The organism is Antrihabitans auranticaus (assembly GCF_016481275.1).
Classification (GTDB): domain Bacteria; phylum Actinomycetota; class Actinomycetes; order Mycobacteriales; family Mycobacteriaceae; genus Antrihabitans.
Map to the genome: position 1 here is coordinate 1 of NZ_JAEMNW010000005.1, position 57,671 is coordinate 57,671.

Sequence of the window (57,671 nt, forward strand, 5' to 3'; positions counted from 1 at the left end):
CCGACACCTCACCCAAATCACCCCGATACTCAGGTGTCTCGTCGAGGCAGCGTTGCAACACCACCGCCGCATACGCATGCTTGCGGGCACAGACCGCAGCCTCGAACCGGTGCAACACCCCCGCAGCGGTGACCGAGTCGGCAGTCGGTGCCACACCGGGGTCGGGGAGTCCGGCACTGGTGAGTGCCTGCAACAGTTGATCGAACATGTTTTCGAGTCTACCCGAATGTTGTTGCCATAGATAGGGTTACAACTGGCTGAAAGGTGTGCGAAGTAAACGGATTTGGATGGTGATCATGCGGTCTCGTCAAAAACGGGTCCCCGCCGAAGATCGGGTCCGGGCGGTGCTGGCAATCCTCGCCGGCGAGGTCACCGGCGCGGAAATCGCGCGACGCTACGAAGTCACCGAGGTCACGGTCAGCCACTGGAAGGCCAAGTTCCTCGACGCCGGCGCACGCAGCCTGACCGACCGCAGGGACCGGCCGGCAAGGCCGGCAGCGACGAGGAACGCCGAATGCGCGCCGAGAACGAGCAGCCCAAACTCGCACTGGCCGAAGCCACTGTGCAGCTACGGATCTGGAAGCACGGCGCGAAGTACGTCGACAAATCCCTTCGCCGACCTCGAAACCCTGAGAACGGCAACCGGGATGCCGGTTTCGAGGTTCGCCCGTCTCGCTGCGATCCCCGAGCGCACTTACCGACGACGCCTCAGCCGGCTCCGGTCTGGCACACCGATCAAGGGACCCTGGCCCGCACCGCGGGTCGAGGCGATCGAAGCCACGGCCGCCAAGTACGCCCAGGCCTGGCCGGCCTGGGGACACCGCAAGATCGCGGCAATGATGCGCGCCGACGGCTACACCGTGTCCACCTCGACCGAACCCCCGAACAGGCCTACCTGAACCCGAACACCCAGCAAAACCTGCCAGAACCTTGACTCAAGACACGAAAACCGCGACCGACGCTAGAAGTGAATCGGCTGAAAGATTTGCGAAGTCAAAGGATTTCGTGCTACAGACGGACGAGTCGGTGCCAACCGAAACGAGTGCACGCTCCGTACGGACACTCCCTGACGCACGGCCCGATCCGCTCAAACGGACCCAGCGATGGCGAACACTCTGGGCGCCGGCTAGACGAGTACCGCCACAGGTTCAACGGGCGACGACACCCGCCACGCATCCACTCGCGTCGAGTAGAGAAGCATTTCCACCGCTTTCCGGGGAAATAGTTCCGCCGCACACAGAGCCAGCTACTACCCCGCGCGGACCCGCTCCAACTGCCGCACGCCCGCGTGGTAGCGGTCCACCAACAGCGCAACGACATCGGGGTGCACACCGATGGGAGCGGCTACGCCGTCGGCACCTGCCGTCGACAGACGCTCGTGAAACAGCCCGTGCGCCAACAGATACGAAGCGACAAACACCCGCTTCTCCCCCGCCGCCCGCAATCGGTGGACCACGTCGGCGACACGCGGCTCACCCGTCGCCACGTACCCGATCTCGACCCGCCGGCCGACTCTGTCCGCCAACATCGCTGCGGCCCTCCGCACATCGGCGAGTGCCCGCTGATCCGACGAACCCGCAGCAGCCAACACGACCGCGTCGCCCGGCTGCCAGCCGGCTTCGCGGAGCCTGCGATGCATGACGCGGGCAAGCGCGGGATCGGGACCCATCGCACGCGTCACCGCGACACCGTCGAATCCCGCTACCTCACGGGGCACATCGGTATGCACGTGGTAACCCGACGCCAGAAATGCCGGCACCGCAACAGCATCGCCGCCCAGCGCACGCAGTACCTCCGACGGCGACGGACCGAGCACGTCCACGAAAGCGACACGGACACTGGGCACCCGCTGCGAAACAGCTTCTGCCAGAGCCGCAATCATTTCCACACCGCGCGCGCTTCGGGTCCCGTGGGCAATCAGGACCAGCTCCGGGGCGCTCACATTCGCTCCATCGTGTTGTCGACGCATTCCGCCGGATCCAGCGCCAACCGGTAACCACGCTTGACCACCGTCTGGATCGCCTTCGGCGTGCCGAGCGCGGCGCGCAACCGCGCAATCGCGGTCTCGACGGCGTGCGTATCTTCACCGCATCCGGGCAGTGCGGCCAGTAAGTTCTCGCGCGAAACCACTCGTCCGGGCTGGCGAGCGAGTGTCCGCATGATCGCCATCGAAGCCGGCGGCAACTGCTTCACTTCACCGTCGACGACGACACAACCGCCACGAACACTGAGTTCGTGCCCGGCCGCCTGAATCCTGTTGGCACGCCGCGGAAGTTCATCCGCAATGTGCCGCGCCAGCGCGCCGAGGCGGGCGCGCGCGGGCTGGGTGGTGGGAACGCTCAGCTCGGTCAGCGGCGCCGCCGTGATCGGCCCGACACAGCCCGCCAGCACACGTCCGCGCAACGCGTACAACAGCGGCTCTATGAGACCGGTTTCCTTGGCGCGCATCAACATCGACGCCACAGCTGGCGCACTCGTGAAGGTGATGCAATCGAGGCCGGACGACACTGCGAGCTCGATCATGCGATCCATCGCGGTCTGGTCGTCGGGCGGCGTCCAGCGATACACCGGCACGGCGATCACTTCGGCACCGGCACAACGCAATACCTCGCAGAAGTCCGGAATCGGCTCCCACTCGGTGGTCGCACCGTGCAATTGCACCGCAATCCGAACACCCTCGACACCCTCGGCGAGGAGGTGATCCAGCACCTCGGCAGACGACTCCGACGCCGGCGACCACTCTTCACGCAAGTCCGCGGCGCGAATCGCGCCCTTGGCCTTGGGTCCACGGGCAAGCAGCCTGGTCGATCGCAGTCCGGCCGCAAGGTCCTCCGCCAGGCCCCAGCCTTCGGCGGCCTCCATCCAACCGCGAAAGCCGATGCCTGTTGTAGCAACGGCAATTTCGGGCGGGTCCGCAACGATCTCACGGGTCACGCGCTCCAGCTCGGCGTCGTCCGCAAGTGGGATGATCCGAATTGCCGGTGCGAGAACGACATTCGCACCACGCCGGGTCAGTAGCGTACTGAACTCCTCCGACCGCCGCGCCGCCGTCACACCGATAGTGAAACCCTTCAACGGCTCTGCTGCGTCGGAATCCCCTTCTGTCACGGGCCCGTACATGCTGCTTCACCACCCGGACTGTGCACCTGGACCATGCCGGCCCAGAGCCGGACGTCGTATACCGGCAGGCGCTTGGTTTCGTCGTCGAGACAGCGGCCGTCGACGAGCGAGAAGACCTGCTTGAGCAGTGGCGACGCGACTGTCGGCTCCCCGGCCCGGTCGCCGACCAAGCCGCGGGACATCACTGCCGCATGCCCGAACGGATCGAAGTTTCCGACGGCACGCAGGGTGCCGTCCTCGAGCAGGAACAGCGCGACCTGCTCGCCGTTGCGCAGCAGCACCGCGACACCGCGGCCGGGGATGAGCTGCCGCAGCGGGCACGCCGAGGTCCATTCGAGGCGACCATCGCTCACCGTGCTTCGCCGACCGTCACCCATCGTTGGCAGCCTGGTATCGACCGATGTCATAGCAGATCCTCCTCGTCTTCAGGTCTATTGTTCGCGTGCGGTGTTACTCGCGCGTTAAGGGCCCATGCCCCTGAGGTAAGCGCTCACGCACTCGGCATCGCGGGCATGCCCATCAGCACCGGAATCTTGCGCTTGCCGGACTCGTCGAACACGATCGTCGGATCGGATTCGTCGGGTGCGTTCACGAAAGAGACGAAACGAGAAAGCTTTTCGGGATCCTCCAAGACGCCTGCCCACTCGTCCTTGTAGCCGACGACGTGCTTGTCCATGGCTGCTTCGAGTTCTGCGCCGATACCGAGACTGTCGTCACAGATCACGGCCTTCAGGTGCTCGAGGCCGCCGTCCATCGCCTCGAGCCAAGGCGCGGTGCGCTGCAAACGATCGGCGGTCCGGATGTAGAACATCAGGTAGCGGTCGATGTAGCGGATAAGCGTCTCGTCGTCCAGGCCGCCCGCCAGCAGCTGCGCGTGCTTGGGCGACTGGCCGCCGTTGCCCGCGACATAGAGGTTCCAGCCGTTTTCGGTTGCGATGACACCGACGTCCTTACCGCGGGCCTCAGCGCATTCTCGCGCGCAGCCGGAGACGCCGAACTTCAGCTTGTGCGGGGAACGTAGACCGCGGTAACGGTTTTCGAGGTCGACAGCCATCCCGACGGAGTCCTGAACGCCGTAGCGGCACCACGTCGAACCGACGCAACTCTTCACTGTGCGCAGCGACTTGCCGTATGCCTGACCGGATTCCATGCCGGCATCCACGAGGCGCTTCCAGATCGCCGGCAGCTGTTCGACGCGGGCACCGAACAGGTCGATGCGCTGACCACCGGTGACCTTCGTGTACAGACCGAAATCCCTTGCGACCTCGCCGATCACAATGAGCTGCTCCGGCGTGCACTCACCGCCCGGCATCCGCGGGACGACCGAGTATGTGCCGTTCTTCTGGATATTGGCGAGGAAGTGGTCGTTCGTGTCCTGCAATGCTGCCTGCTGCGGGTGCAGGATGTGATCGGAGTCCGTGGACGCGAGGATCGACGCGACAACCGGCTTGCAGATGTCACAGCCGGTTCCCTTGCCGTACTTGGCAATCAGGGCCGAGAACGTGCGGGTGTTCGTTGCCTGGACGATCTGGAACAGTTCCGCGCGTGATTGCTCGAAGTGCTCGCAGAGGGCCTTCGACATCACGATGCCCGACGATGCGAGCAGCTGCTTGATCGTCGGCAGGCAGCCACCACAGGTGGTTCCGGCGTTGGTGCAGCCCTTCACGGCCGCGATGTCACACGCACCGTCGGCGATTGCGCCGCAGATGGCTCCCTTGGTGACACCGTTGCACGAGCAGACCTCGGCATCGTCGGGAAGTGAACCCGCACCGACCTTTTCGCCGGTCGGCGAGATCAGCGACGCCGGATCTCCCGGCAGCTCACGACCGACGAGCGGCCGCAAGGTTGCGTACGCCGTCGCATCGCCGACCAGGATGCCGCCGAGCAGAATCTTCGCGTCGTCGGAGACGACAAGTTTGGCGTACGTACCCTTGGCCGCATCGTTCAGCACGACCTCGAGCGCGCCGGGAGTCGTCGCGTGCGCGTCGCCGAAGCTCGCGACGTCGACACCGAGAAGTTTCAGCTTCGTCGAGAGGTCGGCGCCGGGGAACTCCGCTGCGCCACCGAGCAATCGGTCCGCGACGACCTCGGCCGTCGAGTATCCGGGAGCGACCAAGCCGTAGCAGGTGCCTTCGACCGCGGCACACTCGCCGATCGCGTAGATCGCGGAATCCGATGTCCGGCAGCCGATGTCGGTGATGATGCCGCCGCGCGCACCGACGTCGAGACCGCTCTCGCGAGCGAGCTTGTCCTGCGGGCGAACACCGGCAGAGAACACGAGCAGGGCGGCGTCGATCGTCGAGCCGTCCGACAGCTCGACCGTCAGACCTTCACCGCTCTCCTTGATCGCGGTCGTCCCGACACCCGTGTGAACTGTGAGTCCGAGGTTGGTCACGAGGCGTTCGAGAATGCCGCCGCCGCCTTCGTCGACCTGCAGTGGCATCAGCCGCGGCGCGAATTCGATCACGTGCGGCGTCATACCGAGGAGCTTCAGTGCATTAGCCGCTTCGAGTCCGAGCAGGCCGCCGCCGACCACGACGCCGACCGCGCCCGGCTCGGCACTCTCGGCCGCCGCGCGGATCCCGTCGAGGTCGGCCAGCGTGCGGTAGACGAAGCAGTTCGGGAGGTCGTGCCCCGGAATCGGCGGCACGAAGGGGTAGGAGCCTGTTGCCAGCACCAACGCGTCGTAGCCGATGACCTCGCCCGACGTCGTCGACACCTTGTTCGACTGCCGGTCGATGACCTCGGCGCGTTCGCCGAGCCGCAGTTCGACCAAGGGGTCGCCCTCGTACTCGTTGCCGGCCAGCGCAAGTTCCTTCGGATCCCAGGCACCGACGTAGGAAGACAGGCCGACCCGGTCGTAGGCAGGCAACGGCTCTTCGCACAGCACGGTGACCTTCCAGTCACCGGCTGTGTCGCGTGCTCGCAGGGCCTCGACGAATCGGTGTCCGACCATTCCGTGGCCGATGACAGCCACGTTCTTGGGCGACACTGCTTTCGGGGTCATGTGAGATCCTTCTTCCTTTTCTCGATCAGCACCACACGCTGCTCGAACTCGAACGTCACACCGACACCGAGACCATTTCGTCGTCGGCGTCGTCGGACTTCGCGGTTGCGACCCCGACCTCGTCCACCTTGATCGTCGGACGACGCAGGAAGATCGCCCAGGTGACGATCGCGCAAGCGACGTAGAACGCGAGGAAAACGATGAATGCGCTGGTGGCCGAGGCAGAGGACATGTAGGACTGGCGCAGGACCAAGTTGATCAACACGCCGCCGAAGGCACCGATCGCACCGGCAAAACCGATCAGGGCACCGGACATATTGCGCGACCAGGCGGCCTGCTCCGGCTTGCTTGCTTCGAGGCTCTTGGACTTGGCCTCGAAGATGGACGGAATCATCTTGTACGTGGAGCCGTTGCCGACACCCGAGAGAATGAACAGCAGAATGAACGCCAGGACATACGTCGTGAGGACTGCCCCGCTCGCACCCTTTTGGCCGTCGTTGTCGTCGACGATTCCGGCCGCCACGAGAATTGCCGCCGCACCCATCATCGCGAGGAACGTGAACAGTGTGACCTTGCCGCCGCCGAGCTTGTCGGAGAGCTTGCCACCGAACGGTCGGGCGATGGACCCCAGCAGCGGACCGATCCAGGCGATCTGAGCGGCGTGCAATGCTGCGGTTTTCGGGTCGGTCGCGGCGAAGTTTATGTTCAGGATCTGGCCGAAGGCGAAGCTGAACCCGATGAACGAACCGAACGTGCCGATGTAGAGGAAGCTCATCACCCACGAGTCACGGAACTTGAGCGCCTTGCCCATGTATCCGAGATTCGCCTGCTGGTTGGCCAGGTTGTCCATGAACAGCGCTGCACCGAGGGCGGCGACACCGCAGAGGACGAGGTAGATAGCGCACACGATCTCCGGGCTCGTCTTGCTGACGAAAGCGATGACGAGCAGGCCGATGATCTGCATGGCCGGCACGCCGATATTGCCGCCGCCCGCGTTCAAGCCCAGCGCCCAGCCCTTGAGCCGCTGTGGATAGAAGGCGTTGATGTTGGTCATCGACGACGCGAAGTTACCGCCACCGACACCGGCTACAGCCGCAACGATCAGGTACGTCGTGTACGACGTCTCCGGGTGCTGCACGAAGTACAGCGTCAGACCGGCCGGAACGAGCAGCGCGAGGGCGCTGAAGATCGTCCAGTTGCGGCCACCGAACTTCGCAGTCGCGACGGTGTAGGGAACGCGCAGGATGGAACCGACGAGGGTCGGCACGGCGAGCAGGAAGAACTTGCCCGCGGCGTCGATGTGATAGACGTTCTGCGGCATGAACAGGACCATGACCGACCAGATCGACCACACAGAGAAGCCGACATGCTCGGCGACGATCGACCAGATCAGGTTCCGCTTCGCGACCTTCTTGCCGCCGGCTTCCCAGGCAGCGACGTCTTCCGAATCCCAATCTTCGATCCAACGCTTTCGCGTAAGTGCGGTCACAAAGGCCTCCTGAGTTATTAGGTGGCCCAACCGTAGGAAATGGGTATTGCCGGAATGCTGCGCGAAATGTCCACGGGGTCAACTGGTTCTCACCTGCAACCAGGGTCTCCAGTGAGGGTTTCATCCATGTTTCGCGCCCATTGCCCAGGCGTATCCAACGTGTCCTGAGATTAAATCCAGCTGTCTTCGAGCATTCGCGGCTTGCAAGCAAACCAACCCGATATGACGACGATCACAACGGCGATGCTCAGGAAACCGAACGGGACAGTCCAGCCGTCGGTCGCGTCGTGGAGCAGGCCGAACAAGAGCGGCCCCAGGCAGGCGACCGAATATCCGAGGCCCTGCGTGAAGCCCGACAACGCCGCGGACCCGTGCTGGGTGCGAGTCCGGAGGTTGATCAGGGTCAGCGAGATGGGGAACGTGCTCGGTCCCAACCCGATGAGGACCACCCACAGGACAGGCGCTGCCATCGGCGCGGCGATGAGGCCGACGAACCCGATTGCGTAGAACACAGCACAGGCCACGACGACGGGGAACGGGTTGGCGACGCGGGCGACCAGCGTCGGCGCACCGAATGCCGAAACCAGGCCGACCAACGCGAAGACCCCGACCATGCTGCCGCCGAAAGCAGCGCTTGCCCCCGCAGACGTCAGGATCGCGGGCAACCAGGTGAAGATCGAATAGGTGATCAGCGAGGTCATGCCGAACATGCCGGCCATTCCCCAGCCCACGGGCGAGCGCCACGCCTTACCCGCGGCTGCCGCTTCTTTCACCGGGCTCAGACGGTTCTGCGCACGTCGGTCTCGCAAGACGAGCAGCCAGGGCAGGGCGGCAGCGGTCGCGAGCAGTCCCCAGCCACCGATCGACATGCGCCAGCCGAACTGGTCGGCGACCGGCACCGCGATCAGTGCCGGCAGCACGGTGCCGAGCTGAACCATGGTGATGTAGATCGAGCTCATCAACGCGAGCCGATCGGAAAAGTAGCGCTTGACCAGCGGCGGAATGACGACGTTGCCGATGCCCATGCCCGCGAGCGCGAGTGCGGACATAGCGAGCAAGGACCAGACATCGGCCACGACTGCCCTGATCAGCATTCCTCCCGCTGCCATGAACATCGCGAGCAAGGCGGTGCGCTCGAGGCCGAGCCTCGTGGCAATCAGGGGTGTGAGCAGGCCTGACAGCGCGAACATCGCGGGCGGAACCATGCCGAAGATGCCGACGACCGACGCCGAGAAGCCGATCTCGCCGCGGATCACGTCGGCGAGCGGTGTGAAGGCCGTGACGGCAACGCGCAGCGTGAGCGCGGAAACCGCAATCGCGAGAAACACGAGAACGCGGCCTTCGAGCAGGGCGCGGCGCTCGGTGCGAATTCGGCTGGGTGCGGGCTTCCCCGAGGTGGGGGACACGGTCTCAGCCAAGGCAGTCACGTCGTAAATCATAGGATGACCGGATGATGGACGCAAACAAGTTATCCTGGATCACATGCAGCCCGTTCGACGCACAAGCCTGATCTCCCAGGTCACCGAACAACTCCGCGAACAGATCCGGGACGGCCAGTGGCCGGTCGGGTCACGCATCCCCACGGAGCCGGAACTCGCGGAACTGACCGGAACGGGCCGCAACACCGTCCGGGAAGCGGTCCAGGCACTGGTGCACGGCGGCATGCTCGAGCGGCGACAGGGGTCGGGCACCTATGTCATCGCCGCCTCCGACCTGGGCGGCACTCTCGGCAAATACTTCGCCGACGCACACGAGCGCGATGTGCTCGAACTGCGTCAAGCACTCGACACCACCGCTGCCGCGCTAGCCGCGCAGCGCCGCGACGAGGCGGACATCGAGAACCTACTGGAGCTACTCGACGCGCGCCGCGCGTCGTGGGACGAGCAGCATCCAGGTGCGATCACGGCAGACGTGCAACTGCACAGGGCGATCGTCGTCGCCAGCCACAACAGCGTCTACCTGGAGTTCTACGACTCACTGCTGCCGGTCATCGAACAGGGCATCCGCGCGCGGACCGCGAAATCCGGCGAGGCGTACCACGAGGAGCACGCCGCCCTGGTGCACGCGGTCATCGACGGCGACGCTGCGCGCGCCGCGCAGTCGGCACGTTGCTTCTTCAACGACCTGCTCGCCGAATACCCGCAACCGTAGCGACATACTAGAACGTGTTCTAGTATCGGTCGTGTGCATCTGAAGTTCGGGATAGTCCTGTTCACAAGCGACCGCGGCATCACGCCGGCAGCCGCAGCCCGCGCCGTCGAAGCCAACGGATTCGATTCGTTCTTCGTTCCGGAACACACCCACATACCGGTGAAACGCGAAGCGGCACATCCACAGACCGGTGACGCTTCACTGCCCGACGACCGGTACATGCGCACCCTCGACCCATGGGTCTCGCTCTCCATGGCGGCGGCCGTCACCGAACGCATCGAACTGTCCACCGCCGTAGCACTTCCCGTCGAGCACGACCCGATCACGCTCGCGAAGACGATCGCAACGCTGGACCACCTGTCCGGCGGGCGCGTGTCACTCGGCGTCGGATTCGGTTGGAACACAGACGAACTCGCCGACCACGGCATCCCAGGCGCTAAGCGCCGCACCGCGCTTCGCGAATATCTCGAAGCGATGCGGTCGCTGTGGCACGACGAGGAAGCCAGCTACAGCGGTCAGTTCGTCAACTTCGGACCGAGCTGGGCATGGCCCAAACCGACACGCACTCCCCCGGTGCTGGTCGGCGCTGCAGGCACCGAGAAAACTTTCGTGTGGATCGTGAAATCCGCGGACGGCTGGATAACGACACCGCGCGAAGACGAGATCGACGCGCGCGTGGTCCTGTTGCAGAAGATGTGGCACGACGCCGGTCGCGAGGGCGAACCACGCATCGTCGTGCTGGACTTCAAGCCGGACGCGGAGAAACTCGCGCGCTGGGACGACATCGGGGTGACCGACGTCGTGTACGGCATGCCGGACAAGTCCGAAGCGGAGGTCGTGGCATACCTCGAACGGCTGGCCGGCAAGCTTGCCGCGCTGAAGTCTCGCGAACCGGACGCCTAAAGGACCAGCCGGACGAGGTCGGCGGTACGGGCCAGACCGGGAAATGCTTCCGCCGTCGACCGCGGATGCAATGCGTGCACAGCGAGCCGGAACATGACCGCGCGCAACAACATCTGCGGCCATTCGGGCAGGTCGTCCCAGCGTTCCAGGAGACCGTCGTCGGCACCGCCCCATGACAGCGCATCGACGACGGCGACTCCGGCCGCCCACGGCGCGGGCCGCCAGTAGGGCGTGATGTCGGCGAGGCCCGGCGCCGCACTGCCCGCGAACAGCACCGTGCCGAAGAGGTCGCCGTGCACCAACTGCGGCTGGGACTGAATCGGCTTGCGGAAGGATGCGAGCTGACCGATCAACTCGACGCTGCGCTGCCCGTCCGGCGAGGTCGACTGCGGCGGCCCTAGACCACGCATCCCACGCAAGGGGGTCGCCTCCCAGGCGGACCGGTCCGCGGCGGCGAACACGTCGACATCCACCCAGGGCGCGACGGGCGGCTGCAACAAGAATCGCGGGCGCTCGAGGTGCACCGTCGCGGCGTGCAGCCGCATAGCGACCGAAACGACCTCGTCGTGCCGTGGTTCCGGCGAGCCTTCGATGAAGGTGTCGGCGCGCCAGCCGGACACGACGTACCGGCCGTCCGTCGCCCGCACGGGACGCGCCAACCTGATGCCGTCCACCTCGAGTGTTTCCCGAACCTTGGCCGACCAGGCGGCCCGCGCGTGGTCGGCAACCGGCGAGAGGACCACGTCCCCGCACCGCCAGCCGCCGTCCCAGTCCGCGAGGGCAACCGGCACGATGCCCCGCAGGCCGAACGTGGAACACACATGTTCGGGTGGTTGCACAGAACTCATCGGCGCAGCCTCGTTGCAGCGGTAGTGAATCCGGTGGTTGTCACAGCCCTGACGGTACCGCCGCAAACCCACAGCTTCACGCATTGCACTGGCGCGCCGCCCGCGCGCGAGGCGTAAGCCGCACACGGACGGCGATTCCGGCGGACGCGACGACCGCAAGCCCGCCGAGGATCGTGGACCAGGTGAGCAGTTCCCGCAGGAACAGCGCCGCCCAGCAGATGGTCAACACCGGCTGCACGAGCTGAATCTGACTGACGTGGGTCATCGGGCCGATGGCGAGCCCGCGGTACCAGGCGAAGAACCCGAGGAACATGCTCACCACGGCGAGGTAGGAGAAAGCCGACCACTCGACTGCGGTACCGGTCGGCATCTGCACGCTCATCGAGACCACGACGAGGACCGTCATCAGCGGCGCTGCGAGCACGAGCGCCCACGACACCGTCTGCCAGGCGCCGAGCTCACGCGCGAGCAGCCCACCCTCCGCATACCCGACCGCGGCGGCGACGACCGCTCCGAAAAGGAGCAGGTCGGACCAGTGCAGCCCGCTGAGCCCGCCGCCGTGCACGGCGGCGAACACGACCGCGGCAACCGCACCGACGGCGGCCATGACCCAGAACGCCAGCGGCGGCCGCTCGTGGCCGCGGAGCACGGCCATTACCGCGGTTGCTGCCGGCAGCAGGGCGATCACGACTGCACCGTGGCTCGCGGGAACGGTCGTGAGCGCGTACGAGGTCAGCAACGGGAAGCCCACGACCACACCGCCCGCGACGACCGCCACGCGCACCCACTGCACACCGCGCGGGAGGCGCTGACCGGTCCACGTGAGGGCAACTGCCGCAAGCATTGCCGCGATCACCGCGCGCCCAGAGCCGATGAAGAGGGGGGACATGGCGCCGTTCTCGACTGCGACGCGAGTGAACGGGACCGTGAACGAGAAGGCCAGTACGCCGAGGAGCCCCCAGCGCAGACCGGTGCGCGGAGCGGATAGCACTGGCCCGACCGGGCGAGTAGCGCTACTCTCTATCAACATGTCTGACGATAGCAGTTCGCGGATCGCCACGGAACTGCGCGATTGGATCGCAACCGCTCCACCCGGAGCGAAACTGCCGCCGACGCGCCAGCTCGTCGCGGCACACGGCGCCAGCCCGGTCACCGTGCAGAAGGCGCTACGCACCTTGGTCGCACAGGGACTGATCGAAAGCCGTCCCGGTGTAGGCACATTCGTGCGGGCCGTGCGAACCGCCCGTCCCAACGACTACGAGTGGCAGACCGCCGCGCTCGGCTCGCCGAACAGCCGTGTCGCCAGTGTGCCGATCGCGTTGCAGTCGACAGCCAACGACGTCATAGCCCTGCACTCGGGCTATCCGGACCGCGACCTGCTACCGGAACGCCTCGTCCGGGCCGCGTTTACGCGAGTCGCGCGCAGCGACGCCGTGATCGGCAGACCCCGCGCACAGGGACTACCCGAGTTGCAGTCGTGGTTCGCGGCGGAACTGGAAGCGGCGACACCGCGGGGCAGCACAGCGCCCGCGCCGAGAGACGTCGTCATCATTCCTGGGAGCCAGGGCGGCCTGAGCACGACGTTTCGTGCCCTGGTCGGCGCAGGCCAACCGCTGCTCATGGAGTCGCCCACGTACTGGGGTGCAATCCTCGCCGCCGCCCAGGCGGGCGTCGTGGTCGTCCCGGTGCCCAGCGGATTCGATGGGCCCGACCCCGACGAGCTGTCGCGCGCGTTCGAGCAGACCGGTGCACGTGCCTTCTACGCGCAACCGAACTTCGCGAGTCCAACGGGTGCCCAGTGGTCGCCCGACCTCGTCGACAGGGTCCTCGCCATCGTGCGGCGCCAGCGCGCGTTCCTTATCGAAGACGACTGGGCGCACGATTTCGGAATCACCGCGCAGTCCCACCCGGTCGCAGCCCGGGACAGCAGCGGACACGTCGTCTACATCCGCTCGCTGTCCAAGAGCGTATCGCCGGCTGTGCGGGTGGCAGGGCTGATCGCCCGGGGCCCGGCGCACGAGCGGATCCTCGCGGACACCCAGGCCCAATCCATGTACGTCAGCGGCGTGCTGCAGGCAGTCGCGCTCGATGTCGTCACCCAACCGGCGTTCGCGTCACACCTACGCCGCATCCGGCAGCAACTCGCCGACCGGCGGGACCTGCTCATCACGAGCCTGCGTGAGCACGCGCCGGACACCCACCTGACGGCGGTCCCCCGTGGCGGTCTGAACCTCTGGGTCCGCCTTCCCGACGCCACCGACCTGGATCGTGTTGTCCAGGAATGCAAGTCGGCCGGCGTACTCGTCGGTGCGGGAGACGACTGGTTCCCGGCGGAACCGACCGGGAAGTTCCTCCGCTTGAACTACGCCGGGTCGAACCCCGGCAGCTTTCCGGACGCGGCCCGCATTCTGGCCCGGGTCCTCACAGCTGCTCAGTAGACGGGCAGGCTCGTATCCACCTGTCGAGCCCAGGCGATGACGCCGCCCTGCAAGTGGGTTGCGTCCGAGAAGCCCGCCTTCTTCAGTGCTGCCAAGGCTTCGGCGGAACGAACGCCGGTCTTGCAATGCAGCACGATGGGCTTGTTCTGCGGAAGTTCCGACAGCGCCTCGCCGGACAGAATGCGATCCTTCGGGATGAGCGTCGCACCCGGGATCCGGACGATGTCCCATTCCACGGGTTCGCGAACGTCGATGATGGCGAGGTCCTTGCCTGCCTGGATCATGTCGTTCAGCTCGGTCGCCGTGATCGTCGATCCGGCCGCAGCGGCTTGACCTTCGTCGGACACGACCCCGCAGAACGCGTCGTAGTCGATGAGTTCCGTGATCGGCTCGCGCGCCGGGTCACGGCGCAGCTTGATCGTGCGATACGTCATGTCGAGTGCGTCGTACACCATCAATCGACCGAGCAGCGGGTCACCGATTCCGGTGATCAGCTTGATCGCCTCGGTGACCATGATCGAACCGATCGACGCGCACAGCACGCCGAGCACGCCGCCCTCGGCGCACGACGGCACCATTCCCGGCGGCGGAGCCTCCGGGTAGAGGTCGCGGTAGTTCAGGCCGCGACCGTCGGGCGCATCCTCCCAGAACACCGACGCCTGACCTTCGAAGCGGTAGATCGAGCCCCACACGTAAGGCTTGCCTGCGAGCACCGCGGCGTCGTTGACCAGGTATCGCGTCGCGAAATTGTCCGTGCCGTCGAGAATCAGGTCGTACTCACGGAACAGCTCGACAGCGTTCTCGGGCTCGAGCCGCAACTGGTGCAACCGCACGTCGACGTAGGAGTTTGCTTCTTTGATCGAATCGCGGGCGCTTTCGCCCTTGGGGCGGCCGATGTCCGACTCGCCGTGAATGATCTGGCGTTGCAGGTTGGACGAATCGACCTCGTCGAACTCGACGATGCCGATCGTTCCGACGCCCGCAGCAGCCAGATACAGCAACGCGGGCGAACCGAGACCGCCGGCACCGATCACCAGAACCTTCGCGTTCTTGAGGCGCTTCTGCCCGTCGACGCCGAGATCCGGAATGATCAAATGCCTGCTGTAACGCGCTACTTCATCCCTTGTCAGTTCCGCGGCCGGTTCGACCAGCGGGGGCAAAGACGACACATCCACTCCTCAGTCTCGACACTCGTTCGGCTACAACGCCGGAGAGCCTTTCAATCATCCCAGGCGATGCGGCGGACCCGTCAGCCTCTGGGGAACGGCCAGGGATTGAAACGACAGATCTTGCCGTCCGATGGCACGACGCCCTCCGGATCGAGCCTCGCGATGTCGTTGTTGGCGGTGCCGAACGACTGCTGCATCATCACCGGCGCCAAACCGCCCTCGACAGCGCACGGCTGGTGCTCGACGAAACCGATCGCGTGGCCGACCTCGTGGTTGATTTGGTATTGGCGGTAGGACCCGATGTCACCCTGGTAGGCGATCGCGCCCCGCACCCAGCGCGCCTCGTTGACGACCACGCGGCCCATCCCCTGGTTGTAGCAGGAGGTGTCGAGCGGAATGTCGTAGCCGCAGGCATCACGCGTCGTCATCTGCGACGTGAGCGACACTCGAAAGTCGGGCTCGCCCTGATCGATTCGGCGGAATGCGAACTTCGGATCGGCCGTCCAACTGCGGGGGTCGGAGAGGGTCGTCTGGACGACGCGGGCGAACGATTCGTCGCCGCCGAACGCCGACATGTCGATGCCGTCCTCGATCTCGATCGTGTACGTCGAGGAGACCTCGGTCCCCTGCCCGATCTGCTCGCTCGCGCCAGGAACCACGTGCCACGTGCCCGCACCGACAGGACTGAACGGGCCGCCCGCGGGTAGGGCGCCGGTCGGGATGTCTACGGCAAAGCTTCCGTCGCCGGCCGGCGGTCCGCCGATCACGAGCTCACCGTGCGAATCATGGCCCACCGCAGCCGAACTCAGGTCCTGCTCCGGCGTCGTGGACGGCGACGAACCGCTCCGAAGCGCGTCGCCAACCACGAGAACCGTGACGACGAGCAGCAGCGGAATCGAGTACGCACGCCAACCGTAGGCCGTCACGAACCTGCCGACGCGGCTCTTCTTCTTCGTCCGGCGCTCCGGCCGGGGCTGGCGAATCTTGCTTTCGTCGCGAACCGTCGGGTCCCATACCGCGCGAAGCGGCTGGTGCGATCTGTCGGCGCCTGCGCGGGTCCGCCGGTCGGCCTCAGCCGAGTGCGCCAGATCCAGGTCGTAGCCTGGGTCGCTGCCCGGCGCGTAGCTGCGGCTACCGCCCGGCGCCGACCCACGCAGACGCGGTCCTCCGTGCTCGGTCACGGAACCAGAATCGCACAACCGCTCGGGACGGGGTTCGTCCGCGCCCCTTGGAAACGGCCCCGGACCGCGACCGACGTGGCCGGGTGCGCGCCCCGCGCACGGTATCGTGGCAAGACAACGGCGTACGAAAGTACGCACCCTGCGATTGGAAGCGACATGACCGACGTGGCCGACCGGATGTTTCCGGACAGCCGGGTGCCCGCAAAGCGCGGCACTCGCCTTCCGAAGGACGAGCGCCGGGCGCAACTGCTCGCGGCGGCCAGTGAAGTTTTCGTCATTCGTGGCTACCACGCTTCGGGCATGGACGAGATTTCCGAGTGCGCGGGCGTGAGCAAGCCGGTGCTATATCAGCACTTCCCCAGCAAGCTGGACCTGTACCTTGCCGTTCTCGGCGGTTACGTGGACACGCTCATCGCGAGCGTGCGGCAGGCGCTGCGGTCGACGACCGACAACCGGCAACGGGTGCGCGCGGCGGTGCAGTCGTACTTCGACTTCGTCGACCACGAAGCACAGGGCTTCCGGCTCGTGTTCGAATCGGACCTGATGGGCGAGCCCCAGGTGCAGCGCAGTGTCGAGCGAGCTACAGAAGCGTGCGTCGACGCGGTGTTCGATCTGGTGAGCCAGGACTCGGGCCTCGACCCGTACCGGGCGCGAATTCTTGCGGTCGGACTGGTCGGCGCAAGCCAGTTCACTGCTCGTTACTGGCTCGACGCCGATCGTCCGATCTCCAAGGAGGACGCAGTCGATACGACCGTCGCCCTCGCCTGGGGTGGCCTCTCACACGTGCCGCTACAGCAAGTCTGAGGCCTTCCTCCTACGGGGGTCGCCTCTTACTTGGGATTGGCGAATCCGACGCGGCCACCGATCGAGGGGCCGATCTCGACGTACGCGACCTTCGCCGACTGGACCAGGAACTTGCGGCCCTTCTCGTCGGTCAGTGAGATGACGCCGCCGTCGCCGCTGAGCCCTTCGGTGATCAGAGCCTCTACCTCGGCGGGCGTCTGCGCACTGTTCACCACGAGCTCGCGCGGGCTGTCCGAGATACCGATCTTGACCTCCACGGCCAACCTCCGAATTTCTTTGCGGTCATGCAGTGCGAATGTGCACTCTTCCCATTTGCGCTAGCCCCGCCAAGGCTAGTGCAGGCAACCTGTCCCACGCCGCTCGGCAGGATGTGCTGTCAGCGAACAACGCGACCGGGTCAGGCCAGACCCAGCACTTCCATCCGCTGCGTGTGGCTGTCCTGCATCCGGTCGAACAGGGCGACGATTCCGTTCATCGTTCCGGTCGCCGCGAGTAGCAGGTCGGTCAGCTCGTCACGCTGGGCGATGACGTACTGAGCCTGAGTTATGGCCTCCCCCAACAACCTTCGGCCCCAAAGCACGAGCCGGTCGCGCTCCTGCCTGCTCTGCGTCACAGCCGTCCTGACCTCGTCGACGACGAATTCCGACGACCCGGTCTCGGCGAGCACGTCGCGAATGATGTCTGCGATCGCCGGATCCAGTGCACCCGCAATTTCGCAGTAGAAGTCGGCGGCAATGCCGTCACCGACGTAGAACTTGACCATCGATTCGAGCCACGTCGATGGATTCGTCGACGCGTGATACGCGTCCAGAGCCCGGACGAAAGGTGCCATTGCATCGAATACATCGATGCCGCGCTCGGAAAGCGCGGCCTCCAAAGTTTTGAAATGGTTCATTTCCGACGCCGCCATTTTTGCGACGGCGACCTTGCCGCGCAGGGTCGGCGAAAGTTGCGCTTCCTCCGCCAGTCGATAGAACGCGGAGATCTCGCCGTACGCGAGAACCGCGAACAGATCCGGGACCCCGGGGTGGTCTGCAGCAATGGACGGGGTCAGCGACGCGGACGGATTGGCTCCCATGCGCACTAGCGTAATCGCACTCCCAGACCGACCGAATGGCATCGGCGGGGCCCACCGCGAATCGCGGATTCTCCGAATTCGGATTCGGCGCGTTACCATTGACCTGGGCAACCTAGCGGTAACTGCGAATTTCCTGCGCAAAGCGAACTGGCTGCCCGACGATAATGTGCGCGTACTTGATCCGAGACGCCGCCGCGCTTCGCAAATATCTGCGCGCAGGCTGGCAACGAAACTCACCGGATTCAGGGCACCGACTGCGGCCGGAACACCGGCCTGGCCCCACCTCGTACGCGCGAGACGACGAGGAAGGCTAGACCCCTGAGCAAGATCACAATCGACGACGAACCCGGCGTGGCCGCGACGTTCGTCGACGCACACATAGACGAGACCCATACCCCGCCGTCCTTCGCTGAGCTGGGAGTTCGCGAAGAAATCGTGCGAGCGCTCGGCGATATCGGCATCACCAACACCTTCGCAATTCAAGAATTGACACTCCCGCTGGCGATCGCCGGCGAGGACCTGATCGGCCAGGCTCGCACGGGCATGGGAAAGACGTTCGGCTTCGGCGTGCCACTGCTGCATCGCATCGTCTCTGCCGACACTGGCACGGCCACCCTCGACGGCACGCCGCGTGCCTTGATCATCGTTCCGACCCGTGAGCTGTGCATTCAGGTCACCTCGGACCTCGAGAACGCCGCGAAATACCTGAAGACCGCGCAGGGCAAGCTCGAAGTGCTCTCGATCTACGGCGGCCGCCCGTACGAGTCGCAGATCGAGCAGCTGCGCAAGGGCGTCGACGTCGTCGTCGGCACCCCGGGCCGCCTGCTCGACCTCGCGAACCAGGGTCACCTGATTCTCGGCAAGGTCGGCGTTCTGGTGCTCGACGAGGCCGACGAGATGCTGGACCTCGGCTTCCTGCCCGACATCGAGCGAATTCTCAGCATGGTCCCCGACAAGCGGCAGACGATGCTGTTCTCTGCGACGATGCCCGGCCCGATCATCACCCTGGCCCGGACTTTCCTTTCGCAGCCGACGCACATCCGCGCCGAAGAGGCTCACTCGTCCGCGATTCACGACCGCACGGCGCAGTTCATCTACCGCGCGCACGCGCTCGACAAGAGCGAACTGGTCGCCCGCGTGCTGCAGGCCGAGGGTCGTGGCGCCACCATGATCTTCACGCGCACCAAGCGGACCGCACAGAAGGTCGCCGACGATCTTGCGGACCGCGGCTTCGCCGTCGGAGCCGTGCACGGCGACCTCGGCCAGGTAGCGCGCGAGAAGGCGCTGGGCAAGTTCCGCAACGGCAAGGTCGACGTGCTGGTCGCGACCGACGTCGCCGCCCGCGGCATCGATATCGACGACGTCACGCACGTCATCAACTACCAGTGCCCCGAGGACGAGAAGACTTACGTCCACCGCATCGGCCGGACCGGTCGTGCGGGGCGCACGGGCATCGCCATCACGTTGGTCGACTGGGACGACATCGCGCGCTGGCAGCTGATCGACAAGGCGCTCGGCCTCGACATTCCGGATCCGACGGAAACGTACTCGAGCTCTCCGCACCTGTTCGAGGAGCTCTCGATTCCGGCCGACGCCACCGGTTCGATCCGCAAGCCCGCGCGCGCGGCAGATCCGGAGCCGACCGAAGCCGAGGGTGACGTGGCGGTTGCCGACAAGCCTGCACGCGAGCGACGCCAGCGCAGCCGGCGCCGGACTCGGGCCGGTCAGCCGATGACGGCCGACGTCGAGAACCCGCCCGCTGCGGCGGAAGCCGCAGAGTCCGAGGCAGCGGCCGCACCGGCGGAAGGTCAGCGCAAGCGCCGGCGCCGGCGACGTCCGAGCTCCGGTGCCGACAAAGCGACGACCAGCGACAACACATCGACGACGGCGGCTGTCGCAGCCTCGGAGTAACCTCCCAACGTGCTTGCGCCAGAACGACGAACCCGCGGTGACCTCGCCATAGCGGCATTGATCGTCGTGCTCGTTGCCGTGACCGCCACTGTGATCTGGTGGCACAGCGATGCCCGCGGGACGACGTCGATCGCGGCCGATGCTCCCGTCGCCGAGCCGCCCGCAGCGGCCTCGGTGCCTACGGCCCTACACGAACTGTGGCGGGCGCCGAACACGGCCGCCACAGTGCCGTTGACGGCTGCGGGCGCGGTAGTGACCGGCGACGGCGGCACCGTCATCGGTCACGACCGCCTGACGGGCGCCGAACTCTGGCGATATCAGCGCAACATGCCGCTGTGTGCGGTCAGTACCGAATGGGGCAAGACTGTCGCTGTGTACCGCGACCGACGCGGCTGCAGCCAAGTGACCACGCTGCGCGGGTCGGACGGGGCACGCGACGCCCATCGCAGCAGCGACGCCGACGACACGCTGACGCTTTCTTCCGACGGGACGCACATGCTTGCGCTGGGGACGACCCGGTTGGAAGTCTGGCGCTGGGACCTCGTGCGCACGGTCGAATACGGCCGCGTGGATGCGCCGGTCTCCTCCGGCACCCAGCCCCGCTCCGGCTGCACGTTCGAATCCGCGGTGGCGGGAAAGAACAAGCTCGCGGTCCTCGAACGCTGTCCCGGCGATACGTCCGATCGATTGACGATCCAGAATCCGTCGCCCAAGGACGCCCAGGAGCCCGAGGAGAGCGGCTCCACTGTGCTGCTCGAACTGACCTCCGACCTGCCCGGAACGCGAGTGCTCGCAGTATCCGGTGACAAGACGGCCGTATACCTTCCGGGCGACGGCAATACCTTGCAACCCCGGATCGGCGTGTTCGACGGCAGCGCGAATCCTGTTGCGCAATACCCGATTTCGTCACCACTGCTGCCGGACGCTGCCGTCGGCGAGGTCCAGAACGACATCACCGTCTGGACCGGGACCCAACTGATCCTGCTCGACTCCCGCAACCTCGACCCGAAATGGACCTTCGACGGCGCACTCGGGCCGGGAGCCGAAATGGGTCGCTCGCTGCTCGTGCCCGTCGCCGACGGCATCGCGGTGCTCGACCCACGGACCGGTACCGAGCAATCCCGAATTCCACTGCAGCGCAACGCGAGTACCGACGGGCGCGCGATCACCACGGCGGTACTGGGTGACACCGTGCTCGAGCAGCGCGGCAACGAGGTCGTCGCGCTGGGTCCGTAGGGCCTGAGAAGCTAGACCTCGGCGACAGCCGCCATCGTGACGAGTTCTTTTCCGCCCCACCAGTATCCGACCAAGCCCTCGGCAAGCTCGCGGTAAGCGTCCGCGCCCTTGTTCTTACGGCCGCTGAGGACGGTCGCGCCCGATGCGCTCGCTTCCGCGAATTTGACGGTCCGCGGGATCGCCGGCGCGAGCACGGGCAGGCCGTAGCGGTCCGACACATCGGCAAGGACATCGCGAGCGTGAGTCGTGCGGGAGTCGTACAGGGTCGGCAGCGCGCCGAGCAGTTCGAGGTTCGGGTTGGTGATCTGCTGGACCTCCGACACGGTCCGCAGCAGCTGCCCCACGCCGCGGTGCGCAAGCGTTTCGCACTGCAGCGGCACAAGGACGGCGTCCGCGGCGGTAAGGCCGTTCAGGGTCATGATGCCGAGCGAGGGCGGGCAATCCAGCAGAATGACGTCGTAGTCGTCACGCAGCGGAGCCAACGCGCGCTTGAGCGCGAACTCACGCCCGGGACGCATCAGGAGCACCGCGTCCGCACCCGCCAGATCGATCGTCGCGGGAAGCAGCGAAACGCCGTCAGTGGTCTCCAGAAGCACCTCTTTGGCATGCACGTCGCTGGTGAGGACGTCGTAGATCGAGACGTCCAACCGATCGGGATTGTGCCCGAGAGAGAACGTCAGACACCCCTGCGGATCCAGGTCGACCACGAGGACTCGCTGTTCGCAGGCGACGAGCGCCGCACCCAGCGAGGCAACCGTTGTCGTCTTGGCCACCCCGCCCTTCTGATTCGCTACAGCAAGAACCTTGGTCACGGCACCGATCCTGCACTAGATTTCGGAATAGGGCGAGTATTTGTTCTGAGTACCCACTGCACGAACAGTTTTCACACAAATTGCCACGTCGATCCGTAATGATGAGTGCCATGAGCATGCACGACGGCCGGCTGATCATCATGCGACACGGCGAGACGGAATGGTCGCGATCGGGCAAGCACACCGGCTTCACGGACGTTCCGCTCACCGATGCGGGCGTGGCACAGGTCGTGGCCACCAGACCGACGATCGAAAAGCTCGCGCTGCACAACCCACTCGTGCTCTCGAGTCCGCGGCAGCGCGCGCTGCGCACCGCCGAGCTCGTCGGGCTCGAGCCCGACCGAATCTGGGACGAACTCGTCGAGTGGAACTACGGCGACTACGAGGGACTCACGACCCCCGAGATCCAGGAATCCGTCCCAGGGTGGACGGTCTGGACCCATCCATGCCCAGGCGGCGAGACTGCCGAGCAGGTCACCGCGCGCGCAGACCTCGTGCTCGCCGACGTCGCGCCCGCGTTGGCCGAACGCGACGTCGTCCTCTTCGGTCACGGCCACTTCTCACGCGCACTCATTGCGCGGTGGGCCGAACTGCCCGTGGCCGAGGGCCGCCGCTTCGGGATGCACGCGGCAGCGCACAGCGTGGTCGGCTTCGACCGCGGTGTCGCTCAGATCCTCGCCCACAATGTCATTGCATGATCGGTCGTTGCATGATCACTAGTTGCGTGAATCCGTGATCCGCCGCGCCACCCAAGCCGACGTCGCGGCCATCGTCGACCTGGTCTACGAACTCGCCGAATACGAGAAGGCCCGCGCCGAATGCCACCTCACGGTCGAGCAAATGGACCGCGCACTGTTCGGCCCGCAGCCTGCGCTATTTGCACACGTTGCGGAGTCGGGCGGCCGGGTTGTCGGAATCGCCGTGTGGTTCCTGAACTTCTCGACCTGGGACGGCGTACACGGCATCTACCTCGAGGATCTCTACGTCACCCCCGACCAGCGCGGAGCCGGCCACGGGAAGGCCCTGCTGACCACCCTGGCACAGGAGTGCGTCGCATCCGGTTACAGCAGGCTGAGCTGGGCGGTACTCGACTGGAATGCACCGTCGATCGCGTTCTACGAGTCGCTCGGCGCAGTCGCTCAGGACGAATGGACGACCTACCGGCTCAGCGGTTCGGCGCTGGCAGAGCTGGGTGCGGGTCAGGTGTCGTAGCCCTGCGCCCACCGCACCGAAGCCGCAGTGAACAACGCTGCGAGCGAACCGAGCGCGACGACCCCGAGCAGCACGCCGAAGAAGGGCTGATGGGAATCCGTCAGCAACGCCCAGGCGACCGGTAGCAGCAAGAACTGCGCAACAACGGCGATCCCACGACCCCACCGGCGACCGCTCAGCAGCGCAATCCCTGCCGCGAGCACCGCACCACCCAGGAGGACGAACCAGATCGCGGTACCGAATCCGCTCGCCTGACTCTGGTCGTGACCGGTCAACCCGCGCACGACCAGCACGATCGCAACGATCAGCGCGACGGAGCCCTCGGTCGTGACAAGCGCCCCGGCCCAGCGCACGGGCCTGGGCGGTGCAACGGCAGTGGATTTGGGCACGAAGACAGCCTATTGCAACGCAGCCGATAGGCTCATGCCCCGTGCGCGCACTGCTGATAGTCAATCCCAATGCCACGTCGACAACGCCGGCGGCGCGGGATCTACTCGCGCACGCCCTCGAAAGCCGGGTCGAACTGGTGGTCGCGCACACTATGCACCGTGGGCACGCGGCCGAACTATCGCAGTGGGCGGCAGCGGAGCGGTTCGATCTGATCGTCGTCCACGGCGGCGACGGCACCGTGAACGAGGCCATCAACGGCTTTCTCCCACAGCCCAACCTGTCCGGTGGACCACAGCCCGAAGCAAGCTTCACACCGCGCATCGCGATGTTGCCCGGCGGTAGCGCGAACGTCTTCGCGCGGTCGCTCGGCATCGCGCCCGATCCTGTCGACGCGACCAACCAGCTGATCGATCTGCTGACGGCGGACAGCCATCGCCGCATCGGCCTGGGCCATGCCGACGGCCGCTGGTTCACGTTCAACGCCGGTATGGGCCTGGACGCGCGCGTGTGCGAATCAATAGACCACAGTCGTAACAATGGTCACATTGCGACGCCGTCGCGATACGTTCGCACGTCGATTCGGGAGTTCTTTCGCACGCAGTTCGACGATCCCACGCTCACCGTCGAGGTCCCCGATTCGAAACCTGTCGAGGGCGTTCATTACGCGTTTGTGTCGAACTCGAGTCCGTGGACCTACTTGAACAAGCGTCCCGTGCACACCAATCCAGGTACCACGTTCGACGGCGGCCTCGGGGTGTTCGCGATGCAGTCGACGGGCTTGATTTCGAGTTTGAACGTCACTCGCCAACTACTGTCCACCAAGGCAGAACCCAAGTCGCGGAAGCTGTTTCGGGTCGATGACGTCAATCACGTACGGATCACGGCGACAGCGCCGATCGGGCTGCAAATCGATGGCGATTTCATCGGAATGCGCGAGCAAGTCGACTTCGCGTCGCTACCGGACACCCTCGAGGTGGTTGCTCCGGCCGCGTTCCAGCGCCACTGATTTGCCCCGAATTCTGCCTTTGTAGTGCAAAAACGTCGTTAACGGGGTAAAAAGGAACGCGGACTACCGATAGGGAAGCCTAACAGAGTGACTTTTCCCACGTGGTCCGGCATACCTATTGACATATCCCTAGTTCGTGAAAGCATTCACAAGCAACCGTGCGGAAACATTCACGTCGCACACGTAAACACGAACGAACGAGATGGTGCTTTCATGCACCCGGCAAAGGAGCAGAGGATGGACTGGCGCCACAAGGCAATCTGTCGCGATGAAGACCCCGAGCTGTTCTTTCCGGTAGGAAACAGCGGGCCGGCTCTTGCGCAGATCGCCGATGCCAAGCTGGTCTGCAACCGCTGCGCAGTGACTGCAGAGTGCCTTTCGTGGGCGCTGAAGTCGGGGCAGGACGCAGGGGTTTGGGGCGGCATGAGCGAAGACGAACGTCGCGCACTCAAGCGACGCAATGCGCGGACCAGGGCACGTACTACGGTCTAGCGACTGGGGAGTTAGCAGCCCGGCGCGAAAGTGCCGGGCTTTTTTGTGGGACAAAAGCTCGAAAGACAAAACCTGTGCGCGGTTGGGGAGTCTATGGACTCCCCGACCGCGCACAGGCTTTTCAGCCCCTTCCGCCGCGGCGGCCCAGCGGCACCCGAAGAATCGCGTCGGTGCCCCCACCGGCGCCCGGATGCAACCCGATCGAACCGCCCAGTTCTGCGGTCACGAGAGTTCGCACGATCTGCAGACCCAGCCGATCGGACCGCTCCAAGCTGAATCCCGGCGGCAGACCACGGCCGTCGTCGTGCACGACCACGTCGAGCCACCGCGCCGATCGCTCGGCCTTCATCGACACCGTGCCCACCGCGCCCGAGTCGAACGCGTGCTCGATCGCGTTCTGTACCAGCTCTGTCAGGACCATGACCAGCGGCGTTGCGCGCTCGGCCGAGAAAACGCCGAGCTTGCCCTCACGCCTGATCTTGACCGGCGTGCTCACCGCGGCGACGTCGGCCATCATCGGCACCAGCCTGTCGACCACGTCGTCGAGGTCCACCTCTTCGTCTACCGACATCGACAGCATCTCGTGCACCGCCGCGATCGACGTGACACGTCGAACCGATTCCGTCAGCGCAACTCGAGCTTCCTCGTTCTCCGTCCGGCGCGCTTGCAACCGCAGGAGCGCCGCCACGGTTTGCAGGTTGTTCTTCACCCGATGGTGAATCTCGCGGATCGTCGCGTCCTTGCTCAGCAGCGCACGATCGCGGCGCTTGACCTCAGTGACGTCACGAACGAGGACGGCTGCGCCGGCGAGTTCACCGTGCGGTCGCAAGACAAGCGTCCGGAGCAGGACCGTCGCACCGTGTGCATCGACCTCCATCCGCCGACCGGTCCGGCCGGCGAGCGCAGCCCGAATGTCGCTGACGACCTCCTGGGCGTCGAACGGGTCGGTGATCAGCGACCGCGTCGTGGCCGCGAGATCGTGACCGAGCAGCTCACTGGTCAATCCCATTCGGTGATAAGCAGATTGGGCATTGGGGCTGGCGTAGACGACCTTGCCCTCGGTGTCGAGGCGGATGAAACCGTCGCCTGCGCGCGGACTCGAGTGCGTCGCCGCCCGATCCTCCGGAGTCGGGTACGTGCCGTCGCTGATCATCTCGCAGAGGTCGTCGGCGCACGCTGTGTACGCGAGCTCGAGCGTGCTGCGGATCCGGGACCGCACGAAGTCCGTGTCGCGCGAAAGGACGGCGATCACGTCGTCGCCGCAGCGGACCGGTATCGCTTCACGGAGCACCGACGGCGGATGATCGTTCTCGTTGGCGCATTCGCTGTCGCGGACGATGTGGCCGTCGATCAGCGCCCGCAGCACCTGCGGATGTTCGGACTCGGATGCGGGCTTGCCGACCAGGTCCGAAACGATGACGGTCGGCGCTGTCGTCGGGCGGCACTGTGCAACACAGACGACCGGACTGCCCTCGCTGACCGGTCCACTGCCGACCCAGAGCAGGAGGTCGGCGAACGACAGATCGGAGAGCAGTTGCCAGTCCCCCACAACGCGCTGGAGGTGGTCGACGGCGGCACCTGGCAGGTCGGTGTGCTCGGCAAGGAGTTCACTCAGTGTGGACACGGCGGCTCGATCAGGAGATCACGGCGATGAGGTCACCCTGCTGGATCACGTCACCGACCTTGACGTCGAGTGCTGTGACTGTGCCTGCCACCTCGGCGAACACCGGAATTTCCATCTTCATCGACTCCAGCACAACGAGTGTGTCGCCCACCGCGACCTCGTCACCGGTGCTGGCGACGACCTCGAACACGGTCGAGACCATCTCCGCGCGGACATCTTCTGCCATTCGAACACCTCTTTCGAACAAGCCTGTGGAGCTACAGCCAACCACACGTGAAAGAATCACGTTCAAACAGAAGGGAGAAGTCCATGGGCAAGCGTGGCCGTAAGAAGCGTGACCGCAAGAAGAACAAAGCCAACCACGGCAAGCGTCCGAACAGCTGACGCAAAAATGAGGGCCGGAAAGCGCTGCTTTCCGGCCCTTCGTTGATTTCGCGTCAGCTCTCGACGTCCGTTTGCTGGATCACGACGGTCCGCCGGATCTCGATCGACAGCCGCTGCCGCAAGCTCTCCGGTGCTCGTTCGCCGCCGCATTTACGGCTGAGCAGGCTCTTGATCTGCTCTTCGATCCCGTACGCCTCCAGGCAGGAACCGCACGTGTCGAGGTGATACTGCAACCGCTCCCGGCTGGCCTGATCGCATTCGTTGTCGAGCATCAGCCAGACGTCGGCGATGACGGCCGAGCAGTCGAGTCGGTAGTCGTCGAATTCCTCGTCGCTCACGACGAAACCTCCTGCTCCGCGGCGATCGCCTCGTCGACCGCGCCGTTGCGATTGAATCCACGTTCCTTCGCGACCTCAGCGAGCAGGCCGCGCAACTGCTTGCGTCCGCGGTGCAGACGCGACATGACGGTGCCGATGGGCGTACCCATGATCTCCGCGATCTCCTTGTACGGGAATCCTTCGACATCCGCGTAGTAAACGGCCATGCGGAACTCCTCTGGCAGCTCCTGCAAGGCCTTCTTGATGTCGTCGTCCGGAAGAGCGTCGAGCGCCTCGACCTCTGCCGAACGCAGACCGGTCGACGTGTGCTCCGCGGTCGCGGCGAGCTGCCAGTCGGTGATCTCGTCCGTCGGATACTGCGCTGGTTGGCGCTGTTTCTTCCGGTAGGAGTTGATATAGGTATTGGTCAGGATCCGGTACATCCAGGCACGCAGATTCGTCCCCTGCCGGAAGGACCGGAACGCCGAGTACGCCTTGACGTAGGTCTCCTGAACGAGGTCCTCCGCATCGGCCGGATTGCGGGTCATCCGCAGGGCCGCGCCGTAGAGCTGATCGAGCAGCGGCAACGCCTCGCGCTCGAACGCCTCCGTCAATTCCGCGTCGGAAAGTCCAGCGGCCGGAGCTGGTTCGCTGGGTGTCTCTGTGTTTGCCGGGCTTTCGTCGCCGCGCACGCGTGTCCCTTCGATTGCCGTGAGCAACAAATCTACCTCTCGCTCGATCGGCCGCTCAGCGCAGAGCACAGGCACGAGCAACTCCCTTCGGTCCGGCGTGACTACTGTGCCCGTTCCAACACCTGCTGGTGATCAAGTGTTCCCGTACCCGTCTCTACTGTTTCCACATGGCAGCGACCGCAACGCCGGCGACGAAGCTGCTCGTCGCGCAGCAGGTGCAGCACCGGGTCCACGAGTACGCGCACGATCCGCGACAGTCGTCGTTCGGCACCGAAGCTGTCGATGCGCTGGGAGTGCCCGCCGAGCAGGTCTTCAAGACGCTGGTCGTCGAGCTGTCGGGTGGGAAGCTCGCAGTCGCAATACTTCCGGTGCCCGCGAAACTGTCGCTCAAGTCGGTCGCCGGCGCGTTCGCAGTCGCCAAGGCCGTCATGGCCGATCCGACGAAAGCGCAGCGGACCACGGGTTACGTACTCGGTGGCATCTCGCCGCTCGGGCAACGCAGGCTGCTACCGACGGTGCTCGATTCCTCGGCGCTGACCTGGGAGCGGATGTTCTGCAGCGCTGGCAGGCGCCGTCTCGAAATCGAACTGACGCCGCAAGATTTGGCTGCTCTGACCAAGGCCGTGATCGCCGACGTGTGCGCGGGTCAACACTCCTAAGCTGGAGATGTGGCCGACGATGCTTTCTCCGCCCTCGTGCTGACCTACGGGTTCGATGCCTCGTATCTGTCGGTCGCATACGTGGTGTCGCGGCTCGTCTACCTCGTCGTCATCGTCGGCCTGCTGATCGCGATGTACCGCTTCCTGCACCGCTGACGCAGCGATACGACCGTCGGGCGCAGCCCCGACTCAGGCCCGTTCGAACCAGTCGAGAAGTTCGCGCGCAACATGCGCGAGCTTTGCCGGATCCGACGGGACCGCAACGTCGAGTTCCTCCTCGTACGACGCGAGCATGGCCACGATGTCGGCCACAGTCGCGCCGTCGACGAGTGCGCCGTACAGCGGACTCGCGAACCGGTCGTACTCGTCGGTCGACACGGCCGGAAACCATGTCGGGTCTCGGTCGAGCGGATCCCAGCGCATGAGCAGGATGCCGACGATTTGAAACTCTGCGCTCGCGGACGCGGCGCTCACAGCAGGCTGATCTGCTCGGCGACCTCGTACTGCTCCACCAGCTCGGGACTGTTGTTCTTGACGCTGTTGACCTTCGGCGACACGGGCCGAATCTCGAGTGCGGCGGTGAGGTCGGCATTCGGCGATTCGAGCAAGCCGGCGACATCTGCGGTGTCCGGATCCAGCCAGCGATCCCAATGCTCGCGGGGCATGATCAGCGGCATCCGGTCGTGGATGCGCTGCAGGTCGCCGACCGAGTCGGTCGTCAGAATTGTGCAGCTCAACAGCGGTGGCGCATTCCCGTCGCGCCAGACGGACCACAGACCCGCCATGTAGATCCGCGAACCGTCCTGCGGCGTCATGAAATACGGCACCTTGACGGCCTTTCCGCCCGCGCCCGGTTCGGTCAGCCACTCGTACCAACCGTCCATCGGCACAAGGCAGCGCTTGGTCTTCAACGCATCCCGGAACGCCGGCGTCGTCGCCGCACCGTCCGCACGCGCGTTGAACAGCGGCTTGCCTTTCGCGGGCACACCCGGCTCTGCGGGCTTGGTCCAGCGCGGGATCAAGCCCCAGCGCATCCGCCGAATTCGGCGCTTCGCCTCCTCGTCGGGATGCTCGCGATCGTGGCGCTGCACGACGGTGAGCACCTTCGTGGTCGGCGCAACGTTGAAGTTCGGGCCTGCCTCTTCGGGCAAGAGCTCCTCGTTCGGGTCCGTCTCGTCGATGGCATCGAGTTCCACCGCGAGCAATCCCGGATCGACCGTCGTCGCATATCTCCCGCACATATCTCCATGCTGCCAGCCCCCACCGACACCGCACGGGCCGGCTTTGCGCGAAGATGTAGCCGTGAGTTATTGGAGCGCGCCCCGTGCGGCTGGCCCTGTCCGTGCTTCGGTGACGCTGCCCGGCTCCAAGTCGATAACCAATCGCGCCTTCGTGCTTGCCGCACTCGCCGCCGGCCCGTCGACCATCACCGGCGCACTGCGCAGTCGCGACACCAACCTGATGATCGAGGCGCTGCGCACCCTCGGCGCGGGAATCGAAGGCGACGGCCCCACCCTCCGGGTCACGCCGGCGCCGTTGGTCGGCGGTGCCGTCGATTGCGGACTTGCCGGAACTGTCATGCGCTTCTTGCCGCCGGTAGCCGCACTGGCGACCGGTGCGGTCGAGTTCGACGGTGACGCGCAGGCCCGGGTGCGTCCGCTCGGCACGATCCTCGACGGCCTACGCGCACTCGGCGCCGACATCGACGGCAACGGCTTGCCCTTCACGGTGCGCGGCAGCGGCTCGTTGCGCGGCGGAGACGTCACGATCGATGCCTCCGGCTCCTCGCAGTTCGTTTCGGGTCTGTTGCTGTCGGCCGCGCGGTTCGACGAGGGCGTGACCGTCCACCACAGCGGGAAGTCGGTGCCGTCCATGCCGCACATCGAGATGACGCTCGAGATGTTGCGCACCGCGGGCGTCGGTGTCGAAGCGCCTTCCGACAACGGCCTCGCCGACACCTGGCGTGTGCTGCCCGGTCCGATCGCCGCCGTCGACTGGGACATCGAACCCGACCTCTCGAACGCGACCGCATTTCTTGCCGCCGCGGCGGTGACGGAAGGCGAAGTCTCCGTGCCGCATTGGCCCGCGTCGACCACGCAACCCGGCGATGCGATCCGCGAGATCCTGCGGGACATGGGCGTGGAAGTCGCACTCGCCGAATCGGTCCTGACAGTTCGCGGACCGAAACGCTTGCAGGGCATAGACATCGACCTGCACGACGTCGGCGAACTCACCCCGACCGTGGCTGCGCTGGCCGCCCTCGCCGAGTCACCGTCGTGGCTGCGCGGCATCGCACACCTGCGTGGTCATGAAACAGACCGTCTCGCAGCACTTTCCAACGAGATCAACGCGCTCGGTGGCCGGGTCGTCGAAACCGACGACGGCCTGGAGATCACGCCGGCGGCGCTGCGCGGTGGTCGCTGGCATTCCTATGCCGACCACCGAATGGCAACGGCCGGTGCGATTCTCGGACTGCGTATCGACGGTATCGACATCGAAGACATCGGCACGACGGCCAAGACACTACCCAATTTCGTCGACATGTGGGAGCGCATGCTTACCGGTGACTCCTAGACGCCGCGAGTACGACGAATCCGATGTCCGGGTCCGACCGGGCAGGGCTTCGCGACCCCGAACCAAAACCCGTCCGACCCATGACGATGCCGAATCCGCGATGGTCGTCGCCGTCGACCGCGGGCGTTGGGGCTGCGTGCTCGGCGGGGACCCCGAGCGTCCTGTCGTCACGATGCGCGCCAGGGAACTCGGCCGCACACCGATCGTGGTCGGCGACAACGTCGGAATCGTCGGTGACACGTCGGGTAAGCCGGACACGCTGGCACGCATCGTGCGTGTGGAAGAGCGGACGACCGTCCTGCGCAGAACCGCCGACGACACGGACCCGTTCGAACGAATCGTCGTCGCCAACGCCTCGCAATTACTCATCGTGGTTGCCCTCGCCGATCCCCCGCCGCGCTCCGGATTCGTCGAACGCGCGCTGATCGCCGCGTACGCCGGTGGGCTGGAACCGATTCTGTGTCTGACGAAAAGCGATCTGAACACCGAAACGGCATTCGCGAGTTCGTTCGCCGACCTCGATCTGCGAGTCGTGCTCGGCGGCAGTTCCGAACCCGTCGAGGAGATCGAGGAACTCCTCGCCACCGAGGTCACTGCGCTCATAGGGCATTCGGGCGTCGGCAAATCGACATTGGTAAACCGGTTGGTGCCGGACGCGTTTCGTGCGGTCGGTGTTGTTTCGGGGGTCGGCAAAGGCCGGCACACCTCGACCCAGTCAGTTGCGCTGCCGCTACCCAGCGGCGGGTGGGTCGTGGACACTCCCGGTATCAGATCCTTTGGCCTGGCCCATATTTCGCCACCCGACGTTATCGCGGCATTCGCCGACCTCGCGGCCGCCGCCGAAGACTGCCCGCGCGGTTGTACCCATCTCGGACCACCGGCCGACCCGGAATGCGTGCTAGACGACCTTGAAGGAAAGTCCGCGCGGCGGGTGGGTGCGGTCAGGCTGTTGCTCGAAGCCGTGCGCTCCAACGAAACCTGGTGATCAGGCCGTCGGGTGTCAGCTCCCGGGTTTGGACCAGACGAGCGAGTCCCGCAGTTGTAGCACCTCGGCGGTGAGAAATTCCGGAACGGCTCCACCCGCCTGCGGCGCGGACTTCGTGACCGCGGCACGGGCAAGATCGGCCAGCACCGCGTCGAGTTCGTCCGCTTGCGCGGAATCCAGCGGCGGCGGCGCGCCCGAGCTCTCGACCGACCAGCAGGCGACGAGCATGCGGTACGCCAGCCGTTCGGTCGCGACGACGACCGGCCACAACTGTTCTGCTGTTCGGCGCTGATTCGATGCCCCGGCGATGCTCGCGTCGACGATCGGAAGCAAGGACACGGCGCGCGAGTGCAGGTCGCGCCGCGCGGTCCGCGCGTCAGGGGCTGTCACGTCGCCGCGCGCGAGACGGTGCCCAACCGCTCCGACCGACTCGAGTGTCAGGGCGAGCGCATCGGGAAGGCGGCGCGTGTCCATCAACCTGGCGGTGACAGCGAACACGGCCAAGGCTGTGGCGCATCCGATCGCAGTGTCGAGTGCGCGCGCGAGCAGCACGTCCGAGACATCGAATCCACGCTGGCCCGCGTACGCCATGGTCAGCGCGATAGCCGTCACAAAGACAACGGAGAGGGTGTAATTGCGGATCGTCAGCAGGCGCAGCAGGAACTTGAGGACAGCAACGATCAGCGCAAGCCACAGACCCTGCGGATAGCTGAGCAGTATCGCACCGGCAACCAGCAGGCCTGCCAACGTGCCGACGACTCGCTGGAGACTTTTCTGGATGGTCTGCAGCCAATTCAGATCGCCGTGCAGTATCAGCGTCGCGGCTGCAATCGCCCAGTATACGTGGTCCACACCCAGCGTTGCGGCGATCGTTCCAGCAATCAGCGACGCGACACCGACGCGCGCGCTGTGCGCAAGCACCCGGGAGCCGGGCTTGCACGCCGCGCGCAGCGCCGCCCAGGTGCGCGGCCTGCCGACCGGCGTGGACTCCCACTCGGAAACAGGTGCCGGATAGGCGGATGGGGTGTGCGCGAAACCAGCCAGTTCACGAGCCCGATCTGCGACTCCGGCCGACGGTGTTGCACCGCCCGCCGCGAGGCCCATGGTGTCGGCGAATATCAGATGAAGCTCTCGATTGATCGCCCGGAGGCGACTTACCGTCGCATCCGGCTTCGCTCTCGCCGGCTGCTGGGTCCGCAGTACCGACCACGCGCCGTAGAGCGCTTGCGCGGCCCGATGCTGCGCGGTCTCCTCGCTCGCACTGCCGACCGATGCCACGAACGCGGCGACCGCTTCACCAGCGTCGGCCACCGCGTTCTTCTCCGGGCCGCGCGGTGCGAAGAGTGCTCCCGACATCTGCAGCGACCACGCGGCGGCGCCGCCGGCAAGCGCGAGCAAGCCCACCCGAATCGGGCTCACATGCGCATCCGCGAGACCCGTGCCCGATGCGCAGACCAGCACGATCAGGTAGACGCCGGGCGCTTCCACAGTCAGTGCGGTACAGAGAAACGTGCCGATGGCTGCAATTGCCGATACCACCACAACAGTCGTCCACAGTGTGGGCGACGCCCATATGCCGAGGGCCACGACTGCGGCGATGGCAAAGGCTATACACGCAAGGTGGACCGCGCGGTTGCGGTATGGGCGGCCCTCGCCGTACGACGCCGTGAAAACGCCCAGGGTCGCGAACAGGCCTGCCTGCATATCGCCGACGAGCCAACCGACGACGATGATGGTGCCCGTAAGCAGAGCGACACGCAACGCGTTCGGCCAGCGCCGCTTCGCCTTGCGCGACGAGAACGCAGCCCGAATCGGATTCGGGGTGCGGGCGGGAACCGGTGGAATCGGCCGTCTCGCCAGCACGGAGTCGGAGGGCGATCCCTCTGCCAGGGGTCCATCTGCCAGGGGTCCATCTGCCAGGGGTCCATCTGCCACGTATCCGTCTCCCACGCCGGCCACCGAAGACACTTGCGTTGCGCAACTCGAACGCTAGCGGTCAGCACGCCGGAAATCTGGCGGAACCAGGAATGTCGGAACAGCAAAAGCCGCGCACCCCAGCGGGAGTGCGCGGCCTCGAGCTATGCCGGTAGCGGCTAGAACGGCAGGGCGCGCTTACCGGCGCGCAGCGCGCTCAGCAGACCCTGTCGCTTACCGGTCACCGGATCGATCTTCGGTGTCGGGTCGGCGAACTTCCGTTCGGAAGCAGTTTCGGGCGCATCGTCGGCCGTGCTGCGCAGGTACTTGTTGGGCAGTGCCAGCTTCAGGATCGTGCGCCACGACTTGAAGTACTGCACCGGCAGCGAACCCGTCGTGTACGGCAGGTCGTACTTCTCGGCAAGTTGCTTCACGCGCACCGAAATCTCACGCAGACGGTTGCTCGGCAGGTCCGGGAAGAGGTGATGCTCGATCTGGTAGCAGAGGTTTCCACTCATGAACTCGGTGATCGGACCGGCTTCGAAGTTCGCGCTACCGAGCATCTGGCGCAGGTACCACTCACCCTGCGTCTCGCCGTCGATGTCTTCCTTCGTGAACTTCTCCGCACCGTCGGGGAAGTGTCCGCAGAAGATCACAGCGTTGGTCCACACGTTGCGGATGACGTTCGCCGTGAAGTTCGCGGTCAGTGTCGTGACGAACGCGGGTCCGGTGAGCAGCGGGAAGATCAGGTAATCCTTCGCGACCTGCTTGCCGACCTTCTCGAGGACTTCCGCGCGCTTGCGCTCGAACTCGTCGCGGTCGACGCGACCCATCGCAACTTTGCCCAATTCGAGGTGCTGAATCGCGACGCCGTACTCGAAGAAGACCTGCAGCAGGAGGTTGTACACGGGGTTGCCGAGATAGAACGGCTTCCAGCGCTGGTCGCGCGTGACCCGGAGCAGGCCGTAGCCGATGTCGTCGTCCATCCCGAGCACGTTCGTGTACTTGTGATGGAGGTAGTTGTGCGTCTGCTTCCAGTGCTTGGACGGGTCCGGGTTGTCCCACTCCCACGTGGTCGAGTGGATCTCCGGATCGTTCATCCAATCCCACTGGCCATGCATGACGTTGTGGCCGAGTTCCATGTTCTCGATGATCTTGGCCGCGCCGAGCATCCCGGTACCGAGCAGCCATGCGGGCGGGAACAGACTGGCGAACAGCACCGCTCGACCGCCGATTTCCAGGGTCCGGTGCAACCGGATCGCGTTGCGGATGTAGCGCGCATCGCGCTCGCCCCGGGACTCCTCGATGTCACGCCGAATAGCATCGAGCTCGATTCCTAGAGCTTCGACATCCGCCTCGGTGAGGTGGGCATATTCCTTGATGTGCGAGATCGCCATGCACCTACTTTAGCGTAGGTTACGGTCCCGTAGGTTACGCCAGCGTAGGTGTGAGTGAACTAACGGCGCTTACGCTCATGCTTCGCGCGTTGCTCCTGCAGCGCCGCCTGGCCCTGGGCCTTCTTCTCCAACAACGCTGCCTGACCTTGCACCTTCTTCTCGTGCAATGCCGCGCTGCCTTGCGCCTTCTTCTCCTTCAGCGCCGCCTTGGCCTCGGCCTTCTTCACCTTCAGAGCTAGCTTGGCCTCCGCCTTCTTCTCCTTCAGAGCCGCCTTCGCGTCGTTCATCGCCGAACGCAGACCACGCCGCTGCCCGGTGATCGGGTCGATCCGCAGCGCACTGACCGTCTCGGACAAGTGCGCGAACCGGTGCTCCGACGACGTCTCGGGAGCATCGTGCGCGGTCCGCTTGAGGAACCGGTCCGGCAGGGCGAGCTTGTGAATCGTGCGGAAAGCGAGCAGGTACTGCTTGCCCAGCGAACCGGTCGTGTACGGGAGGTCGTACTTGTCGCACAACGCCCGGACCCGCACCGAGATCTCGGCGTACCGGTTGCTCGGCAGGTCGGGGAACAGGTGGTGCTCGATCTGAAAACTGAGGTTGCCGCTCATGAACGCCATGACCGGACCGGAATTGAAGTTTGCGCTGCCGAGCATCTGCCGCAGGTACCACTCCGCGTGCGTCTCGTTCTCGAAGTGCTCGACGGTGAACTTCTCGGCGCCGTCAGGGAAGTGCCCGCAGAAGATCACCGCGTATGCCCAGAGGTTGCGAGCGAGGTTGGCCGTCAGGTTGGCGGTCATCGTGCTCTTCCACGCGGGACCGGTCAGCGCGGGGTAGATGACGAAGTCCTTGGACATCTGCCGAGCCACCTTCCCGAGGAAGGCTTTGTTCGGCGCGGAGAAGCGCTCCTTGGGATCTACGCCCATAAGCTCTCGCTGCTTGTCCAGATCGTGCAGGGCGATGCCCCACTCGAAGGTGGCCGCCAGAATGAGGTTGGCGATCGGTTGCGCCAAGTTGATCGGCTTCCACTCCTCGTCGCGCGTCATGCGCAGGATCCCGAAGCCGATGTCGTCGTCCATACCGACGATGTTCGTGTACATGTGATGGCTGTAGTTGTGGGCGCGGCGCCACTGCTCGGACGGACCGACCTGGTCCCACTCCCACGACGTGGAGTGGATCTCGGGATCGTTCATCCAGTCCCATTGACCGTGCTTGACGTTGTGCCCGAGCTCCATGTTCTCGATCATCTTCGAGATCGCGAGCAACGCGGTGCCGGCAAGCCAGGCCGGGCGGTACTTGCTGGCGAACAACGTCAGCCGACCGGCGATCTCGAGCGAACGCTGCAGCCGGATGGTGCGCCTGATGTACTGCGCATCCCGAACCCCCCGCGACTCCTCGACGTCGCGGCGAATGTTGTCCAGCTCGCGACCGAGGGCTTCGACGTCAGCCTCGGTCAGATGCGCGAACTGTTTGATGTCGGTGATTGCCACCGCGTCCTCCGATTGCCTTTTGCGTTTGGAACACGGTAGCCCGTGCGAGTGAATAACTGGGGTGTGGCGTCGCTGCCCGCCCGCGTCAGAGATCGAGCGTGCAGTCCCCAGCGGCTACTGAAATACAGGTCTGAATACGATCGCCCTCGCGCCGTTCCTCGCCCGACCGCAGGTCACGTACGTGGCCCTTGGTGAGCGGGACAACACAGGTTTGGCAAATTCCCATGCGGCAGCCGAACGGCATTTGCACACCGGCCGATTCACCCGCTTGCAGAAGAGTCGTTGCACCGTCGACGTCGACGGCCCGGTCAGAGCGTGCGAAACGAACCGTTCCGCCTTGTGCATCGGTGTCCGCCCGAGCGATCTCGAAGCGCTCCTGGTGCAGCCGAGCCGAGATGCCGGCGTCACGCCACACTCTTTCGATCTCGTCGAGCATCGCCAATGGGCCACACGCCCAAGTTTCCCGCTCACGCCAATCCGGGAAAAGCTCGTCGAGCGAAGTGAGCGAAAACTTCCCTTGTTTTCTCGTCAACTGCACGTGCGACACGAAGTTCTCGTGCTCGGAGCCGATCTGCTCGAGTTCCGCACCGAACATGACGTCCTCTTCGGTGGGCGCCGAATGCACATGAACGACGTCGGGTAGCTGCCCTCTGCTGGTCATCGTGCGGAGCATCGCGATCACCGGGGTGATACCGCTGCCTGCGGTGAGGAACAGGATCTTGCGCGGTGGCGGGTCGGGCAGCGCGAAATCACCCTTGGGCGCAGCGAGCCGGACGATCGTCCCCGACGGCACGCCGCCGACGATATGGCTCGACAGGAAACCTTCCGGCATGGCTTTGACGGCGATCGAGATAAGTTTGCGGTCGCGGCCGCGCAGCGCGCGGCTCGTTCCCTCGGTCGACGTGGGTGGCGAGGTCAGTGAGTAGGACCGCCAGTGCCACCGGCCACCGACCAGCAAGCCGATACCGATGTACTGCCCGGGCTTGTAGTTGAAATCGAAGCCCCAACCCGGCTTGATGACGATCGTCGCCGAATCCGTGGTTTCCTTGCGGACCTCGACAATTTGCCCGCGCAACTCGCGCGCAGACCACAGTGGGTTGGCCAGATGCAGGTAGTCGTCGGGCAGTAGCGGAGTCGTGATCCGCGCTACGGCACCGCGCAAAAGGTTGAGGCGGGGCATTCGCGGCGCCGCCACGTCGGCCGCCGGCGCCTCGAGCCAGTCCTTCAAACCCATAAAAACAGTCCTATCCGTTGCCTCAGCCTACGCCAAGCTCCGGCACAAGGTTACGGCATCGTAAGTTACTTCGCAGTAACCTAGAGTAGCTCCACCAGAAAGGACAGCTCCTGCGTCGCGTACCACGCAAGTTCGTGGTCTTCCGCGTCGCCGACCACGAACTCGGCATCGACGTCGCCGAGGTCTGCCTGATCGACGACTCCGATCGCCTTCTCGATGACGGATTCCGCCTCGGCGAGATCGACATGAGCCGACGCCACCTGCGCGAACGTGATCGGACCCTGGACTCGCACGACCGAATCGTCGAGGTCGGGGCGCAATTTCACGTCATCGACGTCGGCCGCAACGACCGCCCGCCGGTGCACGACCCCAGCAGGATCGTCCTCGAGTTCGGCGGCCAGCAGTCGTAGCGATGCCCGTGCGGCCTCGGCCATCGCGACCTCGGCGAGTTCGTCGTCGTCGCCCGACGAATATGCCTCCCGCAGAGCCGGTGTGACCGCGAACGCAGTGCCGTTGATCGGCACGAATTCACGATCGGTGACCAGCGTGCGCAGCATCGCGATCGTTGCCGGTACGTAGATCCTCACGCGCCGCCCTCACGCACAGGCATTGAGCAAGCCCTCCATTGATTCGTAGAGCAGCGTCGTCATGAGATCGACGTCCGACATCGTCTCGCGGTCGGCATTGAGACCGTAGTAGACCTTGCCGTCGTACGACGTCAGGCCGATGCTCAGCGCCTGGTTCTTCAGCAGCGGCGACACCGGATACATCTCGAGCATCCGCGCACCGGCGATGTACATCGGAATCTGTGGACCGGGGGCGTTCGTGATCAGGAGATTGAACATCCGCTGCCCGTAACGACTCGCCGCGCGCACGCTCATGGCGTGCAGACTCGCCGGCGCGAAGCCCGACAACCGCACGAGCGTGCGGGCAGTGACGCTGCGGGTGTTCCGTTTGTGCGCCTCGGTGGCATGGGAGATGTGCGAAAGCCGGATCACCTGATTCGGCTCGCCCACCGGCAGGTCGATGAGGAACGACGACAGTTCGCTGCCCGCGATGTTCGCCGTCGTAGCGCCCGCGTCGCCGACGTACACCGACATCGGCACATAGGCGCGGATCGAACTGTATGCGGCGATCGGCTCACCGCGGGTTTGCAACCACGTCCGCAACGCACCGGTCACGACGGCCAGTATCGCGTCGTTGATCGAGCAGCCGAACTGCTGACGAATGCGGCGGTAGTCCTCGAGGTCGGTCTTCGCGACGTCGAACAGCCGGTTACGCGAGATTGCGGCGTTGAGCGGGCTCGGCGGCGCCACACCGGGCGGCGAGTGCAGACCCGCTGCGAACTTGCCGATCGCCGCTACCGTGCCACCGACGCGCGCCCCGATATCCGACGCCGTCTGCCGGACCATCTCGATGCCGTCACCCGGCCGGGACACGATGTCGGCGACGGCCTGCAACGCGAGCGTCGCATCGTTGGGCTGATGCCCAGGCGTCCACAGGTCGTCGGCAATTTCACGCGGCGTCTCGTTCGAATCGAGAATGACGTGGCCGATCTCGAGCGACTCGTCGCCGTCCACCAGAGCTGAGTGCGACTTGGTGAAGATCGCGCACCGACCGCCCTCGAGACCCTCCACCAGATACATCTCCCACAGCGGCAGCGTCCGGTCCAGCTGACGCGAGGACAGGCGCGCGACGAGCTCGTAGAGCTGTTCGTCGGATCCTGGCGTAGGCAGGGCAGACCGACGAATGTGGTAGGTGATGTCGAAGTCTTTGTCGTCGACCCACACCGGACGGCCCAACCCGAGCGGCACCTCGCGGACCTTCTGCCGGTAGCGCGGAACCAGACACAGACGGCTGTTCACGATGTCGACAAGTTTGTCGTAAGTCAATGCGCCATGCGCATTTTCGACGATCGCAAGCGACCCGATATGCATTGGAGCGCTGCTCGTCTCGGATGCGTAGAACGCCGCGTCCAGTGGCGTCAGCCTAGTCGTCATTCGTGTGTGAACGCTCCCCTCGGTGCAGTGCGTGCCACCACCCTATGCTGCGGGCCTGCGAACCCGCGGGCGACCGCCCTGGTTACGCTGTGCGGTGTCGGCGGATACGTGCAATGCTGACGCCGGTCCACGCTCCGGGGGGAGCGCGGAACTCGCCTTACGGCGAAGAATCTTTCGTGGGGGAAGAAATGAATCGAGCAAGAGCGTTCCTGTCCCGGCCGCCACATTGCGAGCCACCGTTGCGCGGGCAACACACGCCGGCCGCGTCGCCCTGTCGGACCGTGATCCGGACGGTGCGGCGGTCGCCGCACGACGGGCGATCGGCGGCCACGATCGGACGCGCAACCGAACCGGATGCGGGCGCACATCGATTTGCCGAACGCGCATTGCGGCTCGTGCTGGAAGTCCTCGACCACCGCCGCACGCCGAACCAACTACGGGCGGTTCTCGATCAAGCGGTGATCGACACACTGCGGTCGGTATCGGCGACGCCGGTACCTTCGCGGAGCCTCGGCGCCGCATTGCTCGGGCCCGTCCGCATCCAGCGGATCAACGACTCGAATATCGAAGTGTTCGGTACCTACACCCGGGGTCCGCGGGTATTCGCGCTAGCGGGCCGGTTGTCGCCGGACGGACGCGGCGGCGGCTGGCGAGTCTCGTCGTTGCAAGTGGGGTGAAACCCTGTGCGCGGTTGACGAGTCCTGGACTCGTCCACCGCGCACGGAGGCTAGCGCCTTCTCTTCGATTTCGGCGGGCGACCGGTCGGCTTCGCCTGCTGCCGAGCCGCCTCTCGGCGCTCGCGGCGTGACAAACCTTCGTTGTCCTCGGTCTCGGCCGGTGCGGCACGCTTCACCGAACGCGAACCGTCTTCGGCCGGGCCCGAGTAGGTCAGGCCCTTCGGCTCCTCCTCGGACAGCCCCTTCGCCTTCAATGCGCTCGGCGCCGCCTTGGCACGCTCGGCAGCGGCCTCCTGCGTCGGCAGCGGCTTCGGCGCGGTCTTCGTCGCACCGACCGGCGAGCGCAAGCCCTGCCCGACTGCGACGGTTGGCGGGGGCGCGGGCTGTGCAACCTCGACCTGCAGGTTGAACAGGAAGCCGACCGACTCTTCCTTCAAACCGTCGAGCATCGCCGTGAACATGTCGAAGCCTTCGCGCTGATACTCGACCAGCGGATCGCGCTGCGCCATAGCGCGCAGACCGATGCCCTCTTTGAGGTAATCCATCTCGTAGAGATGCTCGCGCCATTTGCGGTCGAGCACCGACATCAACACCTGGCGTTCCAGGTTGCGCATACCGCCTTCGCCCGCGATCGCGTCGATTTCCTTCTCGCGCTTGCCATAAGCAGCGTGCGCGTCAGCCAGAATCGCCTCACGCAGTTCGTCACGTGTGAGGTCGCCGGCTTCGCCGACCTCCTGCTCGCCGGTCAGCTCCTTGTGGTCGAGGCTGATCGGGTACAGCGTCTTCAGCGCGGTCCACAGCTGTGCGAGATCCCAGTCCTCGACGTAGCCCTCTGCGGTCGCGCCGTCGACGTAGGCGGTCACCACGTCGGTGATCATGCCCTCGACCTGGCCTTCCATGTCCTGGCCCTCGAGGATCTGGCGCCGCTCTTCGTAGATGACCTTGCGCTGCTGGTTCATCACTTCGTCGTACTTCAGAACATTCTTGCGGATCTCGAAGTTCTGTTGCTCGACCTGCGTCTGCGCGCTCTTGATGGCCTTGGAGACCATCTTCGCCTCGATCGGAACATCGTCGGGCAGGTTGAGCCTCGTCATGATCGATTCGAGCGCGGCGCCGTTGAAGCGGCGCATGAGCTCGTCACCGAGCGACAGGTAGAAACGCGATTCGCCCGGGTCTCCCTGGCGGCCGGAACGACCGCGCAGCTGGTTGTCGATCCGGCGCGATTCGTGGCGCTCGGTGCCGAGCACATAGAGGCCACCGGCATCGCGGACCTTTTTCGCATCCTCGGCGACCTGCGATTTCACCTTCTCGAGCGTGTGATCCCAGGCTTCCTGGTACTCGTCGGCAGTCTCGACGGGGTCGAGGCCCTCCTTGCGCAGTGCGAGGTCGGCGAGGATGTCCGGGTTTCCGCCGAGCACGACGTCGGTACCACGACCCGCCATGTTCGTCGCGACCGTAACCGCACCGGCACGACCGGCCTCCGCGATGATCGTCGCTTCCTGCTCGTGGAACTTGGCGTTGAGCACGCTGTGCGCGATCCCGCGCTTGGTCAGCTGCTTCGACAGGTACTCCGACCGCTCGACGCTGGTCGTACCGATCAGGACCGGCTGACCCTTCTCGTTCTTCTCCTGAATATCGTCGACGACGGCCGCGAACTTCGCTTCCTCCGTCTTGTAGATCAAGTCGGACTGGTCCGCGCGGATCATCGGCTTGTTCGTCGGAATCGGGACCACGCCGAGCCCGTAGATCTGGTGCAGTTCGGCGGCTTCGGTCTGCGCCGTACCGGTCATGCCGGAGAGCTTCTCGTAGAGGCGGAAGTAGTTCTGCAGCGTGATCGTTGCCAGCGTCTGGTTCTCAGGCTTGATCTCGACCTTTTCCTTGGCCTCGATCGCCTGGTGCAGACCCTCGTTGTACCGGCGACCGACCAGGATGCGGCCGGTGAACTCGTCGACGATGATGACCTCGCCGTTGCGGACGATGTAGTCCTTGTCGCGCTGGTAGAGCTCTTTCACCTTGATCGAGTTGTTCAGGTAGCTGACCAGGGGCGAGTTCGCCGCCTCGTAGAGGTTGTCGATCCCGAGCTGATCCTCGACGAACTCGACGCCCTGCTCGTGCACACCGATGGTGCGCTTCTTGATGTCGACCTCGTAGTGCACGTCACGCTTGAGAAGCGGTGCGATACGGGCGAATTCGGCGTACCACTTGCTCGCCGAGTCGGCCGGCCCCGAAATGATCAGCGGCGTCCGCGCCTCGTCGATGAGGATCGAGTCGACCTCGTCGACGATGGCGAAGTTGTGGCCGCGCTGCACGAGATCTTCGAGCGAGTGCGTCATGTTGTCACGCAGGTAGTCGAAGCCGAACTCGTTGTTCGTGCCGTACGTGATGTCGGCAGCGTAGGCGGCGCGACGCTCGGCCGGCGTGAGTCCCGACAGGATCACGCCGACGTTCAGGCCGAGATAGCGGTGCACGCGGCCCATCCACTCGGAGTCGCGTTTGGCCAGGTAGTCGTTGACCGTCACGACGTGGACGCCGTCGCCGCCGATCGCGTTGAGGTAGGCGGGCAGCACGCAGGTGAGCGTCTTGCCCTCACCGGTCTTCATCTCCGCGATGTTTCCGATGTGCAGTGCGGCACCGCCCATCACCTGCACGTCGAAGTGCTTCTGCGACAGCACGCGCCAGGACGCTTCCCGCGCCACCGCGAACGCTTCGAGCAACAGCTCGTCGAGCGTCTCACCCTTCTCGTGGCGCTGGCGGAACTCCGCGGTCTTGCCGCGCAGTTGTTCGTCGGTGAGCTTCTCCATCTCGGGCCCGAGTGCCGTCACCTCGTTGGCAAGATGTGCAAGCCGCTTGACCGTGCGACCCTCACCAATACGTAGCAGCCTCGAAAGTGTCAGCGTCGGCACGGTTAGTTTCGTCCTCAATCGTCGTCCGGCAAGTTAGGGCTCCCGAGCGAACGGGAACATGGGGCATTCGCCCCGAGCGCATCCCATGGTATGCGCTCTGCGTGAGTACCGAGTAAGTGCTTCCGTCGTCGCGGGTCGTCACCGGTCGCCGAACGCAGTGAAAAGGACCAGCCCAAAGTCCGGGACTGGTCCTTTTCTAGTCAGCGTGACGTTGGCTACGCGAGGCGGATGAGCCCGTAGTCGAAGGCATGTCGCCGGTAGACGACAGATGGCCGATCACTGGCCGCGTCGTGGAAAAGGAAGAAGTCGTGTCCGACGAGTTCCATCTGGTAGAGCGCGTCGTCGACACTCATCGGTGCCGCCGAGTGGTTCTTCGTGCGGACGATACGACCGGGCCCTTCGTCGGGCGTCTCCGGTTCTTGGTTCTGCGATATTTCGGCGTTCTTTGCTACCTCGTTGATCTGCGCAAGTGATGCAGTTGCCTGCGCGACCGAGACCGGCGTCTTCTCTCCGTAGTGGACCTTCCTACGGTCCTTTGTCCGGCGAAGGCGGTTCTCGAGCTTGGCCGTCACTGATTCCAATGCGGCATAGAAACTGTCTGCGCACGCTTCAGCGCGTACGACGGGGCCTTTGCCCCGAGCTGTGATTTCGACCCTCTGGCAATTCTTGCGTTGTCGGCGATTGCGTTCGTGAAAGAGTTCGACGTCGAACAGGTAGATCGACGGATCGAATCGCTCGAGCCGAGACAGCTTCTCGGACACATAGATTCGGAAATGGTCGGGTACTTCGACGTTGCGGCCCTTGACCACGACGTCGGCATGCGAACTGCCTTCCGAGGTTGCCGAGTCGGTGATGTTTTCGTCGAAGATCGAGGATTGTGAAGCGGTCGTCACGCGTACCTCCCGAATACGGCTGCGCCGGTGAGCACAGCGAACTTGGATCGCGCCGAGTGGGGAACCGCTCGGCACCAGAGTCCGGGGCACCACCTCCCACCTGTGTCTTTCGGTGTGTTCGCGACGGTAGTCCGTCCTGGAGCGCTGTGCCAGTGTTCACGCAAATTTCGCTTTTTCGGCGCGCCGCCGACGTTATGCCGACGCCACAACGAGCGCGGCCGTCACTTTTACACCCGCCGTAGCCAGAACACCGACCGACTCGCGGGCGGTGGATCCCGTCGTCAACACATCGTCGACGAGAACGACGTCGGCGCCGAGCGGGATGGTGTGCGGGACCACGACATGAACTCGACCGACCAGATTCTGCTGTCGCTGCTGCACCGAGAGACCGACCGAATCCTTGACTCCACGGCCAGCGACGAGCACTCCGGCGACCCGGCATCGCGGCACGAACCGCGCCGCCTCGGTCACCGCCCGAAACACCGGATCACCACCGCGGACGCGTGCCGCGCGCGCTCGTGTGGGAGCCGGTACGAGAATCAGCGGTGCCAGCTCGGGCGGGTCCAACTCCCCCGCCGCCCGCAACCACCCCAGGGCTGCCGCGAGCGCCATTCCGAGCGGCTCCGCGAGATCGCGGCGGCCCCGTTCCTTGGCGGAGATCACCGCGCGGCGATGTGGCCCGGAATAGTTGCCGAGGGCCCAGCACGCCACGCCGACCGGACTACGCGGCGCGAGCCGCATCGGCTCCGCGGCCAGAGCCTCGCGACACTTGGCGCACCAGTTGGAACCGGCCGCGCCGCACCCACCGCACTCCAGCGGCAGGATCAGATCGAGGAGGCTCTGCATGCCGATCAGTGTCGGGGAAGGTACCGACAAAAACGCGTGGCCGAGTGGTTGCCGCTCAGCCAGGGAGGACCGGAATCGCCCTGATCCCCGAGAGGCCAGGCACTTCGCGCCAGTACCGGTCCGAGGGCGGGTCGTTGTTGTCGAGTTGGAAGACCGCCCGCGCGTCGGTCACGTATTCGGTCGTCGGCGAGGCTTCGACCGAGGTCACCGGGGTGCTGAGATTGCGAATCGGCAGCACGTCGAGCCGGGATCCATCGGTGTTCACGCGAATGACGGGCACATCCGCTGCCGACCGCGCCACGACCACCTCCGACCCACTTGCCCAATCGAGCGAGATTGCGTCGGGTTCGCCGAGGCCGAGCGCGACCTGACGCGGATTGGTCAGTACGTACGCGCCGTCCGGCTGCCGTACGACGACTGCGATGAAGACCTTGCCGTCCACGATCAACGCCGCGCGCACGCCATCGCGCGACAACCGCAACTCGGTGATCTTTCCCAGCGCGGTGATCGCAGAAGCATCGACTTCCTCGCGCGACACCTCGCCGGTCCTGGCTACGGCTCTGATCACGCGCGACTCGTCGATCACTGCCCACGCCGAACCGTCGTCGGGCGCCCAGGACGGGCGCGAGATCGTCGTCCCCACGTCGACCGCGAATGGTGAGGAACCGTCGTTGTAGGTGCCGACGATGAGATTCAGGGGCGGTTCGGGAGCAGGCCGGCCGGAATCGACCACCGCAGCGATGAAGTTTCCGTCCGTGGACAGACCGATGGAGCGCAGATTGCGCGCGACACCGAAGTAGCCCGGCGCCGGAGTGACCCCGTTGTCCTCGACTGCGACCAGGGAACCGTCGCGAAGAGCATGCAAGCCGATGTCGGCACCCGGGTCCGAAAGCGGGTTGAACTCGGCGACGTCCCCGGTGGTCCAGCCCTGCGGATACTTTTCGTCCAACGGTTTGTCATCGGCGAGCAGCACGTACGGCCCCGGGACTTCGGCACTCGCCAGTGTCCAGATAACCTGCGCCGCAAGCTGTTTGCGCTCCTGGTCGCTGAGTCCGGCCGAGATGCCCTGAAAATCCGCGCGCACGCCGCCCAACCCGACGCCCACCGACGTGCTTCGACCGTCGGCCTTCGTCAGCGGACTGCGTAGCGAGACTTCGGCACCGAGCCGATTCGTCACCGCGCCACGCAGCGCCGGTTTCGGACCACCCACGAGCAGATTGACCAGCTGCCCGGCGATCTGATCGGGTGCCGCGGAAATCCAGCGCAGGTCGGGAACGACCTTGTTACCGGTCGGATCGAGGAAATACAGCGCAACGTTCTTGTAGGCCTTCACGAACTGCGGCCGATCGAGCATGACGCCGTCGGGTATCTCGGCGATCCGCCATTCGCCGTTGACCTTCTCGAAGCGGACCTTCGCCTCGTACGCACCCTCCTGCGGCTCGTACATGCTGCCCGACGCCAGTTGCCCGACCCGCGTAGCGCGAACCGTGTAACTGGCTGTGTCTTCGGTACGCGAATCGATCAGGAGGTCGACCTTCTCGACGATCACCGTCGACGCCGCGTCGTCCCACGACCTTGCGCGGTCCTCGGTCAGATACTGGCGCGCGGTGGCGTGCCGGTTCGTGGGCACAGTGCTCGCCTCGAAGAAATTGCGCAGCAGGAGGTCGGGCTCCTGACCCGGCTGTGGCGGTGCCGCGGTGGACTCGACGGGTGCCTGTCCGATCGTGCCGATCGCCTCGGGTGTCGACGAATCCGGCAGGCTTGCGCACGCCGTCAGCAGAACTGCCAGCGCGGCTAGCGATGCGACGAGAATTCCCGCACGTGCGCGACCGCCGTCCCGGAAACCCCTGTGATGCCGCAGCCCTGTCTGCATTGAACGTGTAACTCCTCGCGATCGAATTCCGGCGGCGGCCATGCTCAACTGGAACCGCGTGGCGGCTCGCCCTTGGCCGGCCTGCCGGCTTGTTTACCGGACCCACCCGCCGAGTCCGCCGTCGACAGATCGGGAACAGCGATGAGGTGGGTCGGGTCCTGAGTGCTTGCCTCGTCGATCGGTCTGCCCTGGATCTGCTTGCGGGCCGTCGGCCGCAACGGCAGCGGACTGCCGGTGACTTTCGTTCCCCGCACGAGTGGCACGGTCAGCCGGAAACAGGAGCCCTGCCCGACCTCTCCCCAGGCCTCCAACTTGCCGTCGTGCAGGTGCGCGTCCTCGACGCTGATCGCAAGGCCGAGCCCGGTGCCGCCCGACCGTCGCACTCGCGAAGGGTCCGAACGCCAGAAGCGGTTGAAGACCAGTTTCTCTTCGCCCGGTCGCAGACCGATGCCCTGATCGCGAACGATGATCGCGGCCGCGTCCTCGTTCCCGCGCAGGCGGATGAGGACCGGCCTGCCCTCGCCGTGGTCGATCGCGTTGGCAAGCAGGTTCCGCAGAATTCGCTCGACACGACGCGGGTCGACCTCCGCGATGACAGGCGTCTCCGGCACGTCGATGACGAGCTCGGTGCCCGAATCGCGCGCGAGGTGACGCACGGTCGCGACCGCGGCGCGCACGCACATGCGCAGGTCGAGTTGTTCGCCTGCAAGGTCGGCAACGCCGGCGTCGTGCCGACTGATCTCGAGCAGGTCGTTGAGGAGCGCTTCGAAGCGGTCGAGCTCTGTGACGAGCAGTTCGGACGATCTGCGTAGCGCTGGATCGAGTTCGTCGCTGCCGTCGTGAATAAGGTCGGCGGCCATGCGGACCGTGGTCAGCGGCGTGCGTAGTTCGTGGCTGACGTCGGAGGTGAAGCGGCGCTGCAGATTGCCGAACTCTTCGAGCTGGGTGATCTGTTTCGACAGGCTTTCGGCCATCTCGTTGAACGACATCGCGAGCCGGGCCATGTCGTCCTCGCCGCGGACCGGCATGCGCTCTTTGAGCCTGCCGTCGGCGAAGCGCGCGGCGATCCGCGACGCGGACCGGATCGGCAGCACGACCTGGCGTGCAACCAGCATCGAGATCGCGGCCAGCAACACCAGCAAAACAGCGCCGCCGATCAGCATCGTGCCGCGCACGAGCGCGAGGCTGCGCTCCTCGCTTGCCAGCGGGAACACGAGGTAGATCTCGAGGGTGGAGATGTCGGACGCCGTCGGGCTGCCCACGATGAGTGCGGGACCGTGATAGCTGTCCGGATCCGAGACCGTCGCGAACTGATAGCTGATCTGGCCCTGCTGCACGAACCTGCGCAGCGCGTCAGGAATCTGGCTCGCCGGACCGCTGAACGTCGGCTCGCGAGAACCGTCACCGGGGACGATCAGAACCGAATCGAACGTGCCTGCTGCGCCTGCCGCCTGACTGGCGTCACCGTCGCGGTTCGTCAATGCGGCGCGCGCAGACTCCAGCCGCGACCGCAAGGTGCTGCCTTCGTCGGCACCCGCGAGCTGAGCCTGAACCGTATTGCGCGCGCGGTCCATCTCTTCGACGGCAGCACTGATCTTGGCTTCCAGCAGTCGGTCTGTGATCTGACTGGTGAGGACCACCCCGAGGATGGTGATAACGATCAAGGACAGCGTGAGAGTCGATACGACGACGCGCAATTGCAACGAGCGCCGCCATGCGTGGCCCAGTGAATTCGAAAGAGACTGGAACCACCGAAGCAGCGGAGCGAGTGTTCTGTCGATCCGCCGCCGAGTGCGGGGGAAATTGATCACGGTGGTCCGGCTTTGTAGCCGACCCCCCGCACAGTCAGTACGACCTCGGGAACTTCAGGATCCTTTTCGACCTTGGCGCGCAGCCGCTGGACGTGGACGTTCACAAGACGCGTGTCCGCAGCGTGGCGGTAGCCCCAGACCTGTTCGAGCAGCACCTCGCGAGTGAACACCTGGCGAGGCTTGCGCGCGAGCGCAACGAGCAGGTCGAATTCGAGCGGCGTCAGCGAAAGCAGCTGATCGCCACGGCTGACCTTGTGCGCCGGCACGTCGATCACGACGTCGGCAATGCTCAGCAGCTCGGCAGGCTCTTCCTCCGTGCGGCGCAGGCGAGCGCGCACACGAGCGACGAGCTCCTTCGGCTTGAAGGGCTTCATGATGTAGTCGTCGGCACCGGACTCCAGGCCGAGGACGACGTCGACGGTGTCCGTCTTGGCCGTCAACATGACGATCGGAACGCCGGAATCTGCACGCAGCACGCGGCATACGTCGATGCCGTTCATGCCCGGCAGCATCAGGTCCAGCAGCACGAGGTCCGGTCGAGTCTCGCGCACAGCAGTGAGGGCCTGGGTGCCGTCACCGACCACGAACGGCTCGAAGCCCTCACCGCGAAGGACGATGGTGAGCATCTCCGCGAGAGCCGTGTCGTCATCGACAACAAGAATCCTTGGTTTCATGTCTCTATGGTGTCACTTCCTGCTGGTCACTCCGCTGATTGACGAGTAGTGCGGCGAGTTGAACCGGATCGACCGCACTGTCGACGACCCGCCACGGTGAAACCCAGGACATTGCCGCGAGGCCCTCGTACACCTGCGCGGTCCGTCTTTGCAGGTTCTCGTCGCGCTCGTAGGAGTCCCGCTCCCGGCTCGAGTCCTCCTGTTCACGGGTCTTCGCGCGCTGCGCCGCGAGGTCGACAGGCACAGCCAGCAAGACCTGGACCTGCGGTTGCGGGATCGCGAACCGGTCGATTTCGAGCGCCCGCACCCACTCGACGACCTCGCCGTCGGCAGGCTGCGCCAGTCGCGCCGCACTATAGGCCGCGTTCGACGCAACGTATCGATCGAGGAGAACGACATCGTGCCGATTGATCAATCGCTGCAAGTCCCGCGCGGCGTCGTGGCGATCGAGCGCGAACATCGCCGCCATGGCGTACACACTCTGCGCGAGATCCCCGTGCGCACCGTGCAGCGCCTCGGCGGCCAGGTCGGCGTGGATGGATTCACCGTAACGCGGAAAACCCATGCGTACGACGTCGGCACCCTGGGCTTCCCACGCCCGAACCAGCGCCCGCGACAGCGTGTTCTTACCTGCGCCGTCGACGCCTTCGATCGTGATGAGCATCGCCACGTTCCGCATCGTATAGAGGTCCGTATGCGGCGGGTGCGGGAAGAGCCGATCGCGTACTCTCAGCCCAACAATTCGATGGAGTGGGAGTTTGCATGTCGTACCCGCCGAGTGGCCCGCCCGCAGGTCCCCCGAACGGCCCGCCCTACGGTCCGCCGCCGCAGTTCGGGGGTCCGCCACAGTACGGCGGTCCGCCGCAGGGTCCGGGACATCCGCAGCCTCCGCGCCGCAACAAGACACCGCTGATACTCGCGGCAGTGATCGGTGTCGTGTTGCTCGTGGGTGCGATCGTCGCCGGCGTCCTGATCAGTCGTAACGGCAGCGATGACGACAGTGCCAGTGGCGCCAAGTCGACGACCTCTGCGCAAGCGGGAACCCCGAGCAGCGAGGGCGACGAGAGCACCGGCCCGACCCGTTTGGAACGAACGCGAACCAGCACCGGCAGTCGGACGACCACGTCGGACCGATCGAGCACGAGCACCAGTCCGGGCACGCGAACGAGTTCGAGCGGCGACACCAGTGCCGACGAAGCCGAGATCACCGCGATCACCCGTGAAGTCGTCGAGTCGACGATCGCCGATGCAATCGACCTGTACTGCTCGTCCTACACCCCTGGGCCCGATGACGAAGACATCCTTTACCGATTCGTCGGAATCGACAACATCGTTATTTCGGGCGATGCAGCAGAAGCCGATGTGACCGTCGAAGACAACGGCGAGACGGTCGAAGGCACGCTCTCCTATGTAAAAGAAGGCGGCAGCTGGAAATACTGCCCGTAATTCCGATACGTGGGGCGCGTCACGGAATTGCCGGGCCGGTATTCGGCCGGCTTTTCTTGCGCGCCGGCGCTGAAAAGAATGCGCCGACCGATTCTTTTGGGGGTTGATTTATGACGTACCCGCCGAGTGGGCCGTACGGTCAGCAGCCCTATGGGCCGTCCTATGGGCAAGGCTTTCACCCCGCACCGCGTCGACGCCCAACGGCGCTGATCGTCGGCGCGGTCATCGGAGTCGTCCTGATTGTCGGCGCAATCATCACCGTCGTGCTCTCGACCGCCGGCGGCGACAGCGCGGGTGACGACAGCGCAGGTGACGACGAGGCACAGGTCGAGCAGGCCCTGCGCGGGCTCTTCGACGCCGATTCCGCGGACGAGGCCCTCAGCTATCTGTGCACCGAACTGCGCGAAGACATCGAGTCCGATTCGAGCAACGAAGAGTTCGACGCACCGGACCTCAAAAGCATCGACAACGTCGAAATCGACGGCGACACCGCGAGCGCTGACGTCATCGCCGAGAAAGACGGCGAGGAGCGAACCACCGCTCACGACCTGAAGAAGGAAGACGGGGAATGGCTCGTGTGCGGTTGATTCGCGCGTCTCGCGTTGACGCTAGGGTGCACTGAGTAATTCGAGCAGTCGTTTCCAGATACGAGCACGGGGGGTTTGTATGTCGTATCCACCTAACGGACCCGGCCCTGAGGGACAGTTCCCCGGCCAAGATCCATACCGGCCGACCGAGGGGCAACCGTACGGTCCGCAGTACGGCCCCCCGCCCGGCCAATACGGTCCGCCACCAGGACAATTCGGCCCTCCGCCGGGCCAGTACGGTCCGCCGCCGGGCCAGTACGGTCCGCCGCCGGGCCAGTACGGTCCGCCGCCGGGGCAGTACGGTCCGCAGTTCGGACCACTCCACCAGCAAAATCCCAACCCCTACCAGCAGGGCTTCTACCAACCACCGCAACGGTCCAATCGCACGCCGCTGATCATCGGCGCGGTTATCGCGGTCGTTGTCGTCGTCGGCGCGATCATCGCCGCAATTCTGCTGGTCGGCAACAGCAGTGGCGGCGACAGCGACGAGGCACAGATCGAGAACGTGCTCAACAAAGTCCTCACCGAACCGATCGGCGACAACCTCGACCTCCTGTGCGACGACCTACGCCCCGACATCGAGGATCGAGAGCAGACGCGCACGCGGGAACCCGACCCGGACGTCGAAATCATCAAGATCGAAAATATCAAGGTCACCGGCGACAGGGCGACGGCGAAGGTCACGGCCAAGGTCGCGGGCGAGGAGGACAGCGAAAACTTTTCCCTGCGAAGGGAAGACGGCGACTGGAAGTTCTGCGGCTAGCCATACCTGCTCGGCTGAGTACTGCAGGTAAAGTCGCGAGCAACATGTCAGGCAGGGGCGAGCGATGACGTACCCACCCAGCGGTTCGGGCCCGTACGGCGCACAGACGCCGGTTGCGCCGCCTCGTAAGAGTCGGACCGGAATTGTCGTCGCCACCGTCGTCGTTGTGCTGGTCGTGGCTGCGATCGGTGTAGCGCTCGTCTTCCTGCGCGGTGGTGACGACACGACCGGCAACGCGGTCGCCGCCTCGCAGTCCGCTACCGCTCGAGCCGCAGCCGGCGCGGCCGACTCGACGCCGACAAAACAAGCCGCCACCAGCGCTGCCAAACCCGGCGCAGAAAGCGCACCGAGCGACTCGGCCGTCGTCGAATCCGCGGTGCGAAACTTTGCCCAGACGCTGACGAACGACGGCTGGCCGAAAGCACTCGAATTGATGTGCGCGAGCAGTCGCGCGGACCGCGAAAAAGAACTCCGCGGACAGAATGCGGCGGATACGAAAGTAATTCTGCGAATTGTGCGGATCGACAAAGTCGATATCTCCGGGGATTCGGCTACGGTGCTGCTGCGAACCTCGAACGGAAGCACCGAAAGTGACGACATGGCCGAATTGCGCAAGGAAGGCGGCAGCTGGAAGGTCTGCAGCTGAGCCCTGTGCGGTTCCTGCCCGGTATGCTGCGATTCAGGAACTGTTCCAGGGCGGCTCGGGGCGCCTCGGCAGCACGCTCGACCCGGAGGTGAATGGGTGGCCCTCGAGCCAGGATCGACTTTTGCCGGATATGTGATCGAGCGCAGGCTCGGCGTCGGCGGTATGGGTGCGGTGTATCTGGCGAAGCATCCACGGCTTCCGCGCCGCGACGCACTGAAGGTCCTGGATGCGGGCCTCGGGGTGGACCGCGCCTTCCGGGCCCGATTCGAACGCGAAGCGGAACTGACGTCGCGGCTCGATCATCCGAACATCGTCACCATCCACGACCGCGGCCTCGAAGGCGACCGGTTGTGGATCTCGATGCGGTTCGTCGACGGTTTCGATGCGTCACAACTGATCAGCCAGAATCCGAACGGCATTCCGCTCCCCCGCGCATTGAACATCGTCGCCGAAGCCGCGAAGGGTCTCGACTACGCGCACCGCCACGGTTTGCTCCACCGCGACGTCAAACCGGCGAACCTCTTGATATCGACCGATGACGACGGCGATCACGTCTACGTCACCGACTTCGGTATCGCGCGCACTCTCGACGACAGCACCGCGCTCACGTCCACGGGTTCGTTCCTGGCGACGATCGCCTACGCCGCGCCGGAGCTCATCGAGGGCCGCACGATCGATCACCGCATCGACATCTACGCGCTCGGCTGCGCGTTTTTCGAAATGCTCACCGGCAGAGTGCCTTTCGAACGGCAGAGCACTGTCGCGGTGATGCACGCCCACCTCACGGCGGCGCCACCGATGGCCTCGCAGCGCAACCCCACGGTCCCTGCAGCCCTCGACGCGGTCATTGCGCACGCCATGGCGAAGGACCCTGCGGAACGGTTCTCTACCTGCCGCGAATTCGTCGCCACAGCGAAGAGCGTCCTCGAACAACGACGCAGCATGCCGGCGCCCACGGTAGTGCGGACCCAACACAACACGCCACCGCAACAGCACACGCCACCGCAACAGCACACCCCGCCGCCACGGCCCACCCCGCCGCCGCGATCCACACTGCAGAAACCCCGAGCGTCCACTGCGCCGCCGACGCAGCATATGCCGCCGCCCCAGCAGCAACACGGTGCACCCCAACATATTTCGGCACCACACGGCGCGTCCCAGCCGAATCCCGCCCGCTCGCCCTACGGCGACACCTACCGGCCACAGCAGTTCGTCGGCAGCGGTGCGAACGCGGGTCCACCGCCGAAGAAATCCGGGTTGGGCACGGGCGCGATCGTGGGAATCGTCATCGCGTTGGTGGTCGTCGTCGGAATCATCGCGACCGTCGTCGCACTGTCGGGCGGTAAGGGCGACTCGAAGTCGGGCGTCGTCACCACCACAGAGGAGACCGCGACCGACGCGGACCTGATCGAGGCGGCGATCTACACCACCTACTCGGCTATCGAAAACGAAGGTATGGAGGCCGCGATCCCGTTGTTCTGCTCGGAATCGCAGCCCTACCTTCAGGATTCGGTGGCAGCAGGAAACTTCGACGCATTCGTGGTGGGCCAGTACTCGCTCACCGTCGACGCCATCGAGGACATTCAGGTCGACGGCGACACGGCAACCGCGAACTCGACGACCACGCTGTCCGGACTCGGCAACGAACTCGACGGCACCGACACGAGTCAGGAAGACCTGACAAAAGAAGACGGCGAGTGGAAGCTCTGCTGGAAATTGGGCTGACGCCCTGTGCGCGGTCGAGGAGTCCCTGGACTCGCCAACCGCGCACGGGGGTCAGTACCTGTAGTGCTCGGGCTTGAACGGTCCGTCGACGTCTACGCCGATGTACTCCGCCTGCTCCTTGGTGAGCTTGGTGAGCGTGCCACCGAGCGCTTCGACGTGGATCTTCGCGACCTTTTCGTCGAGGTGCTTGGGGAGGCGGTAGACCTCGTTGTCGTACTCGTCGGGCTTGGTCCACAGCTCGATCTGCGCGATCACCTGGTTCGAGAAGCTGTTGCTCATCACGAACGACGGGTGACCGGTCGCGTTGCCGAGGTTGAGGAGTCGGCCTTCGGACAGCACGATGATCGTCTTGCCGTCGGCGAAGGTCCACTGGTCCACCTGCGGCTTGATGTTGAGGCGCGTCGTCTCCGGCGACCTCTCCAGATTGGCCATCTGGATCTCGTCGTCGAAGTGGCCGATGTTGCCGAGGATGGCCTGGTGCTTCATCGACTTCATGTGCTCGAAGGTGATGATGTCCTTGTTGCCGGTCGACGTGATCACGATGTCCGCGTTGCCGATTGCCTGCTCGACCGTCACGACGTCGTAGCCGTCCATCAGCGCCTGCAGTGCGTTGATCGGATCGACCTCGGTGACCTGGACGCGCGCACCCTGGCCTGCCAGCGACTCAGCACAGCCCTTACCGACGTCGCCGTAGCCGCAGATCAGCACCTTTTTGCCACCGATCAGGACGTCGGTGCCACGGTTGATGCCGTCGATCAGCGAGTGCCGGGTGCCGTACTTGTTGTCGAACTTGCTCTTGGTGACCGAATCGTTCACGTTGATCGCCGGGAAGCTCAGCTCACCGGACGCGGCGAACTGGTACAGGCGCAGCACACCGGTCGTGGTCTCTTCGGTGACGCCCTTGACGCTATCCGCGATCGTCGACCACTTGGTCTTGTCGGTTTCGAACCGTTCGCGCAGCAAGTTGAGGAAGACCTTGTACTCGGCGGAGTGGTCGTCGTCCTCGGGCGGCACGACACCGGCCTTTTCGAACTGCGCGCCGCGGAGCACGAGCATGGTGGCGTCGCCACCGTCGTCCAAGATCATGTTGGCGGGTTCACCGGGCCAGGTCAGCATCTGCTCGGCGGCCCACCAGTACTCCTCGAGCGTCTCGCCCTTCCAGGCGAAGACCGGGGTACCCGAAGGCGCATCCTCGGTGCCGTTCGGGCCGACGACGACCGCCGCGGCCGCATGGTCCTGGGTCGAGAAGATGTTGCACGACGCCCAGCGCACCTCGGCACCCAGCGAGACGAGCGTCTCGATCAGCACAGCAGTCTGAATGGTCATGTGCAGCGATCCGGATACGCGAGCGCCCTTGAGCGGCAACACATCTGCGTATTCGCGACGCAAAGCCATCAAACCGGGCATCTCGTGCTCGGCGAGCCGAATCTCCTTGCGGCCGAACTCGGCAAGCGAGAGATCGGCAACTTTGTAGTCGATCCCGTTGCGATTGTCGGCTTCCAGCGTTCGTGCGTCCACTGAGGTCGTCATCTGCCTCTCCTGATCGGTAAGTTCCACGAACAGGCTAGCCGCAACCACCGTCATGTGGTGACGGCAGCCTCCGCCCGACCAGGCCTTCGGCCGAGATCTACTGCTGCCGTGCGACGATCGCGTTCACGAACGGCGACAGCAACGTCGACAGATCGGTTGCGACATCCCGATCGCTTTCGGGCGGACTGGAGATGTAGCTCAGTGCAATTCGCACGAGCGCGCGCGCGAACAGCGTGGCCTCATACGGATCTGCCCTGATCCAGCTGTGCCCGAACGTCTCGGCGAGTCGCGTCGAGGCATGGGAGATGAGCGGCTTGCTGTCGAGTGTGATCAGCCGCAGCAGATCGAGTTTCACCTCGCCGGTCAGCAGCGATTGGATCAGCGGATCGGACGCTGCGTCGACGAGGAAATTGGTGAGGCCGGCACGCAGCGCGTTTTCCGCGTTGCCTTCGTTCGCCCAGATCGCGGAGTCGACATGGTCGACGAAGACATCGGCAAGGCGCAGTGCGTAGCCCTGTGCAAGCCCTGTGCGCGAACCGAATTCGTTGTACAGCGTCTGCCGGCTGACACCCGCGCGCGCTGCGACGTCGGACAGCGTGATCTTCGACCAGTCGCGTTCGATGAGTAGATCGCGCATCGCGTCGAGGACCGTCGTCCGCAGCAGACCACGCGACGCTTCCGCGTACGGCAGCCTGGGGGCACCCTGGGTCATGCTGGCGACGTTTTCACGCGCGGGACGCGCAAGTCAACTTGCGGGGCCCGACACAGACCTGTGCGCGGTCA

Annotated in this window: 58 protein-coding genes; 22 read left to right on the plus strand and 36 right to left on the minus strand. The window is 65.2% G+C overall.

The annotated features are described in order from the left end of the window. Nucleotides 1-208: hypothetical protein (locus tag JGU72_RS21475; RefSeq protein WP_199686136.1), on the minus strand; the 208-nt coding region annotated here is incomplete at its 3' end. A gap of 88 nt (nt 209-296) precedes the next feature. On the opposite strand from JGU72_RS21475, the gene JGU72_RS21480 reads away from it, so the two are divergent. Further along, the gene (locus JGU72_RS21480; RefSeq protein WP_199686137.1) at nt 297-899 is read left to right on the plus strand and encodes a helix-turn-helix domain-containing protein; all 603 of its coding nucleotides are present in this window, start codon (nt 297-299) and stop codon (nt 897-899) included. Between the two features lie 350 nt (nt 900-1,249). Here the strand turns inward: JGU72_RS21480 and JGU72_RS21485 are convergent, their stop codons facing one another. The 6 genes from JGU72_RS21485 to JGU72_RS21510 all read right to left on the minus strand — a co-directional run bounded on the left by JGU72_RS21485 (nt 1,250) and on the right by JGU72_RS21510 (nt 9,034). Further along, entirely contained in the window at nt 1,250-1,942 is a 693-nt protein-coding gene (locus tag JGU72_RS21485) for a sirohydrochlorin chelatase (protein ID WP_307828545.1), read from the minus strand. Beyond that, nucleotides 1,939-3,108: a uroporphyrinogen-III synthase gene (locus JGU72_RS21490; protein WP_307828546.1), complete on the minus strand. Its 1,170-nt coding sequence runs from the start codon at nt 3,106-3,108 to the stop codon at nt 1,939-1,941. Before JGU72_RS21490 ends, JGU72_RS21485 begins: the two co-directional genes overlap by 4 nt. Further along, on the minus strand, nt 3,105-3,497 hold the full coding sequence (gene nirD / locus JGU72_RS21495) for a nitrite reductase small subunit NirD (protein WP_233532845.1): 393 nt from the start codon (nt 3,495-3,497) through the stop codon (nt 3,105-3,107). The genes JGU72_RS21490 and nirD overlap by 4 nt, the downstream gene beginning before the upstream one ends. Nucleotides 3,498-3,610: 113 nt before the next feature. Further along, nucleotides 3,611-6,127 (minus strand): nitrite reductase large subunit NirB, encoded by a 2,517-nt coding sequence (gene nirB / locus JGU72_RS21500; protein ID WP_233532824.1) that lies wholly within the window; start codon nt 6,125-6,127, stop codon nt 3,611-3,613. Between the two features lie 55 nt (nt 6,128-6,182). Then, nucleotides 6,183-7,616, minus strand: a complete 1,434-nt coding sequence (locus JGU72_RS21505; protein ID WP_199686141.1) for a nitrate/nitrite transporter — start codon at nt 7,614-7,616, stop codon at nt 6,183-6,185. Nucleotides 7,617-7,786: 170 nt separating this feature from the next. After that, the gene (locus JGU72_RS21510; RefSeq protein ID WP_233532846.1) at nt 7,787-9,034 is read right to left on the minus strand and encodes a CynX/NimT family MFS transporter; all 1,248 of its coding nucleotides are present in this window, start codon (nt 9,032-9,034) and stop codon (nt 7,787-7,789) included. Nucleotides 9,035-9,098: 64 nt separating this feature from the next. Here JGU72_RS21510 and JGU72_RS21515 point away from each other — a divergent pair, with 64 nt between their 5' ends. Both JGU72_RS21515 and JGU72_RS21520 read left to right on the plus strand, forming a co-directional pair. Continuing rightward, entirely contained in the window at nt 9,099-9,767 is a 669-nt protein-coding gene (locus JGU72_RS21515) for a FadR/GntR family transcriptional regulator (protein ID WP_199686143.1), read from the plus strand. Nucleotides 9,768-9,806: 39 nt separating this feature from the next. After that, nucleotides 9,807-10,670, plus strand: coding sequence for an LLM class F420-dependent oxidoreductase (locus tag JGU72_RS21520; protein ID WP_199686386.1), 864 nt, complete (start codon nt 9,807-9,809; stop codon nt 10,668-10,670). Here the strand turns inward: JGU72_RS21520 and JGU72_RS21525 are convergent. Further along, nucleotides 10,667-11,518, minus strand: a complete 852-nt coding sequence (locus JGU72_RS21525; RefSeq protein ID WP_199686144.1) for a TIGR02569 family protein — start codon at nt 11,516-11,518, stop codon at nt 10,667-10,669. The genes JGU72_RS21520 and JGU72_RS21525 overlap by 4 nt on opposite strands. Before the next feature lie 76 nt (nt 11,519-11,594). Beyond that, entirely contained in the window at nt 11,595-12,509 is a 915-nt protein-coding gene (locus JGU72_RS21530) for a DMT family transporter (RefSeq protein ID WP_374101143.1), read from the minus strand. A gap of 37 nt (nt 12,510-12,546) precedes the next feature. Here JGU72_RS21530 and JGU72_RS21535 point away from each other — a divergent pair, with 37 nt between their 5' ends. Further along, nucleotides 12,547-13,956 (plus strand): aminotransferase-like domain-containing protein, encoded by a 1,410-nt coding sequence (locus JGU72_RS21535; protein WP_199686146.1) that lies wholly within the window; start codon nt 12,547-12,549, stop codon nt 13,954-13,956. Here JGU72_RS21535 and moeZ read toward each other — a convergent pair. Both moeZ and JGU72_RS21545 read right to left on the minus strand, forming a co-directional pair. Then, nucleotides 13,950-15,125 carry an adenylyltransferase/sulfurtransferase MoeZ gene (gene moeZ, locus JGU72_RS21540; RefSeq protein ID WP_199686147.1) on the minus strand — a complete coding sequence of 392 codons (1,176 nt, stop codon included), beginning with the start codon at nt 15,123-15,125 and terminating at the stop codon, nt 13,950-13,952. The two genes, JGU72_RS21535 and moeZ, sit on opposite strands and share 7 nt — an antisense overlap. Before the next feature lie 80 nt (nt 15,126-15,205). Next, nucleotides 15,206-16,306 carry a DUF3152 domain-containing protein gene (locus JGU72_RS21545; protein ID WP_199686148.1) on the minus strand — a complete coding sequence of 367 codons (1,101 nt, stop codon included), beginning with the start codon at nt 16,304-16,306 and terminating at the stop codon, nt 15,206-15,208. A 156-nt stretch (nt 16,307-16,462) separates the two neighbouring features. Between JGU72_RS21545 and JGU72_RS21550 the strand changes: the two genes are divergently transcribed. Further along, the gene (locus JGU72_RS21550; protein WP_199686149.1) at nt 16,463-17,110 is read left to right on the plus strand and encodes a TetR/AcrR family transcriptional regulator; all 648 of its coding nucleotides are present in this window, start codon (nt 16,463-16,465) and stop codon (nt 17,108-17,110) included. A gap of 26 nt (nt 17,111-17,136) precedes the next feature. Here the strand turns inward: JGU72_RS21550 and JGU72_RS21555 are convergent, their stop codons facing one another. After that, complete coding sequence (locus tag JGU72_RS21555; protein ID WP_199686150.1) at nt 17,137-17,367, minus strand: DUF3107 domain-containing protein; 231 nt, start codon at nt 17,365-17,367, stop codon at nt 17,137-17,139. 140 nt (nt 17,368-17,507) lie between these two features. Then, on the minus strand, nt 17,508-18,188 hold the full coding sequence (locus JGU72_RS21560; RefSeq protein WP_199686151.1) for a ferritin-like fold-containing protein: 681 nt from the start codon (nt 18,186-18,188) through the stop codon (nt 17,508-17,510). Between the two features lie 273 nt (nt 18,189-18,461). Here JGU72_RS21560 and JGU72_RS21565 point away from each other — a divergent pair, with 273 nt between their 5' ends. Continuing rightward, nucleotides 18,462-20,099, plus strand: a complete 1,638-nt coding sequence (locus JGU72_RS21565) for a DEAD/DEAH box helicase (protein WP_199686387.1) — start codon at nt 18,462-18,464, stop codon at nt 20,097-20,099. A 9-nt stretch (nt 20,100-20,108) separates the two neighbouring features. Next, nucleotides 20,109-21,335, plus strand: coding sequence for an Rv3212 family protein (locus JGU72_RS21570; RefSeq protein ID WP_199686152.1), 1,227 nt, complete (start codon nt 20,109-20,111; stop codon nt 21,333-21,335). An 11-nt stretch (nt 21,336-21,346) separates the two neighbouring features. On the opposite strand, the gene JGU72_RS21575 is transcribed toward JGU72_RS21570, so the two are convergent. Continuing rightward, nucleotides 21,347-22,147, minus strand: a complete 801-nt coding sequence (locus tag JGU72_RS21575; protein WP_199686153.1) for a ParA family protein — start codon at nt 22,145-22,147, stop codon at nt 21,347-21,349. 110 nt (nt 22,148-22,257) lie between these two features. Between JGU72_RS21575 and JGU72_RS21580 the strand changes: the two genes are divergently transcribed. Together JGU72_RS21580 and JGU72_RS21585 are read left to right on the plus strand one after the other, a co-directional pair. After that, on the plus strand, nt 22,258-22,845 hold the full coding sequence (locus JGU72_RS21580; protein WP_199686154.1) for an acid phosphatase: 588 nt from the start codon (nt 22,258-22,260) through the stop codon (nt 22,843-22,845). 34 nt (nt 22,846-22,879) lie between these two features. After that, the gene (locus tag JGU72_RS21585) at nt 22,880-23,359 is read left to right on the plus strand and encodes a GNAT family N-acetyltransferase (RefSeq protein WP_374101146.1); all 480 of its coding nucleotides are present in this window, start codon (nt 22,880-22,882) and stop codon (nt 23,357-23,359) included. On the opposite strand, the gene JGU72_RS21590 is transcribed toward JGU72_RS21585, so the two are convergent. Beyond that, the gene (locus tag JGU72_RS21590) at nt 23,347-23,748 is read right to left on the minus strand and encodes a hypothetical protein (protein ID WP_199686156.1); all 402 of its coding nucleotides are present in this window, start codon (nt 23,746-23,748) and stop codon (nt 23,347-23,349) included. The two genes, JGU72_RS21585 and JGU72_RS21590, sit on opposite strands and share 13 nt — an antisense overlap. A gap of 41 nt (nt 23,749-23,789) precedes the next feature. Here JGU72_RS21590 and JGU72_RS21595 point away from each other — a divergent pair, with 41 nt between their 5' ends. Continuing rightward, nucleotides 23,790-24,755: a diacylglycerol/lipid kinase family protein gene (locus JGU72_RS21595; protein WP_199686157.1), complete on the plus strand. Its 966-nt coding sequence runs from the start codon at nt 23,790-23,792 to the stop codon at nt 24,753-24,755. A gap of 237 nt (nt 24,756-24,992) precedes the next feature. Then, a complete protein-coding gene (locus JGU72_RS21600) occupies nt 24,993-25,247 on the plus strand; it encodes a WhiB family transcriptional regulator (RefSeq protein WP_199686158.1) in 255 nt (84 codons plus the stop codon). Between the two features lie 121 nt (nt 25,248-25,368). Here JGU72_RS21600 and JGU72_RS21605 read toward each other — a convergent pair whose 3' ends face one another. Together JGU72_RS21605 and JGU72_RS21610 are read right to left on the minus strand one after the other, a co-directional pair. Then, the gene (locus JGU72_RS21605; protein ID WP_199686159.1) at nt 25,369-26,871 is read right to left on the minus strand and encodes a sensor histidine kinase; all 1,503 of its coding nucleotides are present in this window, start codon (nt 26,869-26,871) and stop codon (nt 25,369-25,371) included. Between the two features lie 10 nt (nt 26,872-26,881). After that, nucleotides 26,882-27,097: a biotin/lipoyl-binding carrier protein gene (locus JGU72_RS21610; protein ID WP_199686160.1), complete on the minus strand. Its 216-nt coding sequence runs from the start codon at nt 27,095-27,097 to the stop codon at nt 26,882-26,884. 83 nt (nt 27,098-27,180) lie between these two features. Here JGU72_RS21610 and JGU72_RS31455 point away from each other — a divergent pair, with 83 nt between their 5' ends. Next, nucleotides 27,181-27,255: a 50S ribosomal protein bL37 gene (locus JGU72_RS31455; RefSeq protein WP_149429506.1), complete on the plus strand. Its 75-nt coding sequence runs from the start codon at nt 27,181-27,183 to the stop codon at nt 27,253-27,255. Nucleotides 27,256-27,308: 53 nt separating this feature from the next. Here the strand turns inward: JGU72_RS31455 and rsrA are convergent, their stop codons facing one another. Together rsrA and JGU72_RS21620 are read right to left on the minus strand one after the other, a co-directional pair. Beyond that, entirely contained in the window at nt 27,309-27,593 is a 285-nt protein-coding gene (gene rsrA / locus JGU72_RS21615) for a mycothiol system anti-sigma-R factor (RefSeq protein WP_199686161.1), read from the minus strand. Continuing rightward, nucleotides 27,590-28,339, minus strand: a complete 750-nt coding sequence (locus JGU72_RS21620) for a sigma-70 family RNA polymerase sigma factor (RefSeq protein WP_307828549.1) — start codon at nt 28,337-28,339, stop codon at nt 27,590-27,592. The genes rsrA and JGU72_RS21620 overlap by 4 nt, the downstream gene beginning before the upstream one ends. 92 nt (nt 28,340-28,431) lie before the next feature. Here JGU72_RS21620 and ybaK point away from each other — a divergent pair, with 92 nt between their 5' ends. Together ybaK and JGU72_RS21630 are read left to right on the plus strand one after the other, a co-directional pair. After that, a complete protein-coding gene (gene ybaK / locus JGU72_RS21625) occupies nt 28,432-28,923 on the plus strand; it encodes a Cys-tRNA(Pro) deacylase (RefSeq protein WP_199686162.1) in 492 nt (163 codons plus the stop codon). A 9-nt stretch (nt 28,924-28,932) separates the two neighbouring features. Continuing rightward, nucleotides 28,933-29,079, plus strand: a complete 147-nt coding sequence (locus tag JGU72_RS21630) for a hypothetical protein (protein ID WP_199686163.1) — start codon at nt 28,933-28,935, stop codon at nt 29,077-29,079. A gap of 33 nt (nt 29,080-29,112) precedes the next feature. On the opposite strand, the gene JGU72_RS21635 is transcribed toward JGU72_RS21630, so the two are convergent. Together JGU72_RS21635 and JGU72_RS21640 are read right to left on the minus strand one after the other, a co-directional pair. Next, nucleotides 29,113-29,397 carry a hypothetical protein gene (locus tag JGU72_RS21635; protein WP_199686164.1) on the minus strand — a complete coding sequence of 95 codons (285 nt, stop codon included), beginning with the start codon at nt 29,395-29,397 and terminating at the stop codon, nt 29,113-29,115. Next, complete coding sequence (locus JGU72_RS21640) at nt 29,394-30,164, minus strand: SOS response-associated peptidase (RefSeq protein WP_199686165.1); 771 nt, start codon at nt 30,162-30,164, stop codon at nt 29,394-29,396. Before JGU72_RS21640 ends, JGU72_RS21635 begins: the two co-directional genes overlap by 4 nt. A gap of 61 nt (nt 30,165-30,225) precedes the next feature. Between JGU72_RS21640 and aroA the strand changes: the two genes are divergently transcribed. Further along, nucleotides 30,226-31,497 carry a 3-phosphoshikimate 1-carboxyvinyltransferase gene (gene aroA, locus JGU72_RS21645; protein WP_307828550.1) on the plus strand — a complete coding sequence of 424 codons (1,272 nt, stop codon included), beginning with the start codon at nt 30,226-30,228 and terminating at the stop codon, nt 31,495-31,497. Continuing rightward, nucleotides 31,487-32,482 (plus strand): ribosome small subunit-dependent GTPase A, encoded by a 996-nt coding sequence (rsgA, locus tag JGU72_RS21650; protein WP_307828551.1) that lies wholly within the window; start codon nt 31,487-31,489, stop codon nt 32,480-32,482. Before aroA ends, rsgA begins: the two co-directional genes overlap by 11 nt. 15 nt (nt 32,483-32,497) lie before the next feature. Here the strand turns inward: rsgA and JGU72_RS31310 are convergent, their stop codons facing one another. The 6 genes from JGU72_RS31310 to JGU72_RS21680 form a co-directional block, all read right to left on the minus strand. Then, on the minus strand, nt 32,498-34,417 hold the full coding sequence (locus JGU72_RS31310) for an FUSC family protein (protein ID WP_199686167.1): 1,920 nt from the start codon (nt 34,415-34,417) through the stop codon (nt 32,498-32,500). A 158-nt stretch (nt 34,418-34,575) separates the two neighbouring features. Continuing rightward, nucleotides 34,576-35,793 carry a fatty acid desaturase family protein gene (locus JGU72_RS21660; protein WP_199686168.1) on the minus strand — a complete coding sequence of 406 codons (1,218 nt, stop codon included), beginning with the start codon at nt 35,791-35,793 and terminating at the stop codon, nt 34,576-34,578. 59 nt (nt 35,794-35,852) lie between these two features. After that, the gene (locus JGU72_RS21665; RefSeq protein WP_199686169.1) at nt 35,853-37,280 is read right to left on the minus strand and encodes a fatty acid desaturase family protein; all 1,428 of its coding nucleotides are present in this window, start codon (nt 37,278-37,280) and stop codon (nt 35,853-35,855) included. 85 nt (nt 37,281-37,365) lie between these two features. Beyond that, nucleotides 37,366-38,514 carry a ferredoxin reductase gene (locus JGU72_RS21670; protein WP_199686170.1) on the minus strand — a complete coding sequence of 383 codons (1,149 nt, stop codon included), beginning with the start codon at nt 38,512-38,514 and terminating at the stop codon, nt 37,366-37,368. An 80-nt stretch (nt 38,515-38,594) separates the two neighbouring features. Next, nucleotides 38,595-39,101, minus strand: a complete 507-nt coding sequence (locus JGU72_RS21675) for a DUF6912 family protein (protein WP_463315445.1) — start codon at nt 39,099-39,101, stop codon at nt 38,595-38,597. Nucleotides 39,102-39,110: 9 nt separating this feature from the next. Further along, nucleotides 39,111-40,514 (minus strand): WS/DGAT/MGAT family O-acyltransferase, encoded by a 1,404-nt coding sequence (locus JGU72_RS21680; RefSeq protein ID WP_199686171.1) that lies wholly within the window; start codon nt 40,512-40,514, stop codon nt 39,111-39,113. 188 nt (nt 40,515-40,702) lie between these two features. On the opposite strand from JGU72_RS21680, the gene JGU72_RS21685 reads away from it, so the two are divergent. Beyond that, nucleotides 40,703-41,191 (plus strand): Rv3235 family protein, encoded by a 489-nt coding sequence (locus JGU72_RS21685; protein ID WP_199686172.1) that lies wholly within the window; start codon nt 40,703-40,705, stop codon nt 41,189-41,191. Between the two features lie 50 nt (nt 41,192-41,241). On the opposite strand, the gene secA is transcribed toward JGU72_RS21685, so the two are convergent. The 7 genes from secA to JGU72_RS21720 form a co-directional block, all read right to left on the minus strand. Beyond that, nucleotides 41,242-44,094 (minus strand): preprotein translocase subunit SecA, encoded by a 2,853-nt coding sequence (gene secA, locus JGU72_RS21690; RefSeq protein WP_199686173.1) that lies wholly within the window; start codon nt 44,092-44,094, stop codon nt 41,242-41,244. A gap of 215 nt (nt 44,095-44,309) precedes the next feature. Beyond that, nucleotides 44,310-44,987, minus strand: a complete 678-nt coding sequence (gene hpf / locus JGU72_RS21695) for a ribosome hibernation-promoting factor, HPF/YfiA family (RefSeq protein WP_199686174.1) — start codon at nt 44,985-44,987, stop codon at nt 44,310-44,312. 192 nt (nt 44,988-45,179) lie between these two features. Next, complete coding sequence (locus tag JGU72_RS21700; protein WP_199686175.1) at nt 45,180-45,833, minus strand: ComF family protein; 654 nt, start codon at nt 45,831-45,833, stop codon at nt 45,180-45,182. A gap of 55 nt (nt 45,834-45,888) precedes the next feature. Then, complete coding sequence (lpqB, locus tag JGU72_RS21705; protein WP_199686176.1) at nt 45,889-47,706, minus strand: MtrAB system accessory lipoprotein LpqB; 1,818 nt, start codon at nt 47,704-47,706, stop codon at nt 45,889-45,891. Between the two features lie 44 nt (nt 47,707-47,750). After that, complete coding sequence (gene mtrB, locus JGU72_RS21710) at nt 47,751-49,517, minus strand: MtrAB system histidine kinase MtrB (protein ID WP_199686177.1); 1,767 nt, start codon at nt 49,515-49,517, stop codon at nt 47,751-47,753. Next, on the minus strand, nt 49,514-50,191 hold the full coding sequence (gene mtrA, locus JGU72_RS21715; protein WP_199686178.1) for an MtrAB system response regulator MtrA: 678 nt from the start codon (nt 50,189-50,191) through the stop codon (nt 49,514-49,516). The genes mtrB and mtrA overlap by 4 nt, the downstream gene beginning before the upstream one ends. A 4-nt stretch (nt 50,192-50,195) precedes the next feature. Further along, nucleotides 50,196-50,855, minus strand: coding sequence for a dTMP kinase (locus JGU72_RS21720; protein WP_199686391.1), 660 nt, complete (start codon nt 50,853-50,855; stop codon nt 50,196-50,198). 98 nt (nt 50,856-50,953) lie between these two features. Here JGU72_RS21720 and JGU72_RS21725 point away from each other — a divergent pair, with 98 nt between their 5' ends. The 5 genes from JGU72_RS21725 (at nt 50,954) to JGU72_RS21745 (ending at nt 55,358) form a co-directional block, all read left to right on the plus strand. After that, nucleotides 50,954-51,637 (plus strand): flagellar basal body-associated FliL family protein, encoded by a 684-nt coding sequence (locus tag JGU72_RS21725; protein WP_199686179.1) that lies wholly within the window; start codon nt 50,954-50,956, stop codon nt 51,635-51,637. 110 nt (nt 51,638-51,747) lie between these two features. After that, nucleotides 51,748-52,224, plus strand: coding sequence for an Rv0361 family membrane protein (locus tag JGU72_RS21730; protein WP_199686180.1), 477 nt, complete (start codon nt 51,748-51,750; stop codon nt 52,222-52,224). A gap of 79 nt (nt 52,225-52,303) precedes the next feature. After that, on the plus strand, nt 52,304-52,987 hold the full coding sequence (locus JGU72_RS21735) for an Rv0361 family membrane protein (protein ID WP_199686181.1): 684 nt from the start codon (nt 52,304-52,306) through the stop codon (nt 52,985-52,987). A 64-nt stretch (nt 52,988-53,051) separates the two neighbouring features. After that, nucleotides 53,052-53,633 (plus strand): Rv0361 family membrane protein, encoded by a 582-nt coding sequence (locus JGU72_RS21740; RefSeq protein WP_199686182.1) that lies wholly within the window; start codon nt 53,052-53,054, stop codon nt 53,631-53,633. A gap of 96 nt (nt 53,634-53,729) precedes the next feature. After that, the gene (locus JGU72_RS21745; RefSeq protein ID WP_307828552.1) at nt 53,730-55,358 is read left to right on the plus strand and encodes a serine/threonine-protein kinase; all 1,629 of its coding nucleotides are present in this window, start codon (nt 53,730-53,732) and stop codon (nt 55,356-55,358) included. Between the two features lie 51 nt (nt 55,359-55,409). Here the strand turns inward: JGU72_RS21745 and ahcY are convergent, their stop codons facing one another. Then, nucleotides 55,410-56,888: an adenosylhomocysteinase gene (ahcY, locus tag JGU72_RS21750; protein WP_199686183.1), complete on the minus strand. Its 1,479-nt coding sequence runs from the start codon at nt 56,886-56,888 to the stop codon at nt 55,410-55,412. Nucleotides 56,889-56,985: 97 nt separating this feature from the next. Continuing rightward, nucleotides 56,986-57,600, minus strand: coding sequence for a TetR/AcrR family transcriptional regulator (locus tag JGU72_RS21755; RefSeq protein WP_199686184.1), 615 nt, complete (start codon nt 57,598-57,600; stop codon nt 56,986-56,988). Between the last annotated feature and the right edge of the window lie 71 nt (nt 57,601-57,671).

Bases quoted from the DNA above. Each gene is read 5' to 3' on its own strand.
- JGU72_RS21480 (WP_199686137.1), top strand. From the start codon at position 297: ATGCGGTCTCGTCAAAAACGGGTCCCCGCCGAAGATCGGGTCCGGGCG.
- nirD (WP_233532845.1), bottom strand. From the start codon at position 3,497: ATGGGTGACGGTCGGCGAAGCACGGTGAGCGATGGTCGCCTCGAATGG.
- nirB (WP_233532824.1), bottom strand. From the start codon at position 6,127: ATGACCCCGAAAGCAGTGTCGCCCAAGAACGTGGCTGTCATCGGCCAC.
- JGU72_RS21515 (WP_199686143.1), top strand. From the start codon at position 9,099: ATGCAGCCCGTTCGACGCACAAGCCTGATCTCCCAGGTCACCGAACAA.
- JGU72_RS21525 (WP_199686144.1), bottom strand. From the start codon at position 11,518: ATGAGTTCTGTGCAACCACCCGAACATGTGTGTTCCACGTTCGGCCTG.
- JGU72_RS21535 (WP_199686146.1), top strand. From the start codon at position 12,547: ATGTCTGACGATAGCAGTTCGCGGATCGCCACGGAACTGCGCGATTGG.
- JGU72_RS21550 (WP_199686149.1), top strand. From the start codon at position 16,463: ATGACCGACGTGGCCGACCGGATGTTTCCGGACAGCCGGGTGCCCGCA.
- JGU72_RS21560 (WP_199686151.1), bottom strand. From the start codon at position 18,188: ATGGGAGCCAATCCGTCCGCGTCGCTGACCCCGTCCATTGCTGCAGAC.
- JGU72_RS21580 (WP_199686154.1), top strand. From the start codon at position 22,258: ATGAGCATGCACGACGGCCGGCTGATCATCATGCGACACGGCGAGACG.
- JGU72_RS21600 (WP_199686158.1), top strand. From the start codon at position 24,993: ATGGACTGGCGCCACAAGGCAATCTGTCGCGATGAAGACCCCGAGCTG.
- JGU72_RS21610 (WP_199686160.1), bottom strand. From the start codon at position 27,097: ATGGCAGAAGATGTCCGCGCGGAGATGGTCTCGACCGTGTTCGAGGTC.
- ybaK (WP_199686162.1), top strand. From the start codon at position 28,432: ATGGCAGCGACCGCAACGCCGGCGACGAAGCTGCTCGTCGCGCAGCAG.
- JGU72_RS21640 (WP_199686165.1), bottom strand. From the start codon at position 30,164: ATGTGCGGGAGATATGCGACGACGGTCGATCCGGGATTGCTCGCGGTG.
- JGU72_RS21660 (WP_199686168.1), bottom strand. From the start codon at position 35,793: ATGGCGATCTCGCACATCAAGGAATATGCCCACCTCACCGAGGCGGAT.
- JGU72_RS21670 (WP_199686170.1), bottom strand. From the start codon at position 38,514: ATGGGTTTGAAGGACTGGCTCGAGGCGCCGGCGGCCGACGTGGCGGCG.
- JGU72_RS21680 (WP_199686171.1), bottom strand. From the start codon at position 40,514: ATGACGACTAGGCTGACGCCACTGGACGCGGCGTTCTACGCATCCGAG.
- JGU72_RS21685 (WP_199686172.1), top strand. From the start codon at position 40,703: ATGAATCGAGCAAGAGCGTTCCTGTCCCGGCCGCCACATTGCGAGCCA.
- JGU72_RS21700 (WP_199686175.1), bottom strand. From the start codon at position 45,833: ATGCAGAGCCTCCTCGATCTGATCCTGCCGCTGGAGTGCGGTGGGTGC.
- lpqB (WP_199686176.1), bottom strand. From the start codon at position 47,706: ATGCAGACAGGGCTGCGGCATCACAGGGGTTTCCGGGACGGCGGTCGC.
- mtrA (WP_199686178.1), bottom strand. From the start codon at position 50,191: ATGAAACCAAGGATTCTTGTTGTCGATGACGACACGGCTCTCGCGGAG.
- JGU72_RS21720 (WP_199686391.1), bottom strand. From the start codon at position 50,855: ATGCTCATCACGATCGAAGGCGTCGACGGCGCAGGTAAGAACACGCTG.
- JGU72_RS21725 (WP_199686179.1), top strand. From the start codon at position 50,954: ATGTCGTACCCGCCGAGTGGCCCGCCCGCAGGTCCCCCGAACGGCCCG.
- JGU72_RS21730 (WP_199686180.1), top strand. From the start codon at position 51,748: ATGACGTACCCGCCGAGTGGGCCGTACGGTCAGCAGCCCTATGGGCCG.
- JGU72_RS21735 (WP_199686181.1), top strand. From the start codon at position 52,304: ATGTCGTATCCACCTAACGGACCCGGCCCTGAGGGACAGTTCCCCGGC.
- JGU72_RS21740 (WP_199686182.1), top strand. From the start codon at position 53,052: ATGACGTACCCACCCAGCGGTTCGGGCCCGTACGGCGCACAGACGCCG.
- ahcY (WP_199686183.1), bottom strand. From the start codon at position 56,888: ATGACGACCTCAGTGGACGCACGAACGCTGGAAGCCGACAATCGCAAC.
- JGU72_RS21755 (WP_199686184.1), bottom strand. From the start codon at position 57,600: ATGACCCAGGGTGCCCCCAGGCTGCCGTACGCGGAAGCGTCGCGTGGT.